Raw genomic sequence first — 54,029 nt, forward strand, 5'->3', positions numbered from 1 at the left:
GAATGAGCAGGTTTTCCTTTTATATTTGCTATAAATCCGATTCCGCAAGCGTCATGTTCGTTTTGCGGATTGTACAGACCTTGTTCTTTTGGATAGCCATAGTGTTTCATCGGCTGCACCCCCATTTTGTGAAAAGATTTACTGAGCAGGTCTTAAAAAATTTCCATCGGTGGGCTTATGCGGATGATTTTTAAAAGTTGATTTTTCGTCACCCGCGGATTTTGAGCTTTGAAGGTGGAAATTTTGCGGACGGTTAAAAGCAGGTAAATTTAAATTGTTTCTATTTTTCAGATAACAGTACTTATATTGTATATTTCTTTATTAATGCTAACAATATATAATTAAGAATAAAACAATCTAATTTTGATATTAATATAGTTTTTGCTTGATAGACGGGAATTTTACGACAGATCATGAAAAAAAGAAAAGGGGAGAAGAAGATTGGAACTGCGCCAAATTAAATATTTTATAGAAGTGGCCAAGCAAGAACATGTGACTGAGGCAGCCAGTCAGCTTCATGTTGCTCAGTCGGCGGTGAGCAGACAGATCGCTCGGCTGGAAGATGAACTCGGAGTCGTTTTGTTTGCCAGAGATGGTCGAAATGTCAAGTTAACGCATATAGGCAAAATTTTTTTAGAACATATTGAAAATGCAATGGAGGAGATCGACAAATCGGTTAAAGCAGTCAAAGACTACTTAAATCCAAAACAGGGAATGATCCGAATTGGTTTTCCTAATTCATTGGCCGCTAAAACGCTGCCGAGAGTAATATCCGCATTTAGAAAACAATATCCGGAGATTGGATTTAAATTTTGGCAAGGATCCAATAAGGAATTGCGAGGACTGGTGGAAAACGGGGAAATTGATTTGGCGTTTGTTTCACCGGTTCCGACGGATTCCAAAATAAACACCCATATTTTCTTTTCTGAAAGGATGAGAGCTTTACTGCCGTTTCATCACCCTTTGGCCCAAAAAAAAGAAATTCGTCTTTTCGAATTGAGAAAAGAGCCATTCGTACTTTTTCAAACAGGTTACGATATGAGAAAAATGGTGATGGACGCTTGTCGGCAAGTGGGATTTGAGCCTGATGTCGCATTCGAAAGCGAAGATATCTATACGATAAAAGGCTTAGTGGAAGCGGGGCTTGGGATTAGTCTTCTACCGGAATCAACGCTGGATGAACAATCCAGCCCTGAAACCGTGAGCATCACGGTGAGCGATCCGATCATAACCAGGACAGTAGGGGTTATTTACCCGAAAAGCCGAGATCTTCCGCCGACGGAAAAACTCTTTTTTGATTTTCTCAAACAATATTATGAACGGTTGAATCAATTTAGTTTTTAGGATGAAGGGGGAAAAAGAGAAAGGCTCTGTTCTTGGTTCCTTTTAATCAAGCGCCTTTCTGAAAGGCTGATCGCCGATTTGTTTAGGAAGGACGAAAATTTTGGATTCGAACAGAGCCTTTTAAATCCTATTAAAGTGGAGCAAGTTCATTCCACTTAGATTCAGATTGAATGCAATCAAAGTTATTTTTAATAATGGAACGTTCCAATAAAGGAATTTTTTTAAAATGCCCAATTTCCATTGCGGAAAATCGGTTCGGTTTTTCCGTCTTTGGTGATGCCGTCAATATCCATGGATTCTGATCCGATCATAAAGTCCACGTGGGTGATGCTTGTATTCAGTCCGTTTTCTTCCAATTCCTCTTTCGACATTTGCTTTCCGCCTTCGATGCAAAAAGCATAAGCGCTTCCGATCGCGAGGTGATTGGAGGCATTTTCGTCAAATAATGTATTGTAAAAAAGAATTCCCGATTCAGAGATAGGTGAGTGGTGGGGTACAAGCGCTACTTCTCCTAAATAATGAGATCCTTCATCTGTTTCTACCAGTTTCTTTAGTATTTCTTCTCCTTCTTTTGCTTTCACGTCAACAATTCTTCCGTTTTCAAATGTGATGGTAAAACCATCGATGATGTTTCCGCCGTAACTCAATGGCTTAGTGCTTGATACATATCCATTGACACCTGTTTTTTTAGGGACGGTAAAAACTTCTTCCGTCGGCATATTGGCCATGAATGAAACGCCGTTTTCATTGATGCTTCCGGCACCGACCCAAATATGGTTTTCAGGAAGTTCGATGGTCAAGTCTGTGCCGGGCGCTTTATAATGAAGCTTATGAAATCTCTTGTTATTTAAATACTCGACTTTTTCGTGAAGAGTTTCATCATGTTTTTTCCAAGCGGCTACAGGATCCTCTTTTCCAATTCTTACAGAACTGAAAATGGCCTCCCATAATTTTTCTACAGCTTTTTCATCGTTTGGAAATACTTTTTCAGCCCATGCCTGTGAAGCAGCGGCGATCACAGTCCAACTGACTTTGTCGGATTGGATGTATTGCCGGAACTTTGCCAGAGCTTGGCCGGCGGCTTTTTGAAAGCGGCTGATGCGATCAGGATCGACTCCTTTTAAAAGGTCGGGGCTGGAAGAAAGCACGGATATAAAGGCGGCTCCTTGTTCTGCAAGTTCTTCTCTTTCTTTCGCCCGCCAAATCGGATATTCATCAAACGCTTCGTCAGGGGCAAGCTCATATTTCATGCGGGAGACAGCATCGTCGCTCCATTCTACATGTACATGTTTAGCGCCTGCTTCATAAGCTTTCTTCACAATCAGACGAACAAAGTCGGCCGCTTCTAACGTAGCATTAATGACAAGGGTTTGCCCTTTTTGAATATTAACGCCAACTTTTACGGCCAATTCTGCATATTTTTCCAACTTCATTTTAAATTGATCCATGCAATCCCCTTCTTTACATTAAAGTGTCCTCTTTATTGTATCAAGACTTTCATCTAAATCAAAGCGCCGGTGCGTTTCCCGCTTTTGGTTGAGAAGAAAATGTGCCATAATGCCAATGGAAAGGGGGGAATATCTTGTTTCAATTGAAACGTGTTTACGAAGCTGCTTCTGAACAAGATGGGAAAAGAATATTGATAGACCGTCTGTGGCCGCGAGGGTTATCAAAGGAGAAAGCGCAAATTGATGAATGGATGAAGGAAGTAGCGCCAAGCCATGAATTAAGGAAATGGTTTCATCAACATCGAAGCAAATTTTTGGATTTTAAAGAAATGTATTGGAAAGAACTTCAAAGCGAAGATCGGCAAAACTCGATTTTAAAACTCGTGAAAATGGGTGAAAATAATACTGTCACATTATTATACGCTGCAAAAGAACCGGTTCGCAATCATGCAGTTGTACTGAAAGAGTTTTTGGAAAAACAGAGCGAAACGTAATTACGTTTCGCTCTGTTTCATAAAGTGTATTCGATAGCTTTTAGGGTCAGCGACCAAATCGGCCAGTGTATACTGATCTAAAACGTGAAGATAGGCGGCTAAAGCATGATTTAAAATGTGTCTTAAACCGCAGACAGGGGATATGACGCAAAAATTGTTTTCCGGATCAAAACATTCAACAAGACGAAAATCTTCTTCTGTTTGTCTTACAACTTCCCCGATGTTAATATCTTTCGGTTTCATGGCAAGACGTATTCCGCCGTTTCGTCCGCGAATCGTTTCAATAATTCCCATTTTCCCAAGTCCGTAAATGATTTTCATTAAATGATTTTTGGAAATTCCATATACTTCGGAAATTTCTCGAATGCTGGACAGTTCATCATTGCCTTTGGCTGCTAAAAATATCAGAACTCTTAATGCGTAATCTGTATATAAAGTCAGTCTCATTGTGATCACCTAATGAGTTTCATTTTGAGTATTTCCCATCGGGGAAGCTTCTCGATGATGACTAAGAATCGAAGTTCATTATATTATACTCTATTTTTAACGGAAAGCCGAAAGTGTGAACTTTTTTTAAACATGTATTTTATATATTGCTTTTTGAAACGGTTTGCACTATTTTAAAAGATGTAAATAAAATACTTCTTTTAGGAGATGGAACGATGCTTTCAAAAGAAAAAATAGATGTCATCAAGTCAACCGTGCCCATTTTAGAACAAAGAGGGACTGAAATTACTACTCATTTTTATAAAAGGATGTTTGACAACCATCCTGAACTATTGAATATTTTCAACCATACGAATCAGAAACGAGGACGCCAGCAAACGGCTCTTGCCAATGCGGTATATGCCGCAGCCAAATATATTGATCAACTGGAAGTGATTTTACCAACAGCAAAATTGATTGCCCAAAAACATCGCAGCCTGGGAATTAAGCCTGAGCATTATCCTATTGTCGGTGAAAATTTATTAGCCGCCATTAAGGAAGTTTTGGGAGAAGCTGCAACTGATGAAATTCTTTCTGCATGGAAAGAAGCCTATCAAGAAATCGCCAATGTCTTTATTTCGTTGGAGCGGGAATTGTATAAAGAGGCCAGCAGCCAAAAAGGAGGATGGGAAGATTTTAAAGAATTTGAAATCATAAAAAAGGTGCCGGAAAGTTCTCTTATTACTTCTTTTTATTTAAAACCGAAAGATGGTTCGCCCGTTCCGTCCTATTTGCCGGGACAATATATTACGATTCGTTTGAGAATTCCGGGAGAAAAGTATTTGTTTAATCGCCAATACAGTTTATCTTGCGGTCCTTTTCATGATTATTTCCGCATTTCCGTGAAAAAGGAAGCTGATCATGAACCGTATGGAAAAGTATCCGTTTATTTGCATGAACAGGCAAAAGAAGGCGATGTGATCGAAGTGAGTGCTCCCGCAGGAGAATTTGTATTAAATAAGGAAGAAACGAATCCGGTTGCCATGATAAGCGGCGGCGTTGGCATTACTCCGATGATGAGCATGCTGGAAACGTTGGCGAGAGAAAACAGCAAACGAGAAGTAACGTTTATTCATGCTGCACGCAATGAAAAAGCACGTGCTTTTTCAGATGAAGTCGATCGCTATATCAGCCAACTTAAGAACGGCAAATCTTATATTGCCTATTCGTCGAAAGAAAATGAAAGCACGATATGCGATCACCTTGGACATATCGATAAAGAGTTCTTACAAAGAGCAGTTCCAAAAAACAGTGTTTGTTATGTATGCGGTCCGGTTCCGTTTATGAAAGCTGTGATTCAGTATTTAACAGCGATAGGGATCCCCTCGAAAAACATTCGCTATGAATTCTTCGGACCGGCTATGCAGCTGGAAGTAAAAGCCATGTAACGTCTTTCCTGAACAGGCTTTGAGAAAAAGCCATTAAACGGAGTATACGCAGAAAAAAAGCGGAGTTCTTGCGTGGACTCCGCTTCTTGCCTTGATTGGGCATCCCGCTAGATGTTAGTGGACCCCTCTTTTTTTAAATTGTCCACCTTTTACTTCCGCCACTTCACCGATGGCGAGAAAGGCGTTCGGATCAATTCGGTCGACGATTGATTTTAATTGCGCCTCTTCCAAGCGGTTGATGACGCAAAAGATGACTTTTTTGCCCGTTCCTTTATATCCGCCTTCCCCGTTCAAGTAGGTGACGCCTCGTCCTAAATTGGTTAAGAGCGCTTCTCCAATTTCGGTATCACGATCACTGATGATCCAGACAGAACGTGATTGCTCCAATCCTTCCACCACGATATCGATCATTTTGAATGCGATAAAGTAAGCAATAAGGGAATACATGGCATGATCCCAGCCGAAAACAAATCCGGCGCTTCCAAGGATAAAAATATTAAAGAACAAGACAATTTGTCCGACAGACAATGCCGATTTGCTGCTGATTAAAATCGCTAATATTTCTGTTCCATCGAGGGCGCCCCCGAACCGGATGACAAGACCGACCCCTACTCCGATCGTAATTCCCCCAAAAACGGCTGCTAAAAGGATATCGTCAGTAATACCGGCAACAGGAGTAAGCAGCGAAGTAAAAACGGATAGAACGATAATCCCGTATAATATGGAAATCGTAAACCTTTTTCCTAATTGTTTGTACCCGATGATAAAAAAAGGAATATTGAGAACAAACAGGAAAATACCCAGTTTTACATCTAATAGGTGGGACAAAATAATGGAAATGCCTGTAATGCCGCCGTCGATGATGTGATTAGGAACTAAAAAGATTTCCAATCCCACTGCCATTAAAATGGCGCCTAATGTAATAAAAATGCCGTTAATCAAAATAGATTTTTTGGATAACTTTTGGTATTCCACATTCTCCATTCGCATCTTTCCTTTCTATAACATTTATTTTTATAGGTTGTTTTGAAACTTTATTCATGCACGTCACCAATATATTGGAACGTTGCTTCGAATCAAGAATCATCTCCGGAATAGGCAGACAGCAGAGAAAAGCGGGAATAAAGGAAGTTTGAATGAACACCGAAATCATTCGGTGGACAGAAGATTTTTTGAATGGGGAAACAGTATCCTTTCCTATAAAAGGGACAACTTTTCCATTCAAGCTGCCACTATATACAAAAATGATGATTTGATCGTCTTCCAAGTGCTGCTCATTCTAAATGTGATAAATTAAAAGTGAAAAATATGTAACCGTTTTTTCATGAGAAAATTAATGTGCAAAACTTGTGGACAATGATAGGGATCGAACAGATAAAACATGAATTACGTGCTCGTTAACATAAGTATACCATATTGATCCCCTATATTTAAAAAATTTGGACTTTCGACGAGTTTATTTTATTTTTAAAACTTTTATGCAACACGCAAGAATGCAGATGGAGGGGATTGGGCGATGTTTTTCGTTATGACGTGTAATCAATGGCAGTAAAAGATCTATTTCATAGATAGTGAGGGAAGTGATTTGACAACGGCAGTAGGTATTACATTATTAGTAGTAGGAATTGCTCTTTTACCGTTTGGAGTGATTTATTTTAAAGATAGTTGGAAGGAAATAAAAGAGTTATCTCCAAGTACCAAAAAGACCGCAATATTTTTGGAAATACTGGATTTATTCACTGCACCCATTGGTTCAACTTCTCTGCTTTTTCTTTCCTTAATTTTTATTATCGGAGGTATAAGCTTGTTTTTTTGTAATTTCTTTAATGGTAAAAAGGATATGGCTGTGACAGAGCTCGTCCTTCGGAATGGAAAATATAGTACCGATTTAACATGGGGGAGTTTTAGTGGATTATTTTACTTTACTGGCGGAAGAAAAAATCAAGGCAGCTTACGAAAAAGGAGAGTTCGATGATCTTCCAGGGAAAGGGAAGCCGTTGAAAATGGACAGCATGGTGGAAATTCCGGAAGACTTGAGAATGGCTTATCGAATCATGAAAAACGCAGGATATATGGAGGAAGAACAGGAGATTCGAAAAGAGTTTTTGACAATCGAAGAACTGATCCGGCAATGCCATGATGAACAAGAAAGAAAAAGACTGGAAAAACAATGGTCCCAGCGGCTGATTCAATACAATCAACTGCTTTCTAAAAGAAAAATAAAAACGAATTCGTCTCTATTTAAAAGATATGAGCAGAAGATCGAAAAAAGGATCATCGGATCAAACAGTAATTCTTGATGTAAAGAAGTCATAACCTTGGTTTAAACGTAGGAAAAAACCATCGTGATTTCAATGAATTGTCCTTTTTGCGTTAAGGTTTGTCAATTTTAGTCGATATAGTAAATGAAACCTTAAAAATAGCAGTACGTTCATTGGCGGTCCATGACAATAGAAATAGAAATTTAGTAAATAGGGTGAGAATAATGGATAAGACAACAATTATTGGAGTAATACTCGGAATTATTGCCATTGGGGTCGGTATGGTGTTAAAGGGGGTCAACCTTTCAGTATTAGCGAATCCCGCCGCTTTTTTGATCATTATTGCAGGGACTATAGCTGCTGTGACCATCGCTTTTCCAACGAACGAAATAAAAAAAGTTCCAAAATTGTTTGCGATTATTTTTAAAGAGCAAAAATTAATGAGTCGGCTTGAGGTGATTCGTTTGTTTTCGGAGTGGGCGGAAATTGCCCGCAGAGAAGGTCTTCTTGCCTTGGAAGCAAGACTGGACGAGATAGAAGACCCTTTTTTGAAAAACGGTTTAAGTCTGGCCGTCGACGGCCAAAATGCCGACTATATCCGCGATGTCTTAACAGAAGAGATTGAAGCAATGGAGGAACGCCACAAAGTTGGAATTTCTATTTTTTTGCAGGCGGGTACATATGCTCCTTCGCTTGGGGTGCTTGGAGCGGTAATCGGATTAATAGCTGCCCTCGGAAATATGTCGGATACGGATGCATTAGGGCATGCTATTTCGGCAGCATTCGTGGCTACCATGTTAGGGATTTTTACCGGATATGTATTGTGGAATCCATTTGCCAATAAATTAAGACGAAAATCGCAGCAAGAAGTTCAATTAAAAGAAATGATGATAGAAGGAATTTTATCGATCATCGAAGGAGAGGCCCCTCGCACTATTGAACAAAAATTGTCTTCTTTTTTGCCTCAAGAGGAACGAAAGAATATGATGATGGAAGCGGAAGGTGTCAGTCAAAATGGCGAAGCGTAAAAAAAGGAATGACGATGAGCATATGAGCGAATCTTGGCTGCTTCCTTATTCGGACTTATTAACTTTGCTTTTGGCGCTATTCATTGTCCTTTTTTCCATGAGCGCGGTCGATGCGAAAAAGTTTCAAAAATTTGCGCAGACCTTTAATGATATATTTCAAGGCAGCACAGGGGTCATGGATTTTTCCGATACGATTCAAACTCCGGTTCCGTCCCCCGACGGTAAGGCGAATAAAGATGACATTCTGAACAAAAAAGATGAAAAAGAATTAAAACAAGTAGAGGGAAGAATCAATCAATATATCGAAAAAAAACATTTGACGAATAAAATTACCACGTCCTTGACAAGCGAGGGACTTTTGTTGAGAATTCGAGATAATGTATTATTCGACTCCGGAAAAGCGACCATTCGGAAAGAGGACGTTCAAATGGCTAGAGAACTGTCAAATTTACTTGTCATGAATCCTCCTCATCAAATCATTATCAGCGGACACACCGATAACGTTCCGATTAAAACGGCTTCATTTGAATCCAACTGGGAATTAAGCGCTATGAGGGCCATCAATTTTATGAAAATTCTTTTGGAAAATCCGAAATTGGACCCGAGCCAATTTAGTGCCAAAGGATACGGCGAATACCAGCCGGTTGCAGACAACTCTACCCCGGAAGGAAGGGCTAAAAACCGACGCGTGGAAGTACTCATTATGCCGATCAATCAACAGAAGAACGTACAGCAATAAGCATAATGTTTGTTTAATAAACAAAAGAAGGGGTACAATAAATATCGGATAAAGTCGTAAAGGGGGAGAACAAACGATGGGTAAAAAAATTGCCGTATTGGTAACAGATATGGTGGAAGACTCTGAGTACACTGAACCTGTAAAAGCCTATAAAGAAGCAGGCCATGAAATTGTCAATATTGAAAAAGAAAAAGGGAAAACGGTAAAAGGCAAACATGGCGACGCTGTTATTACGATCGATGAAAGCATCGATAACGCGAAAGTGGAAAATTACGATGCTTTGTTGATCCCGGGAGGATTTTCACCAGACATATTACGTGCCGATGACCGGTTTGTTCAATTTGTAAAAGATTTTATGGATTCTAAAAAACCGGTATTTGCGATTTGCCATGGTCCACAGCTCCTCATCACGGCGAAAGCTCTGGAAGGAAAAACGGCTACTGGCTACAAATCCATTCGTGTTGATATGGAATACGCCGGCGCTCATTATAAAGATGAAGAAGTGGTTGTAAGCGACAACCAATTAGTAACGAGCCGGACACCAGACGATATTCCGGCGTTTAATCGCGAATCCTTGAAACTTTTGCAATAGAACATTTTTACGACATGAAGAAGGCATTAGTCAAGGGTTTGACTTGCTGACACGACGAGAAATGATTGTGTCAGCGAGTCAAACCCTTCATTTTTTTTGTAAAAGTAAAGAAAAAAACCATATAATAAACATAGAATATTGAAACATATCATTGTGCGTTTCCTTAAACTTGAGAAATGAAACGGAGCAAAAAAGAAAGGTAGGATTTTCATGATCGTATTGAAATCTCCACGTGAGATTGAAAAAATGCATGAAGCGGGAAAGCTTCTTGCTTCCACCCATAAAGAAATAGCTAAACTGATTAAGCCGGGAGTGACTACTTGGGACATTGAAGTTTTCGTGGACGAATATTTGAAAAAACACGGAGCGACACCGGAACAAAAAGGATATCGTGGCTACGAATATGCAACTTGCGCGAGCGTAAACGATGAAGTATGTCATGGATTTCCTCGGAAACAAGCGTTAAAAGAAGGAGATATTGTCACGATTGATATGGTGGTCCGGTTAAACGGCGGGCTGGCAGATTCGGCTTGGTCTTATGCTGTTGGAGAAGTCGATCCACAAACCCAAAAATTATTAGATGTAACGAAGACAGCGTTATATAAAGGAATCGAACAGGTGAAAATAGGAAATAGAATTGGAGATATTGGCCACGCTATTCAAACTTATGTGGAGGCGGAAGGTTTTTCTGTCGTTCGAGATTTTATCGGCCATGGAATTGGTGCGGTCATTCATGAGAAACCGGATGTTCCTCATTTCGGCCTCCCTGGAAAAGGTCCGCGCATAAAAGAAGGGATGGTCTTTACGATTGAACCGATGGTGAACATAGGCCATTGGGCAACGAAAATGGACGCTAATGGCTGGACGGCTAGAACAATGGATGGATCGCTGTCTGCTCAATATGAGCATACGATCGCTGTTACAAAGGACGGAATTCTCATACTAACCGATCAAGAGGAAGAAAAAACTGCCGGCTCCCACTAAACCGGCAGTTTTTCCTTACTTTCTCAAATATCCGAGTTCTTCCACAATCGCTTGCATCTCATTAGGGCTGAAATGATTTTTTCTCTGTACTAGTTCATAAATTTCTTTTAGTTCTTCATATTTGTCGGAACTAAAATTAGTAGATTTTAAAGCATCACCGTTGACCATTTTTAGCTTTTCTTTAATCTTTTCCACCATAAACTCAATATTTTCTAATGTGTTTTTTGAGAGATCCACTTGATCCATCCTTTCCCTTTTCGGCTAGTACTTATTCATATATTTTCATGTTTTTTCATTCCTGTCAAACCGAGCGAGAAGAGACAGGATCTATGGTTTGAAAGCCGAAAGGTCGCTTTCGTTCGTGTTCTATGAACAATGACAAAGAAATACCACTATTTCTTTGTCGTTTTTCAATGAAAAATTTTGTAGAATAATGATAATACCATTTGCTTTAAAGAAAGGAAGGGTTGGATTGATTCACGTCTTGTTTGTCTGCTTAGGAAATATTTGTCGTTCTCCCATGGCTGAGGCGATGTTTCGCGACATGGTAAAACGAGAAAAGTTAGATCAAAAAATTGCGGTTGACTCAGCCGGCATCGGCGGCTGGCATATCGGAGAATCTCCTCATCATGGAACGTTGTCCATATTAAAAAAATATCAAATTAACCATGAAGGGCTTGTCGCCCGCCAAGTACAGCGAGAAGACTTAAACAAATTCGACTATATTGTGGCGATGGATCAAAGCAACGTGGATGATTTACATAAGCTTGCTGGAGATGCTTCCACTACACACATCATTCGTTTGCTTGACTTAGTGGAAGAATCTGAGCAAAAGGATGTGCCTGATCCTTATTTCACCGGTAATTTTGAAGAGGTTTATGAGTTGATCAAAAAAGGCTGCGACCGTCTGCTTGCGCTAATTAAAAAGGAACATAACCTTTAAGGGGGTAAAAAAATGGGGAGAAATAAATTCTTTGTAGGAATGTTTATCGGTGCTGCCGCAGGGGCTGCTGTCAGTTTATTGGACAAGTCCACACGCTCCAAAATGTCTAAAGTGTGCCAATATGTTGTCCAAATCGCAAAAGATCCAAATCGCATCATTTCTTCCACTAAGGAGATAGTAGAAAAAGCTAAAGAAACGGTCAAACAAGTGAATGAAGATGTAGGCTTTATCCGCGAAAAAGTGGAGGATCTTCGTGATTTAACACCGCAAGTGAAGGAATTGCTAACGGAAGCAAAAGATACGTTTTTGCCTGAAAAAAAGGATGCATCCTATCAAGACATCCATAACGAAAAGGAAACGACGGAAAACGGAAAGTAGTGGACTATGGTATGGAATCGGTGTGCTCTGAAGGGTGTTTGGATGAAAAGGTCATGAAAGGCTCTTGAACGGCCAAAAAGATAACAGAGAGCAATAAGCGAACAGAATGATAAAGCCGGAGCTGCTGAACCTGAAAATCCGCTTGATCGATTCCATAACTTCAATACGTTTTATGCAGCAACTCATAAAAAAGGGGGAGCGTTTTAGCCGCTCCCCTTTTCTCGTTTTTCAATAAGCTTTTAATTCTTGCGCTTCGAACGCTTTTTCTTTTGGAGATTTCAAAAGCCGAAGCCCGTTTAAAATCACTAAGATCGTGCTTCCTTCGTGACCGATCACTCCGAAAGGAAGATCGAGAATTTGAAGGAAGTTGGAGCAAATTAACAACATAATGACTGCGATCGAAAAGACGATATTTTGTTTTACGATTTTATTCATTCTTTTGGAAAGCTGAATCGCATTGGCAATTTTGGCTAAATCATTTTTCATCAAAATAATATCAGCCGTTTCAAGCGCTGCGTCTGTTCCTTCTCCCATGGCAATTCCAACGTTTGCGGTTGCTAAGGCAGGGGCGTCATTAATGCCGTCGCCAACCATTGCGACCGTCCCGTATTTTTCCATAATTTTTTTCACATAGTCCGCTTTGTGCTGGGGCAGGCATTCGGCAATATAACCGTCTAAGTGAGCTTCTTTCCCGATGGTGTACGCTGTTTTATCGCTATCTCCGGTCAACATAATCGTATAAATTCCTTCTTGGCGCAGAAGATCAATGGCTTTTTTGGCATCGGGCCGAATGCTGTCTTTCAAAGCAAAGAGAGCAGCAATTCCGTTCGAATCGCGGACAAAAACGACGGTTTTTCCTTCTGACGCCAACTCTTTTGCTTTTCCATTTGCGAAAGAAAGCGCCTCATCCTTACCGACGAATTCCGCTTTGCCGATTTTCCATTCTTCGCCTCCCATCGCTGCCTTTACACCAGAACCGGCCACGTCTTCCAATTGGTCTACTTCTAAAAGCGGAATTTCCTTATCTTCGGCAAATTTTACGATAGCCTGTGCAAGCGGATGATTCGATTGATTTTCAATTGAAGCGGCCATTTGAATAAGATGCGCTTCTTCTAAGCCGTTCCGGACAATGATGTCTGTTACTTCCGGTTTTCCTTTCGTCAGCGTACCGGTCTTGTCAAACGCGATTGCTTTTAAATGGCTTAAATTTTCTAAGTGAACGCCGCCTTTTACTAAGATTCCGTTCCGGGCGCCATTGGAAATCGCCGCTAGAGTAGCGGGCATAATGGATGCGACTAGGGCGCACGGAGAAGAGACAACTAAAAGGACCATTGCACGATAGAACGTTTCATTCCAACTCCATCCAAACAAATAATGCGGTAGAAACATCATCAGCAAGACAACCGCCAACACCACTTTGACATAGCGCCCTTCGAATTTTTCAATAAAAAGCTGTGAAGGTGATTTTTCGCTTTGAGCAGATTGGACAAGCTCAATGATTTTTTGGAATAGAGTTTCATTCGATCGTTTCGTAATTTCAACAGTAATGGAGCCATTGATATTGACGGTTCCGGCAAAAACTTCTTCACCCAGTTGTTTCGTTACGGGCATGGATTCCCCGGTAATCGCCGATTCATCTACAGAAGAGCTTCCCTTTACGATCCGGCCGTCAGAAGGGATGCGTTCACCCGGTTTCACGATAATCAAGTCGCCGATATTAAGACTGGAAACGGGAACTCTTTCTAAATTTCCGTTGGTGATTCGCCACGCTTCTTCTGGCTGCAGATCCATTAAGGAAGAGATTTCTTTTTGGCTTTTATTCATGGTATACGTTTCTAAAGCTCCGCTGACAGAAAAAATAAAAATTAAAACAGCTCCTTCTGTCCAGTATCCGATGCTCGCTGATCCGATGGCTGCAACAATCATTAATATTTCTACATTTAATTCTTTATTTTTTATGGTTTCTTCAATGCCTTCTTTTGCTTTGGCAAACCCGCCGATAGCAAACGCCAGCAGGTAGAGCACACTTGGAACCAGTCCGGCATGATTTTTTTCCGTTATCCAAGCTGCTAAAATAAGCAAACCGCTTAATAAAGCTGCCATTAATTCAAGATGCGGTTTCAGTTTCTCCAACTTCGCCATTTTCGTTTGAACGATTTTTTTATTTGTCAAAGCATTCGCATCTGCGCTCATCGTGACCCTCCTTGTTTAATTGAAAATAAACTCTTTTTAATTGAGAATAATAATCACCTTCATTATATTGATAATAGCATTAAAATAAGTAATATAAGGTGATTAATATATTTTTTAAATTAAAATTATTATAATATAGCTATATATTAACATATATTGTTTCAGATGTGAAGAATAAAAACCAGAAAGATTTCTTATATTGAAAAAGCGGGATAGAACTCATTCCAGAAAAAGAACTTTCGATTCGGAAAAAGGGGTTGCATCTTCTTTACAAGCAATGAAATTGAAAATAATGAATAGTGATAAAAAGGCAAGACAAAAAAATTTGATGTATAATGTATAAAAATGGTATATTCAAAAATGTTATGAAAAAGGGACTAAAAGGTTAACGGCTTTCATAAGAAGTGAAAAAATTTATAATAGAAACTTGGAAAACATCTGACAAGCCTTTTAGCATTTTAGATAATGCTTAAGACCAATTGTTGGAAAAATTCAATACCGGATTCTTTTACTCATGAAATAATTTAGAAAGAAATGAGGTTTGTTTATGAATAAGATTTTTGCCATTATGGTATTTGCCGGGGTTCCTTTGTCCGTTATAGGGGCTCTGCTTCATTGGCCAGCTGTCATGATGTTTGTCGTTTATTGTTTCACCATTATTGCATTGGCCAGTTATATGGGCAGGGCGACAGAAAGTTTGGCCATTATTGCCGGGCCCAGAATTGGCGGACTTTTAAATGCGACATTTGGAAATGCCGTTGAATTAATTATTTCTATTTTTTCTTTAAAAGCGGGTCTTGTTGAAGTTGTATTGGCTTCTTTGACTGGTTCGGTTTTAGGAAATCTGCTTTTAGTTGCCGGGCTTTCCTTTTTTTTAGGGGGACTGAAATTTAAAAGGCAAAAGTTTAATGTGTATGACGCCAGACATAATTCCGGGCTGTTAATGTTTGCTGTCATTGTGGCCTTTGTTATCCCGGAAATTTTTTCTTTAAAGATGACTGGAGACAAAACTTTTTCATTAAGCATTGGGATTGCAGTAATCATGATTCTCTTGTACTTGGCTGCCTTGTTCTTTAAATTGGTTACTCATCGCGGAGTGTATCATTCCACACAAGAAAGTCAGGAAGAGCATGAAGAGCCGGAATGGAAAAAAGGGAAAGCCATGGTTATATTGGCGTTGGCGACGATTGCAGTGGCTTACGTTTCTGAAAATCTGGTACATACATTTGAAGTTGTGGCGGACAAATTCGGCTGGAGTGAATTGTTTATCGGGGTCATTATAGTCGCCATAGTCGGAAATGCAGCGGAGCATGCTTCTGCCGTTCTTATGTCCATGAAAAATAAAATGGATATCGCAGTGGAAATTGCCATCGGCTCTACACTCCAAGTAGCCATGTTTGTAGCACCGATATTGGTGCTCGCATCGATGTTTTTTGAACAGTCTATGCCGTTAATCTTTACGTTGCCAGAATTAATTTCCATGGTCACGGCCGTCTTGTTGACGATTGTCATCCAAAACGACGGAGAGTCGAACTGGTTTGAAGGGCTGACATTAATAGCTGCCTATTTCATAATGGGAATTGGATTTTATTTGCTGTAGCGAATAAAATCTGGTATGGAAGAATAAACAGTGATTAAAAATTATTCTATTTTATTGACAGAGAAGGATCTATTCTAAAACGCTGACACTTAGTCAGCGTTTTTCATTTTCATAAGCTTTTTTACCTATCATAGCCGTTCTCTTTTTTCTTGAAAAAGGGATAGGAAAAAGAATATGGGAAACTCTATAAAAAAGTAGACATCGAAGAGAAGGGAGTAAAGCATTCATGAAAGTGTACCGCATTGTCCTGATAACTTTCTTTCTATCCCTGTTCACCGTAACGGCTGCGGAGGCGGCCAAAAAAAGCGACAATCGGCATTATCAAATGCCTTCATCTGTGATGAATATAGCGAAAGAAAACACCTATCCGAACCCGACGCAAGATCTTCCGTCTTTGCAGCCAAGCGAATTTACGAAGGATTTGCTGAGTACATCTAAAGTGAAAATTGAAAATCCCGATTTAATTCGAATGTTGAATGAAACTTCCATTAACAAAACACCCTTTGCTATCGGATTGAGAGCCACTATTTATTTGGGGGAATGGCCTCTGAATTATGAATCGAGCGAAACGGTTCCCAATTGGGAATATCAAAAAATCAATACGAATTATTTTGATAACCGCGGCGGTAATGCCAATTACAAAATCCATTATGTACAGGGAATGCAAAAACAGATCAAAGGCGGTTTAACCGCTAAAATTCCTCATGCAGATGATGTTCAGAAAATGATGATGCTGACTGCGGCACAAAAAACAAAACTTCCACTTTCATTTTCAACAACGATTGGAGCCGGTACGAAAAAAAGCCAGGTTTATAATATCCCGGCACAAAGGCTTGGCTATTTATATGCATACGCACCCGCGGTGAATGAAAAAGGAAAAGTTACGTATGGAGAAGTATTTATTGTACTGAAAGGAATGAAAAGATCGATTGTTGTCAAGAATGTAACCTCACAAGGAATTGGAGCGTGGATTCCCATTCAGGACCATGTGACGTTTGCCTTCGTCACATCGAGCGAACCTAAATAGAAAGAATAATGAAGGCCAGAACCAAGCAGGAGGATGAACCATTATCATCCGCTTGTGTTAGGTGTCTGGTCTTTTGTTGGAAACAGGGTTTCTTGCAATGCAAATTGCTTTTTTGAAAAAGCTTGATTATGATAAAAAAGAAGGGAGAGAAAATAGTGGGGAAAACAATTTATGATACAAATAAACAGCTGAGCTATTTAAAAGAGAGACTGAACATGTTTTTGACGGTATTGGATTCATTGGAACCAGAATCAACGGATATTGAAGATATCGATCGATTAATTCAAATCGTCGAGGAAATAGAAGAAAAATACAAGCAGTTTCGCGACAGATAGCAGCCGTTTTTTTTCGGCTGCTTGATTTATTTTAAGGGATAGGTTCTTTTCGCTCGTTTTTTCCACTTATGAACGTTTCACCCATTTAGTGTTGCATGAAAAAAGAAGAGCTTTGCAAGGCATCTTTCGTGACTGCAAGCATGGCGTTTCCATAAACTTTTTTGTAACCGATTCCATATTTGTCTTTTCAACCTTCAGCTCACAAAGTATAATGATAGGGGGAATTTTTTGTCTATTTTGTCAATACATATTTTTTGCAGTAAAAGGGAGAGGGGAAAACATGGATTTCGAAAAGTTTAAAGAGAGTATGTACCAATTGATTGTAGAGACTTCCACTAATTTGCCAAAAGATGTCCGCCGAGCCATTTTGGCTGCTAAAAGGAAAGAAAATGCCGGTACAAGAGCGGCTATGAGCTTAGCTACTATTACCCAAAATATTCAAATGGCCGATGACAATGTTTCGCCTATTTGCCAAGATACGGGGCTGCCTACTTTTAAAATCAAAACACCAGTCGGAGTGAACCAAATCAAGTTAAAACAGGCGATTTATGAGGCGATCGAACAAGCGACAAAAGATGGAAAATTGCGTCCTAATTCGGTCGATTCCTTAACGGGCAAGAACTCCGGAAATAATATTGGAGCCGGGACGCCTGTCATTAAATTCGAGCAGTGGGAAGAAGATTATATAGATGTCCGTTTGATTTTAAAAGGCGGCGGATGCGAAAATAAAAACATTCAATACAGCTTGCCTTGTGAATTGGAAGGATTGGGAAGAGCGGGTCGTGATTTGGACGGCATTCGTAAATGTATTTTGCATGCCGTTTATCAAGCTCAAGGGCAAGGCTGCAGCGCTGGATTTATTGGAGTCGGAATCGGAGGAGATCGTTCATCCGGATATGATTTGGCCAAAGAGCAATTATTCAGACCGGTAGATGATGTCAATCCGAATGAAGATTTGCGCAAGCTGGAAGAGTATATCATGGAAAACGCTAACAAGTTAGGAATCGGAACCATGGGATTTGGAGGAGAAACGACCCTCCTTGGCTGCAAAATTGGCGTTATGAACCGAATTCCTGCCAGCTTCTTTGTTTCCGTGGCTTATAACTGCTGGGCATTCCGCCGCCTCGGCGTTAAGATTGATCCGAATACTGGCGCCATTTCCGAATGGTTGTATCAAGATGGAGAAAAAATCACTTTTGAACTATCGGAAGCAGAAAAAGAAACGGCAGCATCTAATGAAGATTCATCGAAAAGCAAAGTCGTCACTTTAGAAGCGCCGATTACGGAAGAACAAATACGCCAGCTGAAAGTAGGGGACGTTGTTCAAATTAACGGCATGATCTATACAGGCCGTGATGCCATTCATAAATATTTAATGGATCATGAAGCACCCGTTGATTTAAACGGTCAAATCATTTATCACTGCGGTCCGGTCATGCTGAAAGATGACGAAGGAAATTGGCATGTCAAAGCGGCTGGTCCGACTACTTCGATTCGCGAAGAGCCTTATCAAGGAGACATTATGAAAAAATTTGGCATCCGTGCCGTGATCGGAAAAGGTGGCATGGGACCGAAAACGTTGGCGGCGTTAAAAGAACATGGCGGCGTATATTTGAATGCTATTGGTGGTGCTGCGCAATATTATGCGGATTGCATTCAATCAGTAGAAGGCGTGGATTTAATGGAATTTGGCATTCCTGAAGCCATGTGGCATTTAAGAGTGAAAGGATTTACGGCCGTTGTCACGATGGATTCCCACGGAAATAGCCTGCATGAAGATGTGGAGAAATCTTCATTAGAAAAATTGGTGCAATTGAAAGAACCTGTATTTCAATAATCCTATCGGGAGGATGACTTTTCGTCAGCCTCTTTTTTATTTTACAACTTACAGAAAAAGGAATGGAAAAGTCGGCATGAATCCTTTTTTTTCACAAAAAATAGGCAAGACAGATCCTGCATTTCATGGCAAGAAAGCAACAAGAAATACGTTGTAAAGGAAGGATAACATGCGAAGACGTACACTGATAGTATGGATAAGCACGCTTTTGCTGGCATGTTTCATGGCGACGCCTGCATCGGCGCTTTCTAATCAACCCATTCACTGGGGATTTAAAAAAGCTCAAAACGGAAAACCGGCAGAAGCGGGACAGGAATATGACGAGCTGTTGGCTAAGTACGGCAGTTATTATAAAGGGCCAAGCAACAAAAAAATTCTTTATTTAACGTTTGATAATGGATATGAAAATGGCTATACAGCTCAAATTTTAGACGTGCTCAAAAAAGAACATGTGCCGGCCGCCTTTTTTGTAACAGGACACTATTTAAAAACAGCCCCCGAACTGGTGCAAAGAATGGTGAAAGAAGGGCATATCGTTGGAAATCATTCTTGGAGCCACCCTGACTTAACGCAAGTGAGCGACGAAAAACTAAAGCTGGAATTAAAGAAAGTAAAAGAGAAAACAGCCAAATTGACGAAGCAAAAAGAGATGAACTATATGCGTCCACCGCGGGGGATTTTAAGTGAGAGAACATTGGCTTTGGCGAAAGAGGAAGGATATACCCATGTTCTTTGGTCGCTTGCATTTGTCGACTGGCAGACCAATAATCAAAAAGGGTGGAAATACGCCTATCAAAACATCATGGCTCAGGCTCATCCGGGCGCGATTTTATTGCTTCATACTGTATCGAAAGATAACGCGGAAGCTTTAGAAAAAGTCATCCAAGATTTAAAAAAAGAAGGCTACCAATTTAAAAGCTTGGATTATTTAACAAAAAGCCAAAACAAAAAGAAGTGATCCTATAACCCCCACCAGCAGCGGACTATGATCGGGATTGAGTCGGCTTCCGAAAAATATTTTTGGGGAGTCTTCGTCTATAAAAGTGGAAAGAAGGGCTGCCTGAGAGGTTGCCCTTTCTTGTTTATGGAAAGTGATTGAACAAGGACTTTTGGATGTGCAATAACCAAGTTGTTATGCATGTATAGTTCCGAATATTCAGGAAAATGAGCGTAAAAGTCGATGAAGTATAAAAAATTTCTATCCAAAATTTTGTGTTTTTATAGTTAAAACTAACAATTTTATGAAATTTTATAAATAATCTGTAAAAATATTGTGAAATAGATGGTTGTTTGGTAATATTTTCTATGATTTGTTAGAGATTTTGTGTGATAAAAAAGGGGGGGATCTTTTTAAATTTTTTTCCGTTTTTTAAAAGTTTAATGGAAGGAGGCATAGTCCATAAATAAGGGAGTAACATTATGGAACTAGAACGAACAGAAAAAGTAAATACAAAAAAGAAATGGATTGTGGCCGGGATTGCTGTTTTAATCCTCTTGGTGGTCGCGATAAATGTTTTTTTTATGGAAAAAAGAAAGAACGTGACAAAGACCGTTCAGCTGATGAGTGTCACAAAAAGACCAATTAGTAATACGAAACTGATTTCCGGCCAAGTTGTTCCAGGAAAAGTTGAAACGATTTATTTCGATCCGTCCAAAGGGAAGATAAAAGAAATTTATGTGAAAGAAGGCCAAGAGGTAGAAAAAGGCCAAAAGCTGTTCACTTATGAAAATGATGACTTAAATCTACAATTAAAACAAGCAAGCATTGATAAAAAAATAACGATGTTGAATTACAATCAAGTGAACGACAAGATTAAAGCTTTGAAAAAAGAAAAAAAGGCTGCTAGCGACAATTCATCATTAGAATCTCAATTAGAAGATCTGGAAAATCAAAGAAGAACCATTGAGCTGGAAATGGAAAAAAATCAATTGCAAGAAGAAGAATTACAAACCAAATTAAATCAATTAACGATACATAGTCCTATAAACGGTTATGTAAAAAATTTGCATCAAGATTCCGAAGAAAGTACTGGGATTACAGAAGAAGGAACTTCTTCTGAAACGATGGCTCTTCAAGGAACGCCTATCATGAATATTGTCTCGAAAGAACCATTTCAAATTCAAGGAACTTTATCGGAATTGCAAAAAGCACAAATACAAGCTAATCAGCCGATTAAAGTAACTGCTAATGCTGTGCCCAATAAATCTTGGAATGGGAAGATTGTGGAGGTAAGCGAGTTTCCGGCAGCAACTAATTCAGGGACCGGACAGCTTTCCGGAGAAGCAGGACAATCGACGTCCAATCTTTCTTATTATACCTTTAAAGCAAAACTTCATTCTCAAGAGGGATTATCTCCAGGGTATCATGTAGCCATTCAGGTCGTCTTGTCCTCTAAAAAAGTATTGACCGTTCCGCAAAACAGTGTTCAGGAAAAAGATGGTTCTACATATGTATATGTAGTGTCAAAAGGAAAAGTGCAAAAGCGAAACATTACTACTGGGATTAGCACGGGAGAATGGACGGAAGTAGTAGATGGTTTAAAAGAAGGGGAAAAAGTAGTGAAAAATCCTTCTCACACGATGGATTCGGGCATGGAAGTGGAGATTAAATGATTAGCTTAAAAAATATTCAAAAGAACTACTCACAAGGATCTTTAGAAGTTTCTGCTCTTCAAAATATCAACCTGGAGATTGAACAAGGGGAATTCGTTTCCATCATGGGGCCATCCGGTTCAGGAAAATCGACACTTATGAATATTATCGGTTGTTTAGATCGCCCCACCAGTGGAAGCTATATCCTTAATCATATCGATGTTTTGAAGGCAGAAGAATCTAAAATGGCTCTTATTCGAAATCAATATATCGGATTCGTATTTCAACAATTTCACTTGCTGCCTCGTTTATCAGCTTTAGCCAATGTCGAACTCCCTCTTCTCTATGGCGGAATGAGAAAAAAAGAAAGACAAAGACGTTCGATAGAAGCCTTAGAAAAAGTGGGATTGGCTGATCGTATGAATCATTTACCTAATCAACTATCGGGAGGACAAAAACAGCGTGTGGCGATTGCTCGAGCGATTGCGACCAAACCAACGTTAATTTTGGCCGATGAACCGACAGGAGCTTTAGATTCTACCGCTAGTGAGCAAATCATGAACATTTTTACTCAATTAAACAAAGAAGGAATCACCATTATCATCGTCACACATGAAAAAGAGGTAGCTGCTTATACTTCACGCCATATCCATATTAAAGACGGAAAAATCATACAAGACGAGAGGTATAGTCTATGAATTTGTTAGATAGCATTAAAATAGCGCTCACTTCTATTCTCTCTCACAAAATGCGTTCTATTTTAACCATGTTGGGAATCATTATTGGGGTTGGTTCCATTATTGCGGTAGTAGCGATCGGACAGGGAGGTTCTGAAGCATTAAAATCCCAATTGGCGGGTTCGGGCAATAATACGTTAGAAATTCAATTTCAACCGGATGAGGACGAACTATCGGATCTATCTATAAATGACGCTCCTACTTTTACACAAGAGGACTTATTTCAATTAAGGAAGATACCTGAGGTTTCTCACGTTATTCCTACTAATACAAGCATGGATTCGATCATGATTGGAGATAAATCAATCAATGCCAGTATAACAGGAATTATTCATGACTATTTTGCGGTTCATTCGGTACAAGTAACAAAAGGACGCATGTTGTCTGAACATGATTTTTCTCAGTCGAATAATGTTGTGATGATCAATGAGAAAGCAGAACAAGAATTCTTTAAAAGAGAACGTTCTGTCGGTTCCATTATTACGATCAAGGGGCAGCCGTTTCAGGTTGTTGGCGTTTATAAGACGGGAAATCAATCATTTTTGGATTCACCAGAAGTGCTTATGCCGATATCCCTTTGGCCTGCGCTGTTTGGAACTGAGAATATACAATCCGTTACTATTCAAACCAAGAATGTGAATCAATTAGAGCTAGCCGGTAAAAAAGCAGTCAATATGCTCAATCATACGAAATCAGCTGATCTAAAAGGGAAATATGTCATTTTTGATCTGGAAACGTTAAAACAAGGGATTTCGAAAATAACGAATATTATGACAATGATTATCGCCGGAATAGCGAGCATTTCTTTGCTTGTTGGCGGAATAGGTGTAATGAATATTATGTTAGTATCCGTCACAGAGAGGACAAGGGAGATTGGGATCCGAAAAGCATTAGGAGCATCAAGAGGAAAGATTTTATTACAGTTTTTGATTGAATCGATGATGCTAACCCTTTTAGGCGGAATGATTGGCATCGGTTTAGGAGTAGGGGGAGCTTACATCATATCCGCCTTTGCCCATTGGCCGCCTCTCGTATCGCCTCAAGTGGTCATAGGAGGAGTATTATTCTCCATGGTTTTAGGCATCATTTTTGGATTAATTCCGGCTAATAAAGCAGCTAAAATGGAACCTATTGAAGCTTTGCGCTATGAATAATGGAAAGGAAGGGATCAGATGGAAACAAAAGTAGAAGTGAATGAAGAGATCATGAAAAAACCTTCTTTAAGCGGCATGATTTTTTCTCCTGCCGTTCAGTTTGAAAGAATGAAAACAAACGCGCCCATAGGACTCCCTCTGTTTTATATGACGGTGTTGTTTGCGGTTGCGGGGGGGATTGGTGGATATATAGGTTTAAACAGTTCCGATTTAAAGGATTTGGATATTCACGTTCCGGCCGCTTTTACGATTGGAACTGCCGTTATAGTCAGCATATTTTCAGGCATCATCGGTTTTTTATTAACAGCTCTATTTTATAAAATCTGCATGATGTTGATGGGGAATGATACAAAGTATAAAAAACTTTTTGCCATTATAATGTATGCAAGTGTGATTTCTGTCATAGGCGGTATTATAAATGAAATCATTAACCTGGCGGTGGGTGCAGATAAAGTCACTTCCTTTACCAGTCTTGCCCCTCTCGTTAAGGGAAATAAAATTTTGCATGCCATAGCTCAAAACTTCGATGTTTTTCGCATTTGGTACTATGTCGTCCTAGGAATAGGTTTGCATGTAGCAGCAGGGTTAAGCAAAAATAAAGTGGTGATTCTTCTCGTTATTTTATTCGTCATCGTGGCCGGCATTAGCAGTTTAGGAGCATTCCTTCCTGGTCAGTAAACGATGGATTATCTTATATACTTAACAAAATTAAAAGGTGTCTACTACGGACAATAGTATACACCTCTTTTTTATGTCATTTATTTTCTCTGTTTTCGGTTTTTCTATTTTTTGGCAATTCCCGTCGTTTTTGCTTTAGAAATTGCGCCTTCTAATCTAATATCTTCTTGTTTTTCTGCAGCAGTAATCATAAAGGAATTTAGGGCAGAAATTCGATTTCATGAGATAAAGATGGTAGAATGAGACAAATCATATCTGGTTCCATTAATAAATAGTTGTCATGAGTACAAAAGATGATTCATAATGAAGACCGTAATATTGGCTGCATGCGCTTTAAGAACAGAAAGCGAGTGAAGAAACGTGAGTTCCAATCAACAAGTGAAAATTAAAAAACACCAGACTTTTCCGCTTACGATTAAAAGACTTGGAATCAACGGAGAAGGAGTTGGATATTTTAAACGGCAAGTCGTATTTGTTCCCGGTGCGCTGCCGGGAGAAGAAGTAGTGGTGGAAGCGACAAATGTGCATCCCAATTTTACGGAAGGGCGAATCAAAAAAATCAGAAAGAAATCCCCTTTTCGTGTAAAACCCCCATGTTCCGTTTATGAGATATGCGGAGGCTGCCAGCTGCAACATTTGTCCTACGAACGCCAATTGGTCGAAAAGCGGGATATCTTAATTCAAGCTCTTGAACGCCATACCCAGTTTGATATAACACAAATCGAAATTCGGCCAACCATCGGCATGGAAGACCCGTGGCACTACCGGAATAAAAGCCAATTTCAGCTTGGAAAGCAAAAGGAGCGGGTGATTTCAGGGCTTTATCAATTGAATTCTCATAAGCTGGTCGATATTTCAACATGTATCGTTCAGCATCCAGAAACGGATAAAGCGACGCAGATTATTCGAGAAATTTTGTCCGACTTGCACATTCCTATTTTTGACGGACACACCAAAACTCCTGCTGTTAGAACCATCGTCACTCGAATTGGGACAAAAACCGGCCAAATTCAAGTGGTTCTCATTACTACTCATAAAGAACTTCCGAAAAAACAACTCATTGTGGATGAAATCAAAAAAAGACTGCCGAACGTTGTCTCCATTATGCAAAATGTGAATCCAAAAAAGACATCGCTGATATTCGGAGAGAAAACGTATTTGTTGTATGGAGAGCCTTCCATTACAGAGCAATTGGAAGAATTCAGTTATGAACTGTCCGCGCGTGCATTTTTCCAATTAAACCTTGAACAAACGATCAAGCTTTACAACGAAGTGAAAAAAGCAGCTTCGCTCACCGGAAAGGAAAAAGTGTTAGATGCTTATTGCGGGGTTGGAACGATCGGACTGTGGCTTGGAAAAGACGCTAAAGAAGTACGTGGTATGGATGTCATCCCGGAAGCAATAGAAGATGCCCGTAAAAATGCTGAAAAACATGGCATGTCGCATTTTGTGTATGAAACCGGAACAGCTGAAGAATGGTTGCCAAAATGGAAAAAACAAGGATGGATTCCCGATGTTGTGGTCGTTGACCCACCTAGATCCGGATGCGACCGTGAATTTTTGAAAACGATCATGAACATAAAGCCTAAGAGAATGGTGTATGTTTCCTGCAACCCTTCCACGTTAGCCAAAGATTTGCAGACGCTAAGCCCATTGTACAAAATCCATCACATCCAACCCGTCGATATGTTCCCGATGACGGCTCATGTTGAATCCGTCACACAGTTGGAATTAAAGTTGTAAAGCCAAAATAAACTCTTGCCATTCACAATAAACTCCTGCCAAAATGAAAACAAAGTTGTGCAAAAGTGTGGGAAAAGGTGTGAGTAAAAAGGAGAAACCCATCTCCCTCAAGCCTTTTCCCCTATTTTCTATCACGACTTTATTTTCAAACATAATAAAGTTCTGCCAGAAAAAATCGAGAAAATGAGAGATTCGTGCATGACTTTATTATGAATGGAAAAATATAGGTAGCGTAGGAATGCGGGTTGAAGGGGTGGAGAGTAGCAGGAGTTTATTATGACTGAACATAAAGTTGTAAAGATAAAATAAACTCCTGACACAAAAAACAAACTCTTGCCTCCCAAATTCCAGTTTGGCTAAATATATTCTTATTGGTTTCCTTGGTTCTATGATTGTTAATGCAATTTTCCCACATTTACTTGCAAGTATCGTGTTAAAAAAATATGCACCCGGAGTCATAACTGGGATTTTATTAAATATTCCTATAAACAGTTTAGTTTTATTTCAATTTTTCCAAAGTAATGAATTAACATTTAAAACATTATTTTTATCAACATTGGTGGTAGGAGCAGTATTGTTAAGTCTAATTCCTGTTTTATTTAAAATAGGAAAATTCTTCACTAAACAAATTTATTAAAATCGTTGAACTAAAACAAAAATAATTGTTCAAGCAACGGAAGTCCTATTAAATAGGGTTTCTCCTTTTTTAATTATTTATCAATATTAAAATTTAACAGAGCCTACATTTTAAAGAAAAAATTTCTGGAAATTATATTGGACATTAAGTTGTTGCAGCCTACCATCTTCTTTTGTAATTTCGTTGATTTTAAATGGAGAGATGGATAGCCATTTTGATAAATAATCTGTGCTAAAAGAAAAAGATTGTATAAAATCCCAAAATCAAATTAAAGTGGTGCGAACAGGAAAGTTAAAATCCTTTTGCCTTCTCCTTGTATTTCTATCACGACTTTATTTTCAAGACGATAAAAAAAGACCACAATCAATTGTAGTTATTTTCTTACGTATGGAGCTTTAATTCAAGAAGAATAATTGTATCAATTTAAATATAATTAAAAATTCTTACTCCGTTAGGGTCCAAATGATCGGAAGACAAAAAACCTTTTATTACGGCTTCTTTAAGAGTGAATTCATCACCAACTACCGAATGTATATTATTAACGGGTTCATTAAACAAAGTGGACAGATCATCCTCCAGTCCTGTCTTTTTTGTTGCGATTTTCAATCGATTTATTTTTACAGTATCCGCTATAGTGTCTATCACATCTATGTTTGTTTGAAGCTCTATTTTAAACTCATAAGGAGTGTTGATAAAGGTTCTTCTTTCTCCAATATTAACTTGCCAGTTCATTTTTTTGGCATTATCACATAACACATGATGTTTAGTCTTGGAGACTAAAAAACCAATATGGTCAAATTTAATCTTTCCATAACCAAAAGTAATATTGACTGTTCCTTTTCTCATCTCAATAATACGAAAAAGAATATTTTTTGTGCGAAAATCATTCCAAGTCAAGGGAGGATTAAAATTTTGAAAATCCCCATTGTATTTACCCATGCGTAATGAAACATTAAAGCCATTTTCTTCATAAAATTTTTCTGTCTCCTCCAAATATGGAGTCCAGAAATGATAATGAAAAAGCATAAATTCACCTCTTTTACAATAAAGACCAATTTTATAATAGTTTCGATTTTAAAAGTGGAACTCCTTGTTTAACATGTTTGACCTATTAAAAAATAGTGGTAATTTATCATCTTTGCGCCTCCATATAGTATTAAGGAATATCAAAATGGTGGTGACGAAAATGGAACCTAAGTGGCTTGTGTAATCAACGGTGATAAAATCCCCAATAACAACCATCAAAACATCATACATGTTTAAAATCAAGCATCATTTATGGTTCTTTTAATATATTGACACTTTCCCTATCGTTTAAAGTACTTTCCCTTCTCTAACTTTAAATTCCCCTTTTATTTTAATTAGTTAGACAATACGGCGAGTTTCGCCCATTTTAAGTTAGAAATTCTCTTTTGGAATAAATAATTTTCTTAATAAGAATGCATCTGACAGGACGATTTTTGCCGGATAGCATTGGAAAATGACCTTTTAGCTTTATTATGAAGACAGCCATTGAAAGGACGAATACAATTTAAGTAGCAAGACATGTATGTATAGAAGGAGGATGGGGGAATGAAAGTGTCTTTAGATATTGACAATGACTACGATGAGACGACCGTGACCATTCACTGTAAAGAAGTCGATGACACAATTAAAGAAATTCTTGATTTCTTAAAAGGAATGGAAACGGAATTTATCGTGGGTAAGAATGGGGATATGAATTATATTTTAAAGCCAAATGAAGTTCATTTTTTTCGTACAGAAGGAGATTTTGTTCAGGCTGTCACAGCTAAAGGAACATTTAAATTGAAGGAAAAGCTGTATGAGCTCGAAAAATTGCTTCCCTCTAACAAATTTGTTCGCATTTCTAAGTCCGTTATTGCCAATCTCCATGAGTTGAGTCGATTTGAAGCATCGTTCAACGGCACTCTATGCGTTTATTTTAAATCAGGAGAGAAAGAGTATGTTTCGCGGCATTATGTCCAAGCAATTAAAAAAGCATTAAAAATGAACAGGAGGAAAAAAGAATGAAAGCTTTTTTATACAGAAGCATCATTGGAATATTGATCGGTTCCTTTGTGTCCGTCATGGTCACCGGCTGTATCATTTATTTCGGTCATATACAAGTTATTGATGGTGAAATTTTTATTAAAAACTCGCTGGGCTCCATATTTTGTGGATGGTTTTTTACCGTATCTCCGCTTTATTTTGAAATAAAATCACTCCGTCTTTCGCAGCAAACGGCTTTGCATTTTATTACCATCATCGTGCTGTATTTTAGCTTGTCCTTAGGAATTGGATGGCTCCCCTTTGATATGAAAAGCATCTTGATTTCAGCAGCTATTTTTATAGCCATCTATATAGTCATTTGGGTCAGCTACTATTTATATTACAAAAACTTAGCAAAACGAATGAATGAAGATTTAAAGAAAATATAATAAAACATTCCCTTCAAAATTGCTTTTGAAGGGAATGTTTCTTTTATTGAATACATTATTTTTAGGTGGAGATGGATCGATTGCTTCAAGTGTCAATTTTGCACCGGAATTATCGCTAGGCATTTATCAAGCGTTTCAAAATGGAGAAATGGAAACGGCCTTAAAGCTCCACCAGCGCTTGGCTTACTTGCCTCTTTTGTATAAACTGGATTCGCGGTTTGTCAATGTAGTGAAAGAGGCGATTGCATTGAGAGGCATCAATGTTTCAACGTATGTTTTACCGCCTGCCCGACCACTTGATCCGCTTAAAAAGGAAGAACTGAAAAAAATATTGCAAAAAGCTGGAGTTTTATCATCGTCATAATCAAGAACGGCCCGATCTGTTCATCGACAGATACGGGCCGTTGAAGTTTTCATGTTGAACGTTTGCTTTCTATCAGGGGGTATTATTTTGCCAAGTTTTTTTCGAATTGGATAAGAAATGAAATTTTCAACAAGAGATTGTACCAATGCAGTGCAGAATAAAATGCTGCAGCTGGAAACAAGAGAAGGTTACATAGGTAATGGATTCAAAATGCGGATGATCCATCATGATGGATTCTCATTCCGGGGATGAATGTTTTTCTGGATTGGTTGCATACTACGGAAAGAAGAAAGGAGTGGAAGGGATGCTATCACAAGACCAAATTACCGATTTTCGGGGGCGGCTGTTAGATGCAAAAAAGGATTTAGAAAAAAGGTTACAAATGAACGATCGTTATAATCTAGAAAGCGGGCATCCTCACAGTTCGGTGGGCGAACTGTCCAGCTATGATAACCACCCTGGGGATGAAGGTACAGAGCTTTTTGAAAGGGAAAAAGATTTGGCGCTGGACGAGCATTCCCGACTCGAATGGCGGAATATTCGTCGCGCGCTTGATGCCATAGAGAATGGAACGTATGGAATATGTGAGAAATGCGGAAAAGAGATACCGTATGAACGACTGGATGCACTCATAACCGCAACCACATGTAAAGAACATTCACCGGATCAGGAAATATCACGTTCTCGTCCGGTGGAAGAAGAAGTATTAACGCCTCCATTCGGGAAATTTGATGGTGACGATCGAGATGAATCGGTTGCTTTTGATTCGGAAGATTCTTGGCAAGCAGTGGCGGAATGGGGAACTTCAGAAACGCCGTCGGATTTTATGGAATCTCCGCTTCATTATAATGATATGTATATTGAGTCGGAAGAAAATGTTGGATATGTAGAAGATTATGAGAATTTTATCGGAAATAATATTGTTGGAAAAGGGATCAAGGTGTACCCAAATGATCAACATGAGATATTCGAAGAAGCTCTTGACGAGGAAGGAATCATGACTACTTTCGGCGATCTCCATCCTTTTGAACGAGAACCTTATGTCGAAGATAAAAAAAGAAAACGAACCCGTGACGAATAAGAGCGGATTTTTCGTTGTGGTGGATCGCTTCATTATTTTGGCTGCTTTTGAAAAAAGGAAAGCAGCTGTTGATGTTTGTTGAGACAAAACCGTTCAGCATATTTCGTTCAAAAAAGGAAAAAATAAAAAAGGAGGGGGGAATGATCATATGGGAAAAACAAAGGCCGGAAATGCCAACGCGCAGCGCAACAACCAGGCAAAGCAAAAAAACGGTTATCCTAAAATCACTAATTATGCTCAAATGGAAGCAGAAATCATGCGTGAAAAAAAGCGGGATTAAAGGAATTGGAGATGTCTTGTTTTACCGGTTGAATAATTTCAATATAACGAAAATTGTGAATATACACACAATATCCACAATCATATTGTGGATATTTTTTTGAAGAGCACCAGTCGGGATGGACTGGTGCTTTTTGGTGTTATAGTTTCCTCTTTTGTGAATTTACCCGTTGATCAGCGGCGTCGGATCGTGACTGTGCTTCCAAGTCAGCGTGATCCGCCAATTCTTGTGAATATTCCACATCTCTGCCGTCTGTTTTTAAGTTTTTCGGAACTTGAGGAAGCTTTTGTTTATTTTTGTCTCTTGTTTTTTGATGATGTGCGCGGCCCATTTCATAAACCCCTTTCGTAAAAAGTGGCGGCAATAAGCTCCGCATTTATACTTTTTCCGAATGGGTTCTTTTTATCCAGGTGTCCCCTTTAGCTTTTAAGGAGAAAGGAAATTTGCCGCAATGCCCGATTGTTTCTGCCAAGTTTCATTTTTTAGCAATAAATATTATCGCTCTTTTTTCGTAAATCCACCGGCGCGGTCTGCCATTTTAAAATCGCGTGCATAGGAAATTTCTTGAGCGCGTGAAAGTGTGCTTTTTATTTTATTTTGCTTTTTCTTATCCAAATAGAATCATCCTTTCGTGGAAAATATTGTTTATTCTTATGTTTTCCTTTTTCTTGTGAGTCATACCATTGGTTTTTACAACAAAGCAAAAAATTTATAATGTTATACAGAGGCGTAAAGAGGTGAAATCAGAGTGAAGGTGATTACGAAAATATCCGTCCAGCAAAATAACAAAGAGCGGTACAATATTTTTATCAATGAAGCCTTTGCCTTTAGTGTGGATGAGGCCGTTTTGGCACGTTTCCGACTAAAAAAAGGGATGGAGTTAGAGGAAGAGGACATCGCTGAAATTTTGCATGCGGATGAAGTTCGAAAGGGATACCAAGATTCGGTCTATTATTTGGCAAAAAGAATGAGAACCGAGAAAGAAATTCGAGAATTTTTGCGAAAAAAAGAATACAACGACGAGGTCATTGATCTCGTGGTCCAAAAGCTGTATGTACAACATTATCTTGATGATCGCGATTTTGCCAAGGCCTATGTCCAAACTCAAATGAAGACAACAGATAAAGGGCCGATTGTGGTGGCGGGGGAACTGGCGCAAAAAGGCGTGGATCAGAGTATTGTGGAACAAGTGCTGGAGCTGTATGGAAAAGAGGAGCAAGTAAACAAAGCAACAAAACTGATCGGAAAAGTATTTCAACGGAATTCTAATGAAGCTTTTCTTCAAAAAAAGCAAAAAGCGATTCAGCTTTTAAGGCGTAAAGGATTTTCCAGTGAGGTCATTTCCGAAGCGATCGCTGACAATATACAAAAAGACGAGGAAAACGAAAAAGAAGCGCTGTTTTACCAGACGGAAAAGGCATTTAGACGCTATCGGAGCGAAAGCGGGAACGAGCGTCTTCGAAAAGTTCAGCAATATTTGTATCGAAAAGGATTTTCAATGGAAGACATTCAGCAAGCGGTCGAGCAGTTCAAGGAAAAGAATGATTTTATTTGAAAATTGTTCCGCTTCTTTGCTTGCTGGAACGTCCATTTTTAGACAAAGAATACCAAGCTGAGCCAATCTTTTTTATCCTTGAATCCATTCTTGAGAAAAATACTAGCACCACGGCAATTGACATTTTCTTATAATTGGACACGTTATTTTCTTTTATCTTTTTTCATCATTAGCGATTCAAGACAAAGGTGCGGTAAAATGAAAAAGAATTATTGAAAGGGCTATTTGAGGCTTCTTTGAAATTGGTTCTTTCTTTTATGAGTGTTGGTGTATGAACCTATGAGCAAAAAAGTATGGGAGAAGGTGGACAATGGTGGAAAAACGCTACAGCGAAATGAGCGAATATGAATTAAAACAGGAAATCTCTCGTTTAAAAGAAAAAGCCCGCAAGGCCGAACAATTGGGAATGGTGAATGAATTGGCTGTGATGGAGAGGAAGGCGGCCATGGCTGAAGCTTACCTTCTCAATCCGGATGATTTTAAACCGGGTGAAGTATATGAGATTGCAGAAGATCCGGGGAACTATTTTAAAATCGACTATTTAAAAGGAGTTTTCGCTTGGGGGCACCGTCTGAATGGGAGCGGCCAGGAAGAAGCTTTGCCAATTTCGCTTTTAAGACGCAAGTCGGATGCATAATAAAGACTCCCATCCCAATAGTAAGGGATGGGAGTCGCAGGATTTCATGAAAGAAACGGATTGTAATTGGAAATCGTGCTAAGGCTCATTAGACCATTCTCTTTGGCCTGAAGCTTGCATACGTTCTTGAGGATGCGTGTTGGTTGTTCCGTCCGCCCGCTTTGAAGCGTATTCCGCCTTTGCTCGAGGCTCGCCCTCGAATTTATGGCTGTTTAGGTTCGGGAAATTTTTAGCTTTGTTCCGCATCGCCATAGCCTCCTTTTTACAAAGAGAAATCATCCTCTCTTTGCCTTTTTAGTATCGGTAAAATATGAACAAATTATGATAAAATCACGGCGACGTCAACTATCTAAGAAGCAGGGAGCGCTTTTTTTCTTTTGTATGAAGAATGTACGTATTTAATGGGAATTCGGGATGAAATCCAATTTTTTCCTCAGTTTTTCTTCGCTGAAAACCCATCCGGTATAGGATCCGATGATGTTATAATCTAGATCAAGCTGCACAACGGCGACAAAAGGATAGTGTCCATTGTTTCGATAGCGCAAATCGATAAATTTAATTTCATAACAGTCATCATATTTGGACAATTGCCAGCGGTAAACGGGTGAAAAGTTTAGAAAAGCCGATAAGTTTTTATCTTTTTTTGCCGCCTCTAAGAGCGGAGTATCAGGCATAGGCGTTCTTTTGAATTTATCCAAAATGGTAATCGACCGGCGATAGCCTCTTGCCACATAGAAATAGTCAGGTGTTTTCACAGCAATCCGCCATATAAAAAAACGGATCGTCGGAGCAATGATAATTTCTTCTGCATCCGGTATCAATTGCCTGACTGCTGAACGGATAGTCTGTTGGACTATAAATCTTACTATATAATAGAATAGGATCAGTACATATATGTTTAAAAACGTGATGCCGGGGTTGAATCCGTTAATCCATAGAATAATCCCGACCACATGAACCGCGAAAATAAAAGGATCAAAAGTATTGATCGTTCCAAGCGCCAGCCATTTGGTGGAAAACGGCCTCAGTGCCTGTGTGCCATATGCGTTAAAAATATCGACTAAAACATGGAGAAAGACTGCTAATTGGGTCCACATCCATAAATGAAATAAATTGACTTCCGGAAAAAGAGGCCCCAATACAGCACAAATCAATAAAGGCCACAACAGAACAGCGGGGATCGAATGGGTAATTCCGCGGTGATTTCGAATATAGACGGCATTGTTCTTTAATTTTAAAATGGTATCGATATCAGGAATTTGTGATCCGACGATAACTGATGCTAAAACAACGTTTGACGAAACGGTGCCATGGGAAATGACAGGATCCAGTGTGGATAAACCCCCTAGCGCAATTCCCATCACGAAGTGTGTTCCAGTATCCAAAAGGATTTCCTCCTTTGACATCCATCCTTGTTAAAAAAATGATAATGGGAATAAAAACGGATTGCAATGCAAGATATTGCCATTTGAGAAAATTTCAAAAGCCGATGGCGGCCGATTTTGCTTCTTTTCTACAAGCTAATTGAACAACTACCGTTAATGTACTGAACGAAAAGATATTTTGATTCCACGATTGTCTGAGAACGTCTCAATTTAATTTTTTTCATAGTATTCCCATTTTGTCTCAATATTAACATCACGGAGGTAAGCAGTGAAGGGCATGGATTTAAAAGAGATTGATACGGAAAAATTTCAACATGACTTACTGGAATGGTATAAACGTGAAAAAAGGAATCTTCCTTGGAGAAAAGAGTGTGATCCTTATAAAATATGGGTTTCAGAAGTCATGCTTCAGCAGACAAGAGTAGAAACCGTGATTCCTTATTTTGAACGGTTTATGGAAAAATTCCCAACTTTAGAAGCCTTGTCGGAAGCGGAGGAAGAACAAGTTTTAAAAGCCTGGGAGGGTTTAGGGTACTATTCAAGAATTCGAAACCTTCATTCAGCAGTAAAAGAAGTAAAGGAAAAATATGGAGGGAAAGTCCCGGATACATTGGAAGAGATGACTTCTTTGAAAGGTGTAGGCCCGTATACAGCGGGGGCTGTCTTAAGCATTGCATATGGTAAACCTTATCCTGCCGTTGATGGAAATGTCATGAGAGTCGCGTCTAGAATTTTATCGATTTGGGAAGACATTGCTAAACCGGCTTCTCGAAAGATATTTGAAGAAGCCATACATCGTCTTATGTATACGGAAGATCCTTCTTCGTTTAATCAAGCATTAATGGAATTGGGCGCTTTAATTTGTACTCCGACATCTCCGTCTTGTTTATTATGTCCGGTTCAAGAACATTGCCATGCATTTGAAGAAGGGGTTCAAGAAGAACTCCCTGTCAAAACGAGAAAGAAAAGCATGAAGCTTGTTCATATCGGAGCGGTTGTTTTGAAAAACAAAGAAGGTAAATTCTTGATCCATAAGCGGGAAGCAACCGGATTACTTGCAAATCTTTGGGAATTCCCTAATTTTGAAATGACCTCATTTTTAGATCCTGAAACGCGACTCCGTAAATTATTGGAAGAAACATACAAAATAGACTCTTTGATCCATAACGGCACATTTGCAAAAATCCAACATGTTTTTTCTCATTTGACTTGGGACATTGATGTTTACGCCGGCGAGATACAAAATGAGATACCGGAAGACGAAAGAGTGAAGCTGGTCAAACCCGAAGAGATTCAGGATTTTGCATTTCCGGTATCCCATCAAAAGATTTGGAAAGAATACAAAAGAACGATACGAGAATGAGAATCACCCCAAGCGTAAGCCTTGGGGTGACTTGAATTCTCTTATTTGACGGTATTTTATTAATCAGAAAATCACAAGAAGCCGTGTTTATTCTAATCCGGATTCCGCACCTTTTGTGAGACCGCCGCGCCTCATGATTTCTTCCGTAATTTCACGATGAAGCGTCTGTCCTTCTGCATTTAAATAAGGCATGATTTGTTGGAGAGCGTGATGAAAATAAGAAAGCTCCTCTGTTTTCCATTTGTTTTTTGGCGTCATCGATAATTCTGTCATATCACGACCGGTATACATTGTACTACCTCCGTTTCCATAAGTACTGTTAGTTTTCAATGAAACAGCTTTTTTTATACGAATGTGGGCATCTAAAAAGAGTTGTCCGACTTTCCAAGAAAAAGTAAAATAGAGGGGATATTCCATGCTGCAAAAACAGGGGATATTCCATGCTGCAAAAACGGTCCATCACATCCTCTTCAAGAGTAATGATAAACGGATAACAACACATTTGACTGACTTTAAGCAGAGAAGAATTTAGAATCTTCATCCGAAGGCAATGATACATAGGCTAACTTGTTTTATAAAAAATGGGAATAGGGAAGAAAGGATGAAAAAAATGAGCAATAAAGTTGCATTAGTAACGGGAAGCAGCCGAGGAATCGGGAAAGCGATTGCGATAGAATTAGCGAGAAAAGGCTATGATGTAGTGGTAAATTATGCTCGCAGCAAATCAAAAGCTTTGGAAACAGCAGAAGAAATTGAAAAACTGGGCCGAAAAGCGCTGGTTGTAAAAGCCAACGTGGGGGATGTCGAAAAAATACGTGATATGTTTCAGCAAATTCAAGAAGAATTTGGCCGTTTGGATGTATTTATTAACAATGCGGCCTCCGGTGTTCAGCGGCCGTTGATGGAGTTGGAAGAGAAGCATTGGGACTGGACCATGGATATTAACAGCAAGGCGCTCCTTTTTTGTGCACAAGAAGCGGCGAAATTGATGGAAATCAATGGAGGAGGAAGTATCGTCAGCATCAGCTCTCTCGGTTCCATTCGCTACTTGGAAAATTATACCGCTGTGGGCGTTTCAAAAGCGGCGGTTGAAGCTTTGACGAGATATCTTGCAGTGGAACTTTCGAAAAAGAATATTGTGGTCAATGCGGTATCAGGCGGCGCCGTTGATACGGAAGCATTAAAGCATTTTCCGAATAGAGAAGAAATGCTGGAGGATGCGAAAAAGAATACACCTGCCGGAAGAATGGTGGAAATTGAAGATATTGTGAATACGGTTATGTTTCTGATTTCGAAAGAAGCCTCGATGATTCGCGGGCAAACCATTATTGTCGACGGAGGCAGATCACTGCTCGTATAAAAATATTTTTAACTTTGTTTGGATATTTTTCACCTCGATGGACAAATTAATAACCGTGGAGGTGATAATGATGGCAAAACAAAACCAATTCACATCTAACACAAACGCGGAAAAAGTAAAACAACAAAACGCTGCATCTGCTCAAGGATCTAAATTTGGAACAGAATTCGCTTCTGAAACAGATGCACAGCAAGTAAGACAACAAAATGCTGCGTCTGCGAAAAACCAATCTCAATCTCAACAATCTTCTTTTGCGACTGAGTTTGGTTCTGAAACAGATGTGCAAAAAGTGAAACAACAAAATCAACAAGCAGAAAGTCGCAAAGCGCAAAATTCAAGCGGCTCAAATCAACAAAATCAATAAGTACACAAGGGAAGAGATACATAGTAGTATGTGTCTCTTCTTTTTTTAGTTGGAAAAGATGGAATCAATCATCATTATATGAAATCATCCTGCGAATGAAAAGTTAAAATTTTCGATGAAAATGTTGAAGAACCGACAGAAAAAGAGAAAGGAAAAAGGGCGGCTGGGAAGAAGTTAATAGAGGAGGATGTGACCGTTTGAGGGGTGATGATGATGTTAGATCGTTTTAATGTATTAGTAAAGGAACAAATGAAAACGATGGAGAAACTGTTGTTATTGCAACAGGAAATAGAGCGGTGCCAGCAAATGGAGAAAGAATTAAAAGAACTTCAGGATATTGCCGGAATGGAAAACCTTGAAAGTGAAATGGACGAGATGAGAAAAAAATTAAAGGAAATACAAAAGGTCTTTGAAGCCCAAACGGACGAAGTGATTCGTACTTATCAAGAGCAAACAGGCGTGAAATTATGAGCGGCGGCGAAAACCGTGGCTCTCTTTTGTTTTAATTTTAATGGTGAATCGTTATAATATGAAAGTAGAATTGTTTTTTCCTCCTCTTAGGGAAAAGACTGGTGAAATTTCTTTGATACGAAAGTAGGGGACAATCATGGTATTTCCCGCTGAAGGAGAAACCATACAAATTCATAGTTATAAACATGATGGCCATATTCATCGGATTTGGGAAGAAACGTTGGTTTTAAAAGCGACAGAACGTCTTGTCATTGGAGGCAATGACCGAACCATCGTTACGGAGTCCGACGGCAGAACATGGATGACAAGAGAGCCGGCCATTTGTTATTTTCATGCTGAGCATTGGTTCAATATTATTTGTATGATAAGAGAAGATGGGATCTATTACTACTGCAATTTAAGTTCTCCGTTTGTTTATGACTATGAAGCGTTAAAGTATATTGATTATGATCTCGACATTAAAGTGTTTCCCGATATGACCTACTCCCTCCTGGATGAAGATGAATACGCTGAACATCGAAAGCAAATGGGTTATCCTGATGTGATTGACCATATTTTAAAGCGGAATGTGGACAAGCTAATCAAATGGATTGAACAGCGCAAAGGTCCATTTGCACCTGATTTTGTAGACATATGGTACGATAAATATCTTTTCTTAAATAAAAGAAGGTATGGGGTCTGATCCTAAAGATGAGTCAGCCCCTTTTTCCATGGAAAAATAAAGAAGAATATTGATTTTTTGATGTAAGGAGGGGGAAATTTGGGAAGCATACGTAGATATATGAATTTTGTAAAACCATACAGGCGAGAAATTATCTCAACTTTGTTTATCGGGGCCATCAAATTTGCCATACCGCTCCTCATTCCGATTTTCATTAAATATGTGATTGATGATATCATAGGAAATCGTGAATTATCCACCGATATCAAAATCCATAAGCTTCTTTTTGTACTGGGAGTCATGTTTTTTATTTTTGTCGTATTGCGGCCGCCTGTTGAATATTTTCGACAATATTTAGCCCAAAGCACTGGAAATAGAGTGTTGTATGATATTCGAGACCGACTCTTTGAGCACATTCAAAAGTTAAGCTTTAAATATTATTCTAATCATCGGGCGGGCGAAGTGATTTCCCGGGTAATTAATGATGTAGAACAGACGAAGGATTTTGTGATTACAGGATTGATGAATATTTGGCTCGATTTGGCAACCATTTTCATCGCTGTTGGACTCATGCTGTCGATGGATGTCAAATTGACCATTGTTTCGCTTTTAGTATTTCCTCTTTATGCTTTTTCCGTCAAATATTTTTTTGGAAATTTAAGAAGACTGACAAGAGTGCGTTCGCAGGCGCTGGCAGAAATGCAAGGTTTTCTGCATGAACGAGTGCAGGGAATGCCTGTTATTAAAAGTTTTGCCATCGAGGACTTTGCCCAAGATCAATTCAAAGACCAAAATTCAAATTTTTTGGATAAAGCCCTCTATCAAACGAATTGGACAGCCAAATCATTTGCAGTCGTGAATACCATTACCGATTTAGCTCCTTTGATTGTCATTGCTTATGCCGGGTTTCAAGTGATTCACGGCCATTTATCAGTCGGAACGATGGCCGCATTTATTTCTTATGTAGATCGTTTATACGATCCTTTAAGAAGGCTTGTCAATTCATCTACCACCTTAACTCAGGCCATAGCTTCCATGGACAGAGTGTTTGAGCTGATCGATGAGAAATATGATATTACGGATCGTCCTGATGCCATTGAATGCAAGGATGTAAAAGGAAATATTGTATTTGATCATGTAAGTTTTGCTTACGATGAAAATGAACCGGAAGTGTTGAAAGATATCGACCTTGAGATTAAAGCGGGTGAGACGGTTGCTCTTGTCGGAATGAGCGGAGGGGGCAAATCTTCGCTAGTAAGCTTGATTTCGCGTTTTTACGATGTGACAAAAGGAAGAATTTTATTGGACGGTGTAGACATTCGCGATTTTAAAGTTCGGAGTTTACGTGATCATATCGGAATGGTGCTTCAAGATAATATTTTGTTCAGCGATTCTGTTAAAAACAATATCCTTCTCGGACGTCCGGATGCAAGTGAAGAAGAAGTGATCGCTGCAGCTAAAGCCGCAAACGCTCATGACTTTATTATGAATTTAGTCGATGGATATGACACGAAAGTGGGCGAAAGAGGGGTAAAGCTTTCAGGCGGGCAAAAACAAAGAGTCGCAATTGCCCGAGTGTTTCTGAAAAATCCTCCCATCTTGATATTGGATGAGGCTACTTCAGCGCTTGATTTAGAAAGCGAACATTTAATTCAAGAGGCACTGGAAAAGTTGGCAAAGGATCGGACCACTTTTATTGTTGCTCATCGGCTTTCTACTATAACTCATGCGGATCGAATTATTTTGATTGAAAATGGCCAAGTCGTTGAATCGGGCACTCACGAAGAACTTATGGCAAAACAAGGGAGCTACTATAAACTCTTTCAAGTGCAACAGCTGAATTAGAACGTAATCATGGGATACAGAAGGACTTTTTGAAACAAAAAAAGAAAAAGTCAGGAGAGAATATTTCGTTTCTTCCTGACTTTTACTCGTTTTCTTCTTTTATTTTCACTTCATTTTCCGACTTATGAAAACTTTGGAAGCTGTGAATCAGCATATCCAGATGCTCCACTTGTTCGCCATACTCTAAGATGGAGGTGACGATGTAGAGCAAATGGAAGGATTGGGTATCCTTGCTTCCGGAGTACTCTTCAATAATTTCGTCTAAAAATGCATCCATAAATTCCTTGCGGTTTAAATACACATCATGGACTTCTTCCAGCTCCGTTTTTTTCTTCGCTTTTCCAACAAACTTCAATAATATTTGCTCATGGTAGCTGATTAACGCATCGAGCATTTCTTGAATTCTTTTTTGAAGTTCCTCTGGAAGCTGCTGGATTTCATTTTCATAATGGTGAAGCCGTTTTAAAATCTCAAAGCTTTTTTTGACAGCAATGATCATTTGCCTGTAAATCACAAGTCGGCGATTTTTCGCAGTATGGCTGATTTTAAATGTATTTCTGTCTTCTTTGTACAATTTATATAACTCGTCCGTTTTGTATAATCGCTCGCTAATCTTGGATATGTCGAGTTTCAACAGTTGATAGTCAGAGGCATTTCGAGTGCTCAAGCGAATCCATTTCAAAATGTCCTCTGTCACGTTGTTTATATGCAAAAAAAGTTTCGTCTCATATTTAGGCGGCATAAAAATTAAATTGACGACAAAAGCGGCTAAAATTCCAAGCATAATGGTTCCAAAACGGAGGAGAGCAAATTGGATAAACTGTTCGTTTTGAACTTCCATAATCGCGATAATGGTCACTAGTGCCAAACCGACCGTATTATCAAGTTTTAATTTTAAAATAATGAGAATCGCGACAATAGAAGCCAGACCGACAAATACGATATGGTTGCCGAAGAAAACGACAGTTAGAATGGCAATGGCAGCACCAATCGCATTTCCTTGAACTTGTTCGACAATGGTTTTATAAGATCGATAAATAGTTGGCTGTATAGCAAAAACGGCTTGTATTCCGGCAAAAACAGGAGATGGCAATTGAAGAGCGCGAGCAATGGCCAATGCCAGGACAATCGCAATTCCTGTTTTTAATATGCGGGCACCAAGCTTCATAGCGCATTTTTCCTTTCTTAAGTTTTTACATGTAATGAAAATTGCTTTTCAAAAACGTCAAACGCTGACCTGGGAATGATATTATCTCCCTTTTTATATGATGTTTGATTTTCTCTATTTATCCCTACTTTGAATGTCCTTTTTTGTGATGGATCGTCTGAAACATTATTGTACTATACAATGGAAAAATAAGAATATCAAGAGATGTAGCCTTTTTTTGAAAAATAAAATTTTATCCAGTTTTTGCTTTTCATGAATTGGTCATTCTTGTTTTTGAAAGGTAAGTAAAACGAAGCGAAAAACGGCGAGATGATTAAAAGGAACGGTCAAGACAGGAGCAGAAGATTTTTTTGAACCTTAATGGAGTAAATGGAATTAGCGTCTATTTAAAACTGAATAAATTTACTGGCGATTTGCCCTTGACCTCCGTTGGCAAATAGCCGAGAATACCGTTTTTTTACGGGGGATAAGAAAAAGCGCCCTGTCAAAGGACGCTTGCAAACATGATAGCCGTTTCAACATGAAACTACCAGTTGGATATTATTTTATTTCTTGAGACATTTTTTCAAAAGCTCGCTCTACTGCTTGGATGGTTGTCCGGATATCTTCTTCCGTATGAGCGAGAGTAATAAACCAAGCTTCATATTTGGAAGGAGCCAGGTTAATGCCTTGATGAAGCATCAGTTTGAAAAAGCGGGCAAACCGTTCGCCGTCGCTTGCTTGCGCTTGAGTATAGTTTTCGACCTTTTCATCCGTAAAGTATACCGTAAGCGCACCTTTTAAACGGTTAATCGTAATCGGGATTTGATACGTTTGTGCTGCTTTTAAGATTCCTTCTTCCAACATAGCTCCAAGCCGATCGAGGTATTCATAGACACCGTCTTGCTTTAATACTTCCAAGCAGGCAATTCCCGCCAAAATAGAAGCTGGATTTCCGGCCATCGTTCCTGCTTGATAAGCTGGACCGAGAGGAGCTACTTTTTCCATGATATCCACTCTTCCGCCGTAAGCGCCAATTGGAAGGCCTCCGCCGATAATTTTTCCCATGGCTGTTAAATCAGGAATGACTCCGAGCAAATCTTGAGCTCCCCCGTACATAAAGCGGAATGCCGTAATGACTTCATCGAATATAAGCAGAGCGCCTGCTTTGTGCGTTAATTCTTTCACTTGTTCTAAAAATCCCGGCTTCGGCTCTACGATACCAAAGTTTCCGACAATCGGTTCAACTAATACAGCTGCTACTTCATTGCCCCATTTATCAATGGCTTCACGGAACGATTCGACATCGTTGTATGGAACGGTAATGACTTCTTTTGCGATGCTTTCCGGAACGCCCGCTGAATCAGGTGTTCCTAAAGTAGAAGGCCCTGATCCTGCCGCTACTAGCACTAAATCAGAATGTCCGTGATAACATCCTTCGAACTTTATAATTTTGGTTCTTCCGGTGTAGGCTCTTGCGACGCGGATCGTGGTCATCACAGCTTCGGTTCCGCTGTTGACAAAACGAACTTTTTCCAGCGAAGGTATGGCTTCTTTTAACATTTTGGCAAATTTCACTTCAAAAGGAGTCGGCGTTCCGTATAAAACCCCATTTTCCGCTGCTTTTTGAATCGCTTCGGTAATATGGGGGTGGGCATGTCCTGTAATGATAGGACCGTAGGCTGCCAAATAATCAATATATTTATTGCCGTCAACATCCCAAAAATAAGCGCCTTTTGCTTTTTCCATCGCAACAGGTGCTCCACCGCCAACTGCTTTATAGGAGCGGGACGGACTGTTAACGCCGCCGACGATATGTTCCAGCGCTTCTTTATGTAAACGTTCTGAATGGGTAAAGTCCATAAAAGTATTCCTCCTGCCGTGTCATAACTAATATTAAGTGTTTCATATATATTATTACATATTTCCTACCCATTTTCATAAAAATGAAATTTTCAGCGGCAAGCGTTTCAGGATCACTCTTTATCTTCTTCTTTTCGTTTTAATAACATTCTATCGGTCGGTGAAAGGTAACAGGAGGGTTATCGGATGCCGTATTTATTAATGGCCGCAGTGATTATTTGTATGACACTAAGTTTGCGCGAATTGTTTGTTCCTTCTAGATGGAAGTATAAAAAATTGTCTTTTGAAAACTTTCTCTTATTGGGATTATTATATGTGACGATCATGATCGGTTTTGGCCTTCTTTATTTGCTTTTAGAAATGCAAGGTTATGCCATTTTGACCGGAAAAGGAACGTACAGCGAAAGTTTTTTCGAAAAGCTCCATACCTCTCTTTATTTCAGCGGTATTACGTTGTTCACAGTCGGTTACGGAGATTTAGTTCCAAACGGTGTAGGGCGCTGGATTGCGCTAGTGGAGGCATGGCTGGGTTATACCATTCCGGCAGCTTTTGTCGTGAAAACTTTCATTGATTGGGAGAAATAATGTGAAACTTCCATCAGCCGAGCGGATAGTAAATAGAACCAAATGGATAAATAGGAGACGTTTCCCCCGTCAAGAAAGGAGATTTGCGGGATAAATTCAATTGCAAATTGTTTTAAAATTGGATACGCTAAGTTCAAAACGAATGGAGGGATTACATATGACATTGGCAATAGGTGAAGCGGCTCCTGATTTTGAACTTCCGGCCAGCAATGGCGAAAAGGTAAAATTATCGAATTTCAAAGGGAAAAATGTGGTGCTGTATTTTTATCCGAAAGATATGACTCCCGGCTGCACGACAGAAGCGTGTGACTTTCGGGATTATCATGATGAATTTTCCAAATTGAATGCCGTGATTCTGGGAATTAGCACGGATTCTTTGGACAAACATAAAAAATTTATTGAAAAGTACGATTTGCCTTTTTTGCTGTTGGCCGATGAAGACCATCAAGTATGCGAACTTTATGGCGTTTGGAAGTTAAAAAAGAATTTCGGAAAAGAATATATGGGAATCGAGCGTTCGACATTTGTTATTGATCAACAAGGAAGACTTGCAAAAGAATGGAGAAAAGTAAAAGTAAAAGGACATGTTGAAGAAGCTCTGGAATTTATTAAAAATGAGCTCTCGTAGCCTATTTTTAGAATGAGAAGGCAATTGTCCATGCATTATGTAGATTAAAACATACTGTAAAGTAAGGGCATACCTCCTCATGAAATAAATGTTTAGGGCCGGATCCACCGGTCCATTTTTCTTTGAACAAAAATATCGGGAGAAAGCAGCTATTCTTACAAATTTGCTTCAGCGCTTTTCTTATTTGTATTTTCTTCCAGTAAATCATGGTAAAATGGGCGTGGAGGCCAATTAACGATAAGAAATCTAAAATTTCCATAACGGAATAGACAAAATCAAGTGGAGAGGAGCAAAAAAAGTGGAAGTTGTTTTTTCATTTTTTCCGCCGGCTGATTTAAGAGAACAATTAATCAATGAATTTCCCGATTGTCATTTTCAATTTTATCGAAAAATTTCTGAAGCGGAATGGAAAAATGCTGAAGTCATCGTCACATACGGCGAAGATTTGTCAGAAAAAATCATTCATTCATCGCCGCGTCTACGATGGATTATGGTTTGTTCGGCAGGCCTTGAAAAAATGCCGTTTCAAGCTATCAAAGCAAAGAATATCCTCGTGACAAATGCCAGGGGAATTCATAAAATCCCAATGGCTGAATTCACATTAGGTCTCATGCTCCAACATGTTAAAAGATACCCTGAGCTCGCTGATTTCGAAAAACAAAAATTTTGGAATAAAAAACTGCCTTTGCAAGAATTGGCGGAAAAAGAAGTGCTTGTATTGGGGACGGGTGCCATCGGAAGCGAAATTGGCAGGCTTTCCAAAGCATTTCGAATGAAAACAAGCGGAGTTAATCGAAGCGGGAAACCAGTGGACTATTTTGATCGCATCTATACGTTTCAAGATTGGAACATTGCGCTTGGCACGGCCGATTTCATTGTCTCTGTTCTTCCAAGCACGACGGAAACCCGTTATCTTTTAAGGGAAAATCACTTTCAAAGCATGAAAGACACAGCTGTCTTTATCAATATCGGGCGGGGAGACCTTGTAGAAGAAAAAGTGTTGTTAAATGCTGCAAAACAGAATCAAGTGGCCCATATTTATTTGGACGTTTTTGAAAAAGAACCCCTTCCCCCGGAACATGAATTTTGGACATTGAATAATATTACGGTAACGCCGCATATATCCGCGATGTCGAAAAATTACTTGCCAAGAGCGTTTGAAATATTAAAACACAACTTATCTACATATATTACAGGAAGAAAAGATTTTTGGAATGTGGTCGATCTGGACAGGGGGTACTAGCGTTGAAAATTTATACGAAGACAGGAGATAAAGGAACAACTTCGCTTATCTACGGGCAAAGAGTTTCAAAAACCGATGCCCGCGTAGAAGCATATGGGACATGCGATGAGGCGAATACGCTCATTGGTTTATCGCTTAGCTATTTCGTGCATGAATCATTTGACGGAAAAGAAGAAGTAGCAAATGTTTTACAGCAAATTCAAACAGAACTTTTTTACGTTGGTGCAGAATTGGCTACTCCTCCCGAAAAAGAAGTGAAGTGGAAATTAAAAGAAAATAATATCCAATTTCTCGAAAAGATGATTGATCAATGGGATGGGAAATTGGAACCATTAAATAATTTTATTTTGCCCGGGGGCCATCCCGCGGGAGCCGCGCTTCATGCAGCCCGTTCTGTTGTCAGAAGAGCGGAACGAAAAGCGGTAAAAGTAGAAAAGGTAAATCCTCTTGTTCTGGCTTATTTAAATCGACTTTCCGATCTATTGTTTGTCGCAGCAAGATATATAAACGCTAAACTTGGGCAAAAAGAGAAGAAACTTTCTATAGAATCATGAGAATTTTGGATTGAAAACATTGACAAAATCACTATTTCATTAGTACACTTATTATAAAGATTACAAATTGAGAACGATTTTTATGTTAAAGTGAGGTGCATGACGGTGGCGCAGGAACATCTTAAAGAAGCTTTAGAAACGTTAAAAGATTCTGGAGTACGTATAACTCCTCAGCGTCATGCAATACTTGAATACCTGGTCCAATCCATGTCACACCCAACTGCGGATGAAATTTATAAAGCGTTAGAAGGTAAATTTCCCAATATGAGTGTGGCAACCGTTTATAATAATTTGCGAGTATTTCGTGAAGTTGGATTAGTGAAAGAGCTGACCTATGGCGATTCATCCAGCAGATTTGATTTTGTAACAACCGACCATTACCATGTCATTTGTGAAGAGTGCGGCAAAATTGTCGATTTTCACTATCCCGGACTGGACGAGGTTGAACAATTTGCTTCGCATGTTACTGGTTTTAAAGTTAGTCACCATCGGATGGAGATTTACGGGATTTGTCCGGAATGCAGTGCCAAAAAAGAAGTTCATTAAAAAGAATTGTTCTAAAAAGGAACAATTCTTTTTTTGCTATTTATTTCGTTTTTTTCGATTGTACTCCTCATTAAACTCTTTGCCCTCCAAAGAAGGATCGAGCGTAAGGGGCTCTCGGCAATACATGCACATATCTACTCTGCCAAGCATTTTTGTTTGTTTTCCACAGTTTGGACAAACCACCACAACCGCCCTTGTCGAAAGCATTCCAATCCAAAAATACACAACGACACTCGCCATGATGCTTAAAAATCCCAGCATCATAAAAATCGTCATGATCAATGGATGATTTCGAAAAAATAAACCTATGTACATTATCAAAAAACCGATAAAAATTAACGAAAGTGCAAAAGTACGAATACGGTTAATCTTACTTTTATAATTTTTGGCCATCCCATCCCCTCCTAACGTAACTATATCATACTTTACGCTTTGAAGTCGGTTAATGTTTTAAAAGGAATAGAAGGAAAATCAGCAGTTTTTGTCGAAATTAGTAGAATGAAAAAATTTAATGGAGGAATTTTTTATGGAGGATATCCTTCGGCCCATTTATCAAGAGAGAGCGAGCTCAAAAAATACGCTTGGCATTTTATCCATCGAAAAAAGAGAAGGATGGAATTATCGAGAAGAAACATTTGACAACATTTTATTAGTAATTGCAAAAGAAGTCGAAAAAAATTTGCTGGTTAAACATTATGCATATCAAGATAAGAAAGCCGCTCTCTATATTGTGGACGAAGAGCAGTTGAAGGAATGGCTTCTTTTAGGAACGAATCGAAAAATATTGAACTGGTTTTCCGATGGGAAAATTGTGTTTGACCGGAATGACTATGTTCATCGATTGAAAAATGAGTTACGAGAACCTTCTGCCAATGAAAGAAATTTGAAAATGGCGATTGAATTTTCAAAGATTATCAAGTCCTACACAGATGGAAAAGCATTTTTTCATAATGGTCATTACATGGATGCATATCATCATATTTCCCGCTCTCTTTATCATTTAGCATGCTTGGCGATCATCGAAAAAGGATTTCAACCGGAGCAGACAATGTGGGATCAAGTGAAACAATTGAATCCTGAAATTTACAAACTATACGAAGAACTGCTGACCAGCAACGAAAATATAGAAAAACGGTTGGAACTTCTTTTCTTGGCGAGTGAATTTCTTATTCATTCGCATACGGAATCCGGTGTTTCTCATTTTCTAAATGTTTTAAGAAAAAAAGACTACTGGTCTATTGATGATTTGATAAACCATCCGGAAGTAAAATATTACGCTATCGATTTGGAAACCCTCTTGGAGTATTTAATTCATCAAAATTATGTGCGGATTGTTCAGGCAGAAACGAAAGGAATTCATATTTATCATCGATTCTATAAAATTTTTTCTTAAATTGCAATATTAAATGCAACAAGTATTGAAAGACCAGATAACCCATGATTAAGTAGAATCGGGACACTCTGCGCGACTTGACGTGGAGTGGTGGGCATGGTAGCCTGGTTGGCCCAGCCAGTACCGTATACCTGGCTTCATGGCTGGTAGCCATGCCCGCAGAGGCTCTTTGTCAAGTTGCTAAAAACCAACCCTTTGGGTTAGCTGGCTTAAGGTTAAGAAGCTAAGCCAGCTAACTCTATTTGGAAACACTCCTCAGGTGTACGATAATTGAGGATCTTCCTTGGAAGATGGTTACACCAATTTTCAACATAGGTAATGGTTTCGTCTGCCACAGAGGAAATGGGTCTCCCCTTTGGTATGAAGCGCCTAATAAGGCCATTATGACGCTCGTTGGTTCCTCGTTCACAGGATGTGTAAGGGTGTGTAAAATAAACCTCTGTTAGATCTTTTTCAACACTAAGGCCGAGGTCAGCAAATTCAGAACCGTTATCAGCCGTAATGGTTTTAAACACTTTAGAGAACCGATTACCATAAGACACTTTCAACTGAGATATGACTTCTGAAACGGATAGACTATCCTTGGCTGTCACTCTCAAAATTATTTCTTTACGGGTTTTGCGCTCAGTAAGAGTCAATAAGGCCTGATCTTTAGTCTTCTTGCCTATAACCGTATCAATTTCCCAGTGACCAAACTCTTGGCGTTCATTGACTTCAATTGGTCGCTCATCGATACTGCGTCCTAAGATCTTCTTATTCTTCCGGTTACGTTTTTTCTTGGTGTTCAGGGTAATTTTCATAGGTAGGTCAATGTTTTTAACGCCTATAAGTCCTAGATCAATATAGTTATAAAGGGTCTTGGTGCAAACCATTTTGTCTTTGAATTTCCCATCACGTTTGGCTCTCCCACATACCGCATCAGGAGACCATTTCTTATCAAGGATCTGAGTTTCGGCATACTTAATAAACTCGATGGCATCGTCTAGTTTTAGCTTGCGGCCACAGGCTTTCCTGTTTCTCTCATAGAGAAGTTGACCTGTGTCTGGAAAATAGACATGAACAATTTTCCCGTTGCTTTTTCTTTGTGGCACTGTACCTCTTCTTAACTCACGGGAGATGGTGCTTTTGTGACAACCAACATAATCTGCAATCTCCTGTTGAGTCTTACCAGCAGCGTGTAAGGCCGCAATTTTCCCACGGTCATAAGCCGTTAAGTGTTTGAAATGCCGAGCTCCTATGGTAGAATTAGTAATTGCCATAGATAAATCCTCCGTATCGATATTGTTTTAGTCGACTTAATCATACGTGGTTTATCTATGGTTTTTCATTTTTTATGCTTGTTGCATTTGATTATACAACTAGCCTATAAAATTTTTTCATAAAAACGAAAAAAAGTGATTGACGTAATTATGTTTTCTTGTTATAGTAATAAACGTCGCTGCTGGATGTGATTGAAAACAGCAGCGGCTCAAAAAAACATTGACAGTGACTTTAGTTGTATGATATTATTGAAAAGTCGCTATCATTAGATAGATCCTTGAAAACTGAACAAAACGAAGCGTAAACCAATGTTTCAATTGAAACAAGCCAAGTCAAATTTCTTTTTGGAGAGTTTGATCCTGGCTCAGGACGAACGCTGGCGGCGTGCCTAATACATGCAAGTCGAGCGGACTTTCAAGAAGCTTGCTTTTTGAAAGTTAGCGGCGGACGGGTGAGTAACACGTGGGCAACCTACCTGCAAGACAGGGATAACTCCGGGAAACCGGGGCTAATACCGGATAATATCTTCCTTCGCATGAAGGAAGGTTGAAAGGCGGCGCAAGCTGCCGCTTGCAGATGGGCCCGCGGCGCATTAGCTAGTTGGTGAGGTAACGGCTCACCAAGGCGACGATGCGTAGCCGACCTGAGAGGGTGATCGGCCACACTGGGACTGAGACACGGCCCAGACTCCTACGGGAGGCAGCAGTAGGGAATCTTCCGCAATGGACGAAAGTCTGACGGAGCAACGCCGCGTGAGCGAAGAAGGTCTTCGGATCGTAAAGCTCTGTTGTCAGGGAAGAACAAGTACCGTTCGAACAGGGCGGTACCTTGACGGTACCTGACCAGAAAGCCACGGCTAACTACGTGCCAGCAGCCGCGGTAATACGTAGGTGGCAAGCGTTGTCCGGAATTATTGGGCGTAAAGCGCGCGCAGGCGGTCTCTTAAGTCTGATGTGAAAGCCCACGGCTCAACCGTGGAGGGTCATTGGAAACTGGGAGACTTGAGTGCAGAAGAGGAGAGCGGAATTCCACGTGTAGCGGTGAAATGCGTAGAGATGTGGAGGAACACCAGTGGCGAAGGCGGCTCTCTGGTCTGTAACTGACGCTGAGGCGCGAAAGCGTGGGGAGCGAACAGGATTAGATACCCTGGTAGTCCACGCCGTAAACGATGAGTGCTAAGTGTTAGAGGGCTTCCACCCTTTAGTGCTGCAGCTAACGCATTAAGCACTCCGCCTGGGGAGTACGGCCGCAAGGCTGAAACTCAAAGGAATTGACGGGGGCCCGCACAAGCGGTGGAGCATGTGGTTTAATTCGAAGCAACGCGAAGAACCTTACCAGGTCTTGACATCCTTCGCTACCTCTAGAGATAGAGGGTTCCCCTTCGGGGGACGGAGTGACAGGTGGTGCATGGTTGTCGTCAGCTCGTGTCGTGAGATGTTGGGTTAAGTCCCGCAACGAGCGCAACCCTTGACCTTAGTTGCCAGCATTCAGTTGGGCACTCTAAGGTGACTGCCGGTGACAAACCGGAGGAAGGTGGGGATGACGTCAAATCATCATGCCCCTTATGACCTGGGCTACACACGTGCTACAATGGATGGTACAAAGGGTCGCGAAACCGCGAGGTGGAGCTAATCCCAAAAAACCATTCTCAGTTCGGATTGCAGGCTGCAACTCGCCTGCATGAAGCCGGAATCGCTAGTAATCGCGGATCAGCATGCCGCGGTGAATACGTTCCCGGGCCTTGTACACACCGCCCGTCACACCACGAGAGTTTGCAACACCCGAAGTCGGTGAGGTAACCCTTACGGGAGCCAGCCGCCGAAGGTGGGGCAGATGATTGGGGTGAAGTCGTAACAAGGTAGCCGTATCGGAAGGTGCGGCTGGATCACCTCCTTTCTAAGGAAGAAGAAAAGCAGAGGCGACTGTTCAGGTGCGACAAGCACAAGACAGCTTGCGAGGAGGTAGTATTTCAACCACCGCAGCAAGATGGATTGTGACCTCGAGCACCTAGGAGCCGGAGCTGGACAGATATGAATGAGCGCTTTCGTTTTGTTCAGTTTTGAAGGATTTCATCCTTCCAAGTTGTTCCTTGAAAACTAGATAGAAGAAAGAAGCAGCATAAACCGAGTATCGCCATCTAGGATAAAACCAACATGGTTAAGTTAGAAAGGGCGCACGGTGGATGCCTTGGCACTAGGAGCCGATGAAGGACGGGACTAACTCCGAAAAGCTCCGGGGAGCTGTACGTAAGCGTTGATCCGGAGATTTCCGAATGGGGAAACCCGCTGCCCGTAATGGGGCAGCATCCTTGCCTGAATCCATAGGGTAAGGAAGGCAACCCGGGGAACTGAAACATCTAAGTACCCGGAGGAAGAGAAAGCAACAGCGATTCCCTGAGTAGCGGCGAGCGAAACGGGAACAGCCCAAACCAGAAGGCTTGCCTTCTGGGGTTGTAGGACACCAATGGTGGAGTTACAAAGGAACGAGGTAGACGAAGAGGTCTGGAAAGGCCCGTCAGAGAAGGTAACAACCCTGTAGTCGAAACTTCGTTCCCTCCCTGGTGGATCCTGAGTACGGCGGGACACGAGGAATCCCGTCGGAAGCTGGGAGGACCATCTCCCAAGGCTAAATACTCCCTAGTGACCGATAGTGAACCAGTACCGTGAGGGAAAGGTGAAAAGCACCCCGGGAGGGGAGTGAAAGAGAACCTGAAACCGTGTGCCTACAAGTAGTCAGAGCCCGTTTACGGGTGATGGCGTGCCTTTTGTAGAATGAACCGGCGAGTTGCGATCTCATGCGAGGTTAAGTCGAAAAGACGGAGCCGCAGCGAAAGCGAGTCTGAACAGGGCGCATGAGTATGGGGTCGCAGACCCGAAACCAGGTGATCTACCCATGTCCAGGGTGAAGGTGAGGTAACACTTACTGGAGGCCCGAACCCACGCACGTTGAAAAGTGCGGGGATGAGGTGTGGGTAGGGGTGAAATTCCAATCGAACTTGGAGATAGCTGGTTCTCTCCGAAATAGCTTTAGGGCTAGCCTCAAGGGAAGAGTCTTGGAGGTAGAGCACTGTTTGGACTAGGGGCCCTCATCGGGTTACCGAATTCAGACAAACTCCGAATGCCAGTGACTTATCCTTGGGAGTCAGACTGCGAGTGATAAGATCCGTGGTCAAAAGGGAAACAGCCCAGACCGCCAGCTAAGGTCCCAAAGTATACGTTAAGTGGAAAAGGATGTGGAATTGCTTAGACAACCAGGATGTTGGCTTAGAAGCAGCCACCATTCAAAGAGTGCGTAATAGCTCACTGGTCGAGTGATTCTGCGCCGAAAATGTACCGGGGCTAAACGTATCACCGAAGCTGCGGGTGGACACCTTCGGGTGTCCGCGGTAGGAGAGCGTTCTAAGGGCAGAGAAGCCGGACCGGAAGGACCGGTGGAGCGCTTAGAAGTGAGAATGCCGGTATGAGTAGCGAAAGAAGGGTGAGAATCCCTTCCACCGAATGCCTAAGGTTTCCTGAGGAAGGCTCGTCCTCTCAGGGTTAGTCGGGACCTAAGCCGAGGCCGACAGGCGTAGGCGATGGACAACAGGTTGATATTCCTGTACCACCTCTTTTCCGTTTGAGCGATGGGGGGACGCAGGAGGATAGGGTAAGCGCACTGTTGGATGTGCGTCCAAGCAGTGAGAGGGGCAGCGAGGCAAATCCCGTTGCCACTAACCTCAAGCTGTGACGGCGAGGGAATGATAGTACCGAAGTTCCTGATTCCACACTGCCAAGAAAAGCCTCTAGCGAGGAAAAAGGTGCCCGTACCGCAAACCGACACAGGTAGGCGAGGAGAGAATCCTAAGGTGTGCGAGAGAACTCTCGTTAAGGAACTCGGCAAAATGACCCCGTAACTTCGGGAGAAGGGGTGCTTTTTGGGGTGCATAGCCCCGAGAAGCCGCAGTGAATAGGCCCAGGCGACTGTTTAGCAAAAACACAGGTCTCTGCGAAGCCGTAAGGCGAAGTATAGGGGCTGACGCCTGCCCGGTGCTGGAAGGTTAAGGGGAGCGCTTAAAGCTTTGCTTGAAGGTGCGAACCGAAGCCCCAGTAAACGGCGGCCGTAACTATAACGGTCCTAAGGTAGCGAAATTCCTTGTCAGGTAAGTTCTGACCCGCACGAAAGGCGTAACGATCTGGGCACTGTCTCAACGAGAGACTCGGTGAAATTATAGTACCTGTGAAGATGCAGGTTACCCGCGACAGGACGGAAAGACCCCGTGGAGCTTTACTGCAGCCTGATATTGAATTTTGGTACAGCTTGTACAGGATAGGTAGGAGCCTGAGAGACATGAGCGCCAGCTTGTGTGGAGGCGCCGGTGGGATACTACCCTGGCTGTACTGAAATTCTAA

At 40.2% G+C, this 54,029-nt stretch carries 57 protein-coding genes, 2 rRNA genes and 1 pseudogene (2 of these 60 cut by a window edge); 43 read left to right on the forward strand and 17 right to left on the reverse strand.

The features are described from left to right. Window positions 1-110, reverse strand: the beginning of a protein-coding gene (gene gltB / locus N1I87_RS03260; RefSeq protein ID WP_341100646.1) for a glutamate synthase large subunit. 4,507 nt of this gene lie to the left of the window's left edge; only the first 110 of its 4,617 coding nucleotides appear in the window; it begins with the start codon at window positions 108-110; the stop codon falls past the left edge of the window. Between the two features lie 331 nt (window positions 111-441). Between gltB and N1I87_RS03265 the strand changes: the two genes are divergently transcribed. Then, the gene (locus tag N1I87_RS03265; RefSeq protein ID WP_341100647.1) at window positions 442-1,344 is read left to right on the forward strand and encodes a LysR family transcriptional regulator; all 903 of its coding nucleotides are present in this window, start codon (window positions 442-444) and stop codon (window positions 1,342-1,344) included. Between the two features lie 221 nt (window positions 1,345-1,565). Here the strand turns inward: N1I87_RS03265 and N1I87_RS03270 are convergent, their stop codons facing one another. Then, window positions 1,566-2,792 (reverse strand): aminopeptidase, encoded by a 1,227-nt coding sequence (locus N1I87_RS03270; protein WP_327824512.1) that lies wholly within the window; start codon window positions 2,790-2,792, stop codon window positions 1,566-1,568. Between the two features lie 134 nt (window positions 2,793-2,926). Between N1I87_RS03270 and N1I87_RS03275 the strand changes: the two genes are divergently transcribed. Further along, window positions 2,927-3,286 carry a DUF488 domain-containing protein gene (locus tag N1I87_RS03275; RefSeq protein ID WP_341100649.1) on the forward strand — a complete coding sequence of 120 codons (360 nt, stop codon included), beginning with the start codon at window positions 2,927-2,929 and terminating at the stop codon, window positions 3,284-3,286. On the opposite strand, the gene N1I87_RS03280 is transcribed toward N1I87_RS03275, so the two are convergent. Beyond that, on the reverse strand, window positions 3,287-3,733 hold the full coding sequence (locus N1I87_RS03280) for an RrF2 family transcriptional regulator (RefSeq protein WP_341100651.1): 447 nt from the start codon (window positions 3,731-3,733) through the stop codon (window positions 3,287-3,289). It abuts the gene before it with no gap. Window positions 3,734-3,948: 215 nt separating this feature from the next. Here N1I87_RS03280 and hmpA point away from each other — a divergent pair, with 215 nt between their 5' ends. After that, window positions 3,949-5,160, forward strand: a complete 1,212-nt coding sequence (gene hmpA / locus N1I87_RS03285; protein ID WP_341100652.1) for an NO-inducible flavohemoprotein — start codon at window positions 3,949-3,951, stop codon at window positions 5,158-5,160. Window positions 5,161-5,274: 114 nt separating this feature from the next. Here hmpA and N1I87_RS03290 read toward each other — a convergent pair whose 3' ends face one another. Further along, window positions 5,275-6,144 carry a YitT family protein gene (locus N1I87_RS03290; protein WP_048622715.1) on the reverse strand — a complete coding sequence of 290 codons (870 nt, stop codon included), beginning with the start codon at window positions 6,142-6,144 and terminating at the stop codon, window positions 5,275-5,277. 601 nt (window positions 6,145-6,745) lie between these two features. Here N1I87_RS03290 and N1I87_RS03295 point away from each other — a divergent pair. The 6 genes from N1I87_RS03295 to map all read left to right on the forward strand — a co-directional run bounded on the left by N1I87_RS03295 (window position 6,746) and on the right by map (window position 10,764). Next, on the forward strand, window positions 6,746-7,135 hold the full coding sequence (locus N1I87_RS03295) for a hypothetical protein (protein WP_340396316.1): 390 nt from the start codon (window positions 6,746-6,748) through the stop codon (window positions 7,133-7,135). After that, complete coding sequence (locus tag N1I87_RS03300) at window positions 7,068-7,460, forward strand: DnaJ family domain-containing protein (protein WP_328202925.1); 393 nt, start codon at window positions 7,068-7,070, stop codon at window positions 7,458-7,460. The genes N1I87_RS03295 and N1I87_RS03300 overlap by 68 nt, the downstream gene beginning before the upstream one ends. A 185-nt stretch (window positions 7,461-7,645) precedes the next feature. Next, entirely contained in the window at window positions 7,646-8,449 is an 804-nt protein-coding gene (gene motA / locus N1I87_RS03305; RefSeq protein ID WP_341100654.1) for a flagellar motor stator protein MotA, read from the forward strand. After that, window positions 8,436-9,188 carry a flagellar motor protein MotB gene (gene motB / locus N1I87_RS03310; RefSeq protein WP_341100656.1) on the forward strand — a complete coding sequence of 251 codons (753 nt, stop codon included), beginning with the start codon at window positions 8,436-8,438 and terminating at the stop codon, window positions 9,186-9,188. Before motA ends, motB begins: the two co-directional genes overlap by 14 nt. A gap of 76 nt (window positions 9,189-9,264) precedes the next feature. After that, window positions 9,265-9,780, forward strand: a complete 516-nt coding sequence (locus tag N1I87_RS03315) for a type 1 glutamine amidotransferase domain-containing protein (RefSeq protein WP_003354688.1) — start codon at window positions 9,265-9,267, stop codon at window positions 9,778-9,780. A gap of 210 nt (window positions 9,781-9,990) precedes the next feature. Beyond that, on the forward strand, window positions 9,991-10,764 hold the full coding sequence (map, locus tag N1I87_RS03320) for a type I methionyl aminopeptidase (protein ID WP_048622719.1): 774 nt from the start codon (window positions 9,991-9,993) through the stop codon (window positions 10,762-10,764). Between the two features lie 15 nt (window positions 10,765-10,779). Here the strand turns inward: map and N1I87_RS03325 are convergent, their stop codons facing one another. Then, window positions 10,780-11,001, reverse strand: a complete 222-nt coding sequence (locus N1I87_RS03325; protein WP_040341556.1) for a DUF1128 domain-containing protein — start codon at window positions 10,999-11,001, stop codon at window positions 10,780-10,782. 235 nt (window positions 11,002-11,236) lie between these two features. Here N1I87_RS03325 and N1I87_RS03330 point away from each other — a divergent pair, with 235 nt between their 5' ends. Further along, a complete protein-coding gene (locus N1I87_RS03330; protein ID WP_003354691.1) occupies window positions 11,237-11,707 on the forward strand; it encodes a low molecular weight protein-tyrosine-phosphatase in 471 nt (156 codons plus the stop codon). Between the two features lie 12 nt (window positions 11,708-11,719). Beyond that, the gene (locus N1I87_RS03335; RefSeq protein ID WP_341100657.1) at window positions 11,720-12,085 is read left to right on the forward strand and encodes a hypothetical protein; all 366 of its coding nucleotides are present in this window, start codon (window positions 11,720-11,722) and stop codon (window positions 12,083-12,085) included. Between the two features lie 228 nt (window positions 12,086-12,313). Here the strand turns inward: N1I87_RS03335 and N1I87_RS03340 are convergent, their stop codons facing one another. Further along, the gene (locus N1I87_RS03340; RefSeq protein ID WP_340396318.1) at window positions 12,314-14,278 is read right to left on the reverse strand and encodes a heavy metal translocating P-type ATPase; all 1,965 of its coding nucleotides are present in this window, start codon (window positions 14,276-14,278) and stop codon (window positions 12,314-12,316) included. Window positions 14,279-14,825: 547 nt separating this feature from the next. Here N1I87_RS03340 and cax point away from each other — a divergent pair. From cax to N1I87_RS03395, 11 genes and pseudogenes are all read left to right on the forward strand, one after another. Then, on the forward strand, window positions 14,826-15,878 hold the full coding sequence (gene cax, locus N1I87_RS03345; protein ID WP_341100659.1) for a calcium/proton exchanger: 1,053 nt from the start codon (window positions 14,826-14,828) through the stop codon (window positions 15,876-15,878). Window positions 15,879-16,104: 226 nt separating this feature from the next. Next, complete coding sequence (locus N1I87_RS03350) at window positions 16,105-16,905, forward strand: YfkD famly protein (RefSeq protein WP_341100660.1); 801 nt, start codon at window positions 16,105-16,107, stop codon at window positions 16,903-16,905. Window positions 16,906-17,060: 155 nt separating this feature from the next. Then, window positions 17,061-17,240 (forward strand): SE1561 family protein, encoded by a 180-nt coding sequence (locus tag N1I87_RS03355; RefSeq protein WP_003354697.1) that lies wholly within the window; start codon window positions 17,061-17,063, stop codon window positions 17,238-17,240. A gap of 280 nt (window positions 17,241-17,520) precedes the next feature. Continuing rightward, a complete protein-coding gene (locus N1I87_RS03360; RefSeq protein WP_341100661.1) occupies window positions 17,521-19,077 on the forward strand; it encodes a fumarate hydratase in 1,557 nt (518 codons plus the stop codon). A 223-nt stretch (window positions 19,078-19,300) separates the two neighbouring features. Further along, complete coding sequence (pdaA, locus tag N1I87_RS03365; protein WP_445285706.1) at window positions 19,301-20,035, forward strand: delta-lactam-biosynthetic de-N-acetylase; 735 nt, start codon at window positions 19,301-19,303, stop codon at window positions 20,033-20,035. A gap of 461 nt (window positions 20,036-20,496) precedes the next feature. Next, window positions 20,497-21,690 (forward strand): efflux RND transporter periplasmic adaptor subunit, encoded by a 1,194-nt coding sequence (locus N1I87_RS03370; protein ID WP_341100663.1) that lies wholly within the window; start codon window positions 20,497-20,499, stop codon window positions 21,688-21,690. Beyond that, entirely contained in the window at window positions 21,687-22,367 is a 681-nt protein-coding gene (locus tag N1I87_RS03375; protein ID WP_003354705.1) for an ABC transporter ATP-binding protein, read from the forward strand. The genes N1I87_RS03370 and N1I87_RS03375 overlap by 4 nt, the downstream gene beginning before the upstream one ends. After that, window positions 22,364-23,560, forward strand: coding sequence for an ABC transporter permease (locus N1I87_RS03380; RefSeq protein ID WP_341100665.1), 1,197 nt, complete (start codon window positions 22,364-22,366; stop codon window positions 23,558-23,560). Before N1I87_RS03375 ends, N1I87_RS03380 begins: the two co-directional genes overlap by 4 nt. A gap of 18 nt (window positions 23,561-23,578) precedes the next feature. Continuing rightward, window positions 23,579-24,238: a Yip1 family protein gene (locus N1I87_RS03385; RefSeq protein ID WP_341100667.1), complete on the forward strand. Its 660-nt coding sequence runs from the start codon at window positions 23,579-23,581 to the stop codon at window positions 24,236-24,238. A 360-nt stretch (window positions 24,239-24,598) separates the two neighbouring features. After that, a complete protein-coding gene (gene rlmD, locus N1I87_RS03390) occupies window positions 24,599-25,981 on the forward strand; it encodes a 23S rRNA (uracil(1939)-C(5))-methyltransferase RlmD (RefSeq protein ID WP_341100669.1) in 1,383 nt (460 codons plus the stop codon). Window positions 25,982-26,318: 337 nt separating this feature from the next. Then, window positions 26,319-26,618, forward strand: a pseudogene (locus N1I87_RS03395) (HXXEE domain-containing protein); the annotation flags it as partial. A gap of 110 nt (window positions 26,619-26,728) precedes the next feature. On the opposite strand, the gene N1I87_RS17980 reads toward N1I87_RS03395, so the two are convergent. Next, entirely contained in the window at window positions 26,729-26,869 is a 141-nt protein-coding gene (locus N1I87_RS17980) for an ApeA N-terminal domain 1-containing protein (protein WP_445285707.1), read from the reverse strand. Window positions 26,870-27,041: 172 nt separating this feature from the next. Beyond that, on the reverse strand, window positions 27,042-27,644 hold the full coding sequence (locus N1I87_RS03400) for a hypothetical protein (protein WP_327805884.1): 603 nt from the start codon (window positions 27,642-27,644) through the stop codon (window positions 27,042-27,044). Window positions 27,645-28,190: 546 nt separating this feature from the next. Here N1I87_RS03400 and N1I87_RS03405 point away from each other — a divergent pair. The 5 genes from N1I87_RS03405 to N1I87_RS03425 all read left to right on the forward strand — a co-directional run bounded on the left by N1I87_RS03405 (window position 28,191) and on the right by N1I87_RS03425 (window position 30,781). Then, a complete protein-coding gene (locus tag N1I87_RS03405; RefSeq protein WP_341100671.1) occupies window positions 28,191-28,649 on the forward strand; it encodes a LytTR family DNA-binding domain-containing protein in 459 nt (152 codons plus the stop codon). Then, window positions 28,646-29,056, forward strand: a complete 411-nt coding sequence (locus N1I87_RS03410) for a DUF3021 domain-containing protein (protein ID WP_340395814.1) — start codon at window positions 28,646-28,648, stop codon at window positions 29,054-29,056. Before N1I87_RS03405 ends, N1I87_RS03410 begins: the two co-directional genes overlap by 4 nt. Before the next feature lie 46 nt (window positions 29,057-29,102). Further along, window positions 29,103-29,420, forward strand: a complete 318-nt coding sequence (locus N1I87_RS03415) for a dihydrodipicolinate synthase family protein (RefSeq protein WP_341100672.1) — start codon at window positions 29,103-29,105, stop codon at window positions 29,418-29,420. 304 nt (window positions 29,421-29,724) lie between these two features. Beyond that, on the forward strand, window positions 29,725-30,501 hold the full coding sequence (locus N1I87_RS03420) for a yteA family sporulation protein (RefSeq protein ID WP_341103276.1): 777 nt from the start codon (window positions 29,725-29,727) through the stop codon (window positions 30,499-30,501). Between the two features lie 148 nt (window positions 30,502-30,649). Continuing rightward, window positions 30,650-30,781 carry a hypothetical protein gene (locus N1I87_RS03425; RefSeq protein WP_255288016.1) on the forward strand — a complete coding sequence of 44 codons (132 nt, stop codon included), beginning with the start codon at window positions 30,650-30,652 and terminating at the stop codon, window positions 30,779-30,781. 139 nt (window positions 30,782-30,920) lie between these two features. Here the strand turns inward: N1I87_RS03425 and N1I87_RS03430 are convergent, their stop codons facing one another. Next, window positions 30,921-31,112 (reverse strand): YfhD family protein, encoded by a 192-nt coding sequence (locus N1I87_RS03430; RefSeq protein WP_340404589.1) that lies wholly within the window; start codon window positions 31,110-31,112, stop codon window positions 30,921-30,923. A 164-nt stretch (window positions 31,113-31,276) separates the two neighbouring features. After that, entirely contained in the window at window positions 31,277-31,396 is a 120-nt protein-coding gene (locus tag N1I87_RS03435) for a YfhE family protein (RefSeq protein WP_081473072.1), read from the reverse strand. A 133-nt stretch (window positions 31,397-31,529) separates the two neighbouring features. Between N1I87_RS03435 and recX the strand changes: the two genes are divergently transcribed. Beyond that, window positions 31,530-32,336 (forward strand): recombination regulator RecX, encoded by an 807-nt coding sequence (recX, locus tag N1I87_RS03440; protein ID WP_341100674.1) that lies wholly within the window; start codon window positions 31,530-31,532, stop codon window positions 32,334-32,336. Between the two features lie 310 nt (window positions 32,337-32,646). After that, window positions 32,647-32,973: a YfhH family protein gene (locus N1I87_RS03445; RefSeq protein WP_003353800.1), complete on the forward strand. Its 327-nt coding sequence runs from the start codon at window positions 32,647-32,649 to the stop codon at window positions 32,971-32,973. Between the two features lie 78 nt (window positions 32,974-33,051). Here the strand turns inward: N1I87_RS03445 and N1I87_RS03450 are convergent, their stop codons facing one another. Together N1I87_RS03450 and N1I87_RS03455 are read right to left on the reverse strand one after the other, a co-directional pair. Further along, the gene (locus N1I87_RS03450) at window positions 33,052-33,219 is read right to left on the reverse strand and encodes a small, acid-soluble spore protein K (RefSeq protein ID WP_048622738.1); all 168 of its coding nucleotides are present in this window, start codon (window positions 33,217-33,219) and stop codon (window positions 33,052-33,054) included. 152 nt (window positions 33,220-33,371) lie between these two features. Continuing rightward, a complete protein-coding gene (locus tag N1I87_RS03455) occupies window positions 33,372-34,358 on the reverse strand; it encodes a metal-dependent hydrolase (RefSeq protein WP_003353803.1) in 987 nt (328 codons plus the stop codon). A 277-nt stretch (window positions 34,359-34,635) separates the two neighbouring features. On the opposite strand from N1I87_RS03455, the gene mutY reads away from it, so the two are divergent. Next, the gene (mutY, locus tag N1I87_RS03460) at window positions 34,636-35,721 is read left to right on the forward strand and encodes an A/G-specific adenine glycosylase (RefSeq protein ID WP_341097258.1); all 1,086 of its coding nucleotides are present in this window, start codon (window positions 34,636-34,638) and stop codon (window positions 35,719-35,721) included. A gap of 87 nt (window positions 35,722-35,808) precedes the next feature. Here the strand turns inward: mutY and N1I87_RS03465 are convergent, their stop codons facing one another. Further along, window positions 35,809-36,012, reverse strand: a complete 204-nt coding sequence (locus tag N1I87_RS03465) for a cytosolic protein (RefSeq protein WP_270584442.1) — start codon at window positions 36,010-36,012, stop codon at window positions 35,809-35,811. A 319-nt stretch (window positions 36,013-36,331) separates the two neighbouring features. Between N1I87_RS03465 and fabL the strand changes: the two genes are divergently transcribed. From fabL to N1I87_RS03490, 5 genes are all read left to right on the forward strand, one after another. Continuing rightward, a complete protein-coding gene (gene fabL / locus N1I87_RS03470; protein ID WP_270584441.1) occupies window positions 36,332-37,081 on the forward strand; it encodes an enoyl-[acyl-carrier-protein] reductase FabL in 750 nt (249 codons plus the stop codon). Between the two features lie 70 nt (window positions 37,082-37,151). Then, window positions 37,152-37,445, forward strand: a complete 294-nt coding sequence (locus N1I87_RS03475; protein ID WP_040341207.1) for a gamma-type small acid-soluble spore protein — start codon at window positions 37,152-37,154, stop codon at window positions 37,443-37,445. A 210-nt stretch (window positions 37,446-37,655) separates the two neighbouring features. Beyond that, complete coding sequence (locus N1I87_RS03480) at window positions 37,656-37,916, forward strand: YgaB family protein (RefSeq protein ID WP_003353808.1); 261 nt, start codon at window positions 37,656-37,658, stop codon at window positions 37,914-37,916. Between the two features lie 136 nt (window positions 37,917-38,052). Then, window positions 38,053-38,598, forward strand: a complete 546-nt coding sequence (gene ntdP, locus N1I87_RS03485; protein WP_003353809.1) for a nucleoside tri-diphosphate phosphatase — start codon at window positions 38,053-38,055, stop codon at window positions 38,596-38,598. Between the two features lie 78 nt (window positions 38,599-38,676). Then, on the forward strand, window positions 38,677-40,422 hold the full coding sequence (locus N1I87_RS03490) for an ABC transporter ATP-binding protein (RefSeq protein WP_003353810.1): 1,746 nt from the start codon (window positions 38,677-38,679) through the stop codon (window positions 40,420-40,422). 82 nt (window positions 40,423-40,504) lie between these two features. Here N1I87_RS03490 and N1I87_RS03495 read toward each other — a convergent pair whose 3' ends face one another. Both N1I87_RS03495 and N1I87_RS03500 read right to left on the reverse strand, forming a co-directional pair. Then, complete coding sequence (locus tag N1I87_RS03495) at window positions 40,505-41,590, reverse strand: FUSC family protein (RefSeq protein ID WP_003353812.1); 1,086 nt, start codon at window positions 41,588-41,590, stop codon at window positions 40,505-40,507. Between the two features lie 540 nt (window positions 41,591-42,130). Further along, window positions 42,131-43,432: a glutamate-1-semialdehyde 2,1-aminomutase gene (locus N1I87_RS03500; RefSeq protein WP_270584512.1), complete on the reverse strand. Its 1,302-nt coding sequence runs from the start codon at window positions 43,430-43,432 to the stop codon at window positions 42,131-42,133. A gap of 186 nt (window positions 43,433-43,618) precedes the next feature. Between N1I87_RS03500 and N1I87_RS03505 the strand changes: the two genes are divergently transcribed. The 5 genes from N1I87_RS03505 (at window position 43,619) to perR (ending at window position 46,988) form a co-directional block, all read left to right on the forward strand. Further along, a complete protein-coding gene (locus tag N1I87_RS03505; RefSeq protein WP_003353814.1) occupies window positions 43,619-44,017 on the forward strand; it encodes a potassium channel family protein in 399 nt (132 codons plus the stop codon). 157 nt (window positions 44,018-44,174) lie between these two features. Continuing rightward, window positions 44,175-44,645: a thioredoxin-dependent thiol peroxidase gene (bcp, locus tag N1I87_RS03510; protein WP_003353815.1), complete on the forward strand. Its 471-nt coding sequence runs from the start codon at window positions 44,175-44,177 to the stop codon at window positions 44,643-44,645. A gap of 298 nt (window positions 44,646-44,943) precedes the next feature. Beyond that, window positions 44,944-45,888: a D-2-hydroxyacid dehydrogenase gene (locus N1I87_RS03515; RefSeq protein WP_341095256.1), complete on the forward strand. Its 945-nt coding sequence runs from the start codon at window positions 44,944-44,946 to the stop codon at window positions 45,886-45,888. A gap of 2 nt (window positions 45,889-45,890) precedes the next feature. Next, window positions 45,891-46,442 carry a cob(I)yrinic acid a,c-diamide adenosyltransferase gene (locus N1I87_RS03520; RefSeq protein ID WP_003353817.1) on the forward strand — a complete coding sequence of 184 codons (552 nt, stop codon included), beginning with the start codon at window positions 45,891-45,893 and terminating at the stop codon, window positions 46,440-46,442. Window positions 46,443-46,547: 105 nt separating this feature from the next. Further along, window positions 46,548-46,988, forward strand: a complete 441-nt coding sequence (gene perR / locus N1I87_RS03525) for a peroxide-responsive transcriptional repressor PerR (protein WP_003353818.1) — start codon at window positions 46,548-46,550, stop codon at window positions 46,986-46,988. A gap of 36 nt (window positions 46,989-47,024) precedes the next feature. On the opposite strand, the gene N1I87_RS03530 is transcribed toward perR, so the two are convergent. Continuing rightward, window positions 47,025-47,381, reverse strand: coding sequence for a YgzB family protein (locus N1I87_RS03530; protein ID WP_327824549.1), 357 nt, complete (start codon window positions 47,379-47,381; stop codon window positions 47,025-47,027). Window positions 47,382-47,514: 133 nt separating this feature from the next. Here N1I87_RS03530 and N1I87_RS03535 point away from each other — a divergent pair, with 133 nt between their 5' ends. Next, window positions 47,515-48,381 (forward strand): nucleotidyltransferase-like protein, encoded by an 867-nt coding sequence (locus N1I87_RS03535; RefSeq protein WP_341100677.1) that lies wholly within the window; start codon window positions 47,515-47,517, stop codon window positions 48,379-48,381. 215 nt (window positions 48,382-48,596) lie between these two features. Here the strand turns inward: N1I87_RS03535 and N1I87_RS03540 are convergent, their stop codons facing one another. Further along, a complete protein-coding gene (locus N1I87_RS03540) occupies window positions 48,597-49,640 on the reverse strand; it encodes an IS30 family transposase (RefSeq protein ID WP_048622401.1) in 1,044 nt (347 codons plus the stop codon). 342 nt (window positions 49,641-49,982) lie between these two features. Between N1I87_RS03540 and N1I87_RS03545 the strand changes: the two genes are divergently transcribed. Then, window positions 49,983-51,537: ribosomal RNA gene (locus N1I87_RS03545) — 16S ribosomal RNA — on the forward strand. Window positions 51,538-51,796: 259 nt separating this feature from the next. Further along, window positions 51,797-54,029: ribosomal RNA gene (locus tag N1I87_RS03550) — 23S ribosomal RNA — on the forward strand; it runs 700 nt beyond the window's last position. The 16S and 23S rRNA genes sit together here, the layout of an rRNA operon.

This window comes from Bacillus sp. FSL W8-0102, assembly GCF_038007225.1.
Lineage (GTDB): Bacteria > Bacillota > Bacilli > Bacillales > DSM-4216 > Bacillus_O > Bacillus_O smithii.

Coding starts and splice junctions, on each gene's coding strand:
- N1I87_RS03280 (WP_341100651.1), bottom strand. CDS start 3,733: ATGAGACTGACTTTATATACAGATTACGCATTAAGAGTTCTGATATTT.
- N1I87_RS03385 (WP_341100667.1), top strand. CDS start 23,579: ATGGAAACAAAAGTAGAAGTGAATGAAGAGATCATGAAAAAACCTTCT.
- pdaA (WP_445285706.1), top strand. CDS start 19,301: ATGGCGACGCCTGCATCGGCGCTTTCTAATCAACCCATTCACTGGGGA.
- N1I87_RS03450 (WP_048622738.1), bottom strand. CDS start 33,219: ATGCGGAACAAAGCTAAAAATTTCCCGAACCTAAACAGCCATAAATTC.
- mutY (WP_341097258.1), top strand. CDS start 34,636: ATGGATTTAAAAGAGATTGATACGGAAAAATTTCAACATGACTTACTG.
- N1I87_RS03475 (WP_040341207.1), top strand. CDS start 37,152: ATGGCAAAACAAAACCAATTCACATCTAACACAAACGCGGAAAAAGTA.
- N1I87_RS03445 (WP_003353800.1), top strand. CDS start 32,647: ATGGTGGAAAAACGCTACAGCGAAATGAGCGAATATGAATTAAAACAG.
- N1I87_RS03335 (WP_341100657.1), top strand. CDS start 11,720: ATGGGGAGAAATAAATTCTTTGTAGGAATGTTTATCGGTGCTGCCGCA.
- bcp (WP_003353815.1), top strand. CDS start 44,175: ATGACATTGGCAATAGGTGAAGCGGCTCCTGATTTTGAACTTCCGGCC.
- motB (WP_341100656.1), top strand. CDS start 8,436: ATGGCGAAGCGTAAAAAAAGGAATGACGATGAGCATATGAGCGAATCT.
- ntdP (WP_003353809.1), top strand. CDS start 38,053: ATGGTATTTCCCGCTGAAGGAGAAACCATACAAATTCATAGTTATAAA.
- N1I87_RS03500 (WP_270584512.1), bottom strand. CDS start 43,432: ATGGACTTTACCCATTCAGAACGTTTACATAAAGAAGCGCTGGAACAT.
- N1I87_RS03375 (WP_003354705.1), top strand. CDS start 21,687: ATGATTAGCTTAAAAAATATTCAAAAGAACTACTCACAAGGATCTTTA.
- hmpA (WP_341100652.1), top strand. CDS start 3,949: ATGCTTTCAAAAGAAAAAATAGATGTCATCAAGTCAACCGTGCCCATT.
- N1I87_RS03290 (WP_048622715.1), bottom strand. CDS start 6,144: ATGGAGAATGTGGAATACCAAAAGTTATCCAAAAAATCTATTTTGATT.
- N1I87_RS03465 (WP_270584442.1), bottom strand. CDS start 36,012: ATGTATACCGGTCGTGATATGACAGAATTATCGATGACGCCAAAAAAC.
- N1I87_RS03270 (WP_327824512.1), bottom strand. CDS start 2,792: ATGGATCAATTTAAAATGAAGTTGGAAAAATATGCAGAATTGGCCGTA.
- N1I87_RS03360 (WP_341100661.1), top strand. CDS start 17,521: ATGGATTTCGAAAAGTTTAAAGAGAGTATGTACCAATTGATTGTAGAG.
- N1I87_RS03480 (WP_003353808.1), top strand. CDS start 37,656: ATGATGTTAGATCGTTTTAATGTATTAGTAAAGGAACAAATGAAAACG.
- N1I87_RS03410 (WP_340395814.1), top strand. CDS start 28,646: ATGAAAGCTTTTTTATACAGAAGCATCATTGGAATATTGATCGGTTCC.
- N1I87_RS03425 (WP_255288016.1), top strand. CDS start 30,650: ATGGGAAAAACAAAGGCCGGAAATGCCAACGCGCAGCGCAACAACCAG.
- N1I87_RS03350 (WP_341100660.1), top strand. CDS start 16,105: ATGAAAGTGTACCGCATTGTCCTGATAACTTTCTTTCTATCCCTGTTC.
- N1I87_RS03430 (WP_340404589.1), bottom strand. CDS start 31,112: ATGGGCCGCGCACATCATCAAAAAACAAGAGACAAAAATAAACAAAAG.
- cax (WP_341100659.1), top strand. CDS start 14,826: ATGAATAAGATTTTTGCCATTATGGTATTTGCCGGGGTTCCTTTGTCC.
- motA (WP_341100654.1), top strand. CDS start 7,646: ATGGATAAGACAACAATTATTGGAGTAATACTCGGAATTATTGCCATT.
- N1I87_RS03380 (WP_341100665.1), top strand. CDS start 22,364: ATGAATTTGTTAGATAGCATTAAAATAGCGCTCACTTCTATTCTCTCT.
- N1I87_RS03420 (WP_341103276.1), top strand. CDS start 29,725: ATGCTATCACAAGACCAAATTACCGATTTTCGGGGGCGGCTGTTAGAT.
- N1I87_RS03540 (WP_048622401.1), bottom strand. CDS start 49,640: ATGGCAATTACTAATTCTACCATAGGAGCTCGGCATTTCAAACACTTA.
- N1I87_RS03400 (WP_327805884.1), bottom strand. CDS start 27,644: ATGCTTTTTCATTATCATTTCTGGACTCCATATTTGGAGGAGACAGAA.
- N1I87_RS03315 (WP_003354688.1), top strand. CDS start 9,265: ATGGGTAAAAAAATTGCCGTATTGGTAACAGATATGGTGGAAGACTCT.
- map (WP_048622719.1), top strand. CDS start 9,991: ATGATCGTATTGAAATCTCCACGTGAGATTGAAAAAATGCATGAAGCG.
- fabL (WP_270584441.1), top strand. CDS start 36,332: ATGAGCAATAAAGTTGCATTAGTAACGGGAAGCAGCCGAGGAATCGGG.
- N1I87_RS03495 (WP_003353812.1), bottom strand. CDS start 41,590: ATGAAGCTTGGTGCCCGCATATTAAAAACAGGAATTGCGATTGTCCTG.
- N1I87_RS03530 (WP_327824549.1), bottom strand. CDS start 47,381: ATGGCCAAAAATTATAAAAGTAAGATTAACCGTATTCGTACTTTTGCA.
- N1I87_RS03505 (WP_003353814.1), top strand. CDS start 43,619: ATGCCGTATTTATTAATGGCCGCAGTGATTATTTGTATGACACTAAGT.
- N1I87_RS03535 (WP_341100677.1), top strand. CDS start 47,515: ATGGAGGATATCCTTCGGCCCATTTATCAAGAGAGAGCGAGCTCAAAA.
- N1I87_RS03405 (WP_341100671.1), top strand. CDS start 28,191: ATGAAAGTGTCTTTAGATATTGACAATGACTACGATGAGACGACCGTG.
- N1I87_RS03370 (WP_341100663.1), top strand. CDS start 20,497: ATGGAACTAGAACGAACAGAAAAAGTAAATACAAAAAAGAAATGGATT.
- N1I87_RS03340 (WP_340396318.1), bottom strand. CDS start 14,278: ATGAGCGCAGATGCGAATGCTTTGACAAATAAAAAAATCGTTCAAACG.